This is a genomic window from Mycobacterium sp. E342, from assembly GCF_001667665.1.
Lineage (GTDB): Bacteria > Actinomycetota > Actinomycetes > Mycobacteriales > Mycobacteriaceae > Mycobacterium.
The window spans coordinates 1-49,546 of the sequence record NZ_LZJM01000327.1; the positions used below are offsets into that span (position 1 = coordinate 1).

At 69.9% G+C, this 49,546-nt stretch carries 48 protein-coding genes, 1 tRNA gene and 1 pseudogene; 25 read left to right on the forward strand and 25 right to left on the reverse strand.

Going from position 1 to position 49,546, the window contains the following annotated elements; all coding sequences use genetic code 11:
* The 3 genes from A5692_RS26730 to A5692_RS26740 form a co-directional block, all read left to right on the forward strand.
* A partial coding sequence (locus tag A5692_RS26730) for a cytochrome c biogenesis protein ResB (protein ID WP_197514576.1) occupies nucleotides 1-380 on the forward strand: 380 nt, incomplete at its 5' end.
* Nucleotides 377-1,354, forward strand: coding sequence for a c-type cytochrome biogenesis protein CcsB (ccsB, locus tag A5692_RS26735; RefSeq protein WP_068062354.1), 978 nt, complete (start codon nucleotides 377-379; stop codon nucleotides 1,352-1,354). The genes A5692_RS26730 and ccsB, both read left to right, overlap by 4 nt.
* A gap of 44 nt (nucleotides 1,355-1,398) precedes the next feature.
* Nucleotides 1,399-2,700 (forward strand): MinD/ParA family protein, encoded by a 1,302-nt coding sequence (locus tag A5692_RS26740; protein WP_068062473.1) that lies wholly within the window; start codon nucleotides 1,399-1,401, stop codon nucleotides 2,698-2,700.
* A gap of 8 nt (nucleotides 2,701-2,708) precedes the next feature.
* On the opposite strand, the gene A5692_RS29315 is transcribed toward A5692_RS26740, so the two are convergent.
* Entirely contained in the window at nucleotides 2,709-2,870 is a 162-nt protein-coding gene (locus A5692_RS29315; protein WP_156766305.1) for a hypothetical protein, read from the reverse strand.
* Between the two features lie 45 nt (nucleotides 2,871-2,915).
* Between A5692_RS29315 and A5692_RS26745 the strand changes: the two genes are divergently transcribed.
* On the forward strand, nucleotides 2,916-3,287 hold the full coding sequence (locus A5692_RS26745) for a DUF4229 domain-containing protein (protein WP_068062357.1): 372 nt from the start codon (nucleotides 2,916-2,918) through the stop codon (nucleotides 3,285-3,287).
* Between the two features lie 6 nt (nucleotides 3,288-3,293).
* Here A5692_RS26745 and A5692_RS26750 read toward each other — a convergent pair whose 3' ends face one another.
* Both A5692_RS26750 and A5692_RS26755 read right to left on the reverse strand, forming a co-directional pair.
* The gene (locus tag A5692_RS26750; RefSeq protein ID WP_068062360.1) at nucleotides 3,294-4,301 is read right to left on the reverse strand and encodes a beta-ketoacyl-ACP synthase III; all 1,008 of its coding nucleotides are present in this window, start codon (nucleotides 4,299-4,301) and stop codon (nucleotides 3,294-3,296) included.
* A 144-nt stretch (nucleotides 4,302-4,445) separates the two neighbouring features.
* Nucleotides 4,446-5,318 carry a 1,4-dihydroxy-2-naphthoate polyprenyltransferase gene (locus tag A5692_RS26755; RefSeq protein ID WP_068062476.1) on the reverse strand — a complete coding sequence of 291 codons (873 nt, stop codon included), beginning with the start codon at nucleotides 5,316-5,318 and terminating at the stop codon, nucleotides 4,446-4,448.
* 74 nt (nucleotides 5,319-5,392) lie between these two features.
* Between A5692_RS26755 and A5692_RS26760 the strand changes: the two genes are divergently transcribed.
* On the forward strand, nucleotides 5,393-6,169 hold the full coding sequence (locus A5692_RS26760; RefSeq protein ID WP_068062363.1) for an S-methyl-5'-thioadenosine phosphorylase: 777 nt from the start codon (nucleotides 5,393-5,395) through the stop codon (nucleotides 6,167-6,169).
* Nucleotides 6,166-7,194, forward strand: a complete 1,029-nt coding sequence (locus A5692_RS26765; RefSeq protein WP_068062365.1) for an NAD(P)-dependent oxidoreductase — start codon at nucleotides 6,166-6,168, stop codon at nucleotides 7,192-7,194. Before A5692_RS26760 ends, A5692_RS26765 begins: the two co-directional genes overlap by 4 nt.
* A gap of 5 nt (nucleotides 7,195-7,199) precedes the next feature.
* On the opposite strand, the gene A5692_RS26770 is transcribed toward A5692_RS26765, so the two are convergent.
* Entirely contained in the window at nucleotides 7,200-8,774 is a 1,575-nt protein-coding gene (locus A5692_RS26770) for a hypothetical protein (RefSeq protein ID WP_369830331.1), read from the reverse strand.
* 374 nt (nucleotides 8,775-9,148) lie between these two features.
* Here A5692_RS26770 and A5692_RS26775 point away from each other — a divergent pair, with 374 nt between their 5' ends.
* Genes A5692_RS26775 through A5692_RS26785 form a run of 3 tightly spaced genes read left to right on the forward strand, consistent with a single transcriptional unit; the run spans nucleotide 9,149 to nucleotide 12,142 of the window.
* Entirely contained in the window at nucleotides 9,149-10,822 is a 1,674-nt protein-coding gene (locus tag A5692_RS26775; RefSeq protein ID WP_068062371.1) for a hypothetical protein, read from the forward strand.
* Between the two features lie 7 nt (nucleotides 10,823-10,829).
* Nucleotides 10,830-11,483, forward strand: coding sequence for a glycosyltransferase family 2 protein (locus A5692_RS26780; protein ID WP_068062373.1), 654 nt, complete (start codon nucleotides 10,830-10,832; stop codon nucleotides 11,481-11,483).
* Nucleotides 11,480-12,142, forward strand: a complete 663-nt coding sequence (locus tag A5692_RS26785) for a DUF2064 domain-containing protein (RefSeq protein ID WP_068062376.1) — start codon at nucleotides 11,480-11,482, stop codon at nucleotides 12,140-12,142. Before A5692_RS26780 ends, A5692_RS26785 begins: the two co-directional genes overlap by 4 nt.
* 6 nt (nucleotides 12,143-12,148) lie before the next feature.
* On the opposite strand, the gene A5692_RS26790 is transcribed toward A5692_RS26785, so the two are convergent.
* The 7 genes from A5692_RS26790 to A5692_RS26820 form a co-directional block, all read right to left on the reverse strand.
* Complete coding sequence (locus A5692_RS26790; protein ID WP_068062378.1) at nucleotides 12,149-13,501, reverse strand: hypothetical protein; 1,353 nt, start codon at nucleotides 13,499-13,501, stop codon at nucleotides 12,149-12,151.
* 11 nt (nucleotides 13,502-13,512) lie between these two features.
* Entirely contained in the window at nucleotides 13,513-14,595 is a 1,083-nt protein-coding gene (gene menE / locus A5692_RS26795) for an o-succinylbenzoate--CoA ligase (protein ID WP_068062381.1), read from the reverse strand.
* Between the two features lie 68 nt (nucleotides 14,596-14,663).
* Complete coding sequence (locus A5692_RS26800) at nucleotides 14,664-14,966, reverse strand: DUF3349 domain-containing protein (RefSeq protein WP_068062383.1); 303 nt, start codon at nucleotides 14,964-14,966, stop codon at nucleotides 14,664-14,666.
* Between the two features lie 56 nt (nucleotides 14,967-15,022).
* Nucleotides 15,023-15,328: a hypothetical protein gene (locus A5692_RS26805; RefSeq protein WP_068062385.1), complete on the reverse strand. Its 306-nt coding sequence runs from the start codon at nucleotides 15,326-15,328 to the stop codon at nucleotides 15,023-15,025.
* Nucleotides 15,328-16,566 carry an inorganic phosphate transporter gene (locus A5692_RS26810; protein WP_068062388.1) on the reverse strand — a complete coding sequence of 413 codons (1,239 nt, stop codon included), beginning with the start codon at nucleotides 16,564-16,566 and terminating at the stop codon, nucleotides 15,328-15,330. Before A5692_RS26810 ends, A5692_RS26805 begins: the two co-directional genes overlap by 1 nt.
* Before the next feature lie 97 nt (nucleotides 16,567-16,663).
* Nucleotides 16,664-17,071, reverse strand: coding sequence for a VOC family protein (locus tag A5692_RS26815; RefSeq protein WP_068062391.1), 408 nt, complete (start codon nucleotides 17,069-17,071; stop codon nucleotides 16,664-16,666).
* A gap of 30 nt (nucleotides 17,072-17,101) precedes the next feature.
* Nucleotides 17,102-17,998: an SDR family oxidoreductase gene (locus A5692_RS26820; protein ID WP_068062394.1), complete on the reverse strand. Its 897-nt coding sequence runs from the start codon at nucleotides 17,996-17,998 to the stop codon at nucleotides 17,102-17,104.
* A 131-nt stretch (nucleotides 17,999-18,129) separates the two neighbouring features.
* Here A5692_RS26820 and A5692_RS26825 point away from each other — a divergent pair, with 131 nt between their 5' ends.
* A complete protein-coding gene (locus A5692_RS26825; RefSeq protein ID WP_068062479.1) occupies nucleotides 18,130-19,035 on the forward strand; it encodes an AEC family transporter in 906 nt (301 codons plus the stop codon).
* 3 nt (nucleotides 19,036-19,038) lie between these two features.
* Here the strand turns inward: A5692_RS26825 and A5692_RS26830 are convergent, their stop codons facing one another.
* Genes A5692_RS26830 through A5692_RS26840 form a run of 3 tightly spaced genes read right to left on the reverse strand, consistent with a single transcriptional unit; the run spans nucleotide 19,039 to nucleotide 21,345 of the window.
* Nucleotides 19,039-19,941, reverse strand: a complete 903-nt coding sequence (locus A5692_RS26830; protein WP_068062397.1) for a 1,4-dihydroxy-2-naphthoyl-CoA synthase — start codon at nucleotides 19,939-19,941, stop codon at nucleotides 19,039-19,041.
* 13 nt (nucleotides 19,942-19,954) lie between these two features.
* Nucleotides 19,955-20,410 carry a nitroreductase family deazaflavin-dependent oxidoreductase gene (locus A5692_RS26835; protein ID WP_068062400.1) on the reverse strand — a complete coding sequence of 152 codons (456 nt, stop codon included), beginning with the start codon at nucleotides 20,408-20,410 and terminating at the stop codon, nucleotides 19,955-19,957.
* An 11-nt stretch (nucleotides 20,411-20,421) separates the two neighbouring features.
* Nucleotides 20,422-21,345 carry an aldo/keto reductase gene (locus A5692_RS26840; protein WP_068062402.1) on the reverse strand — a complete coding sequence of 308 codons (924 nt, stop codon included), beginning with the start codon at nucleotides 21,343-21,345 and terminating at the stop codon, nucleotides 20,422-20,424.
* Between the two features lie 85 nt (nucleotides 21,346-21,430).
* Here A5692_RS26840 and A5692_RS26845 point away from each other — a divergent pair, with 85 nt between their 5' ends.
* Nucleotides 21,431-21,979, forward strand: coding sequence for a TetR/AcrR family transcriptional regulator (locus A5692_RS26845; protein ID WP_068062405.1), 549 nt, complete (start codon nucleotides 21,431-21,433; stop codon nucleotides 21,977-21,979).
* Nucleotides 21,980-22,036: 57 nt separating this feature from the next.
* Here A5692_RS26845 and fadD8 read toward each other — a convergent pair whose 3' ends face one another.
* The gene (gene fadD8, locus A5692_RS26850; protein ID WP_068062409.1) at nucleotides 22,037-23,638 is read right to left on the reverse strand and encodes a fatty-acid--CoA ligase FadD8; all 1,602 of its coding nucleotides are present in this window, start codon (nucleotides 23,636-23,638) and stop codon (nucleotides 22,037-22,039) included.
* Nucleotides 23,639-23,715: 77 nt separating this feature from the next.
* Between fadD8 and A5692_RS26855 the strand changes: the two genes are divergently transcribed.
* The 6 genes from A5692_RS26855 to A5692_RS26880 are packed head-to-tail and all read left to right on the forward strand — an operon-like array spanning nucleotide 23,716 to nucleotide 30,460.
* Nucleotides 23,716-25,317 carry an amidohydrolase gene (locus tag A5692_RS26855; RefSeq protein ID WP_068062412.1) on the forward strand — a complete coding sequence of 534 codons (1,602 nt, stop codon included), beginning with the start codon at nucleotides 23,716-23,718 and terminating at the stop codon, nucleotides 25,315-25,317.
* Between the two features lie 50 nt (nucleotides 25,318-25,367).
* Nucleotides 25,368-26,294, forward strand: a complete 927-nt coding sequence (locus A5692_RS26860) for an o-succinylbenzoate synthase (RefSeq protein WP_369830332.1) — start codon at nucleotides 25,368-25,370, stop codon at nucleotides 26,292-26,294.
* Complete coding sequence (locus A5692_RS26865; protein ID WP_068062418.1) at nucleotides 26,291-27,073, forward strand: alpha/beta fold hydrolase; 783 nt, start codon at nucleotides 26,291-26,293, stop codon at nucleotides 27,071-27,073. The genes A5692_RS26860 and A5692_RS26865 overlap by 4 nt, the downstream gene beginning before the upstream one ends.
* A 27-nt stretch (nucleotides 27,074-27,100) precedes the next feature.
* Entirely contained in the window at nucleotides 27,101-28,726 is a 1,626-nt protein-coding gene (menD, locus tag A5692_RS26870) for a 2-succinyl-5-enolpyruvyl-6-hydroxy-3-cyclohexene-1-carboxylic-acid synthase (protein ID WP_068062421.1), read from the forward strand.
* 7 nt (nucleotides 28,727-28,733) lie between these two features.
* Entirely contained in the window at nucleotides 28,734-29,267 is a 534-nt protein-coding gene (locus A5692_RS26875) for a DUF3592 domain-containing protein (RefSeq protein ID WP_156766306.1), read from the forward strand.
* 38 nt (nucleotides 29,268-29,305) lie between these two features.
* Nucleotides 29,306-30,460, forward strand: coding sequence for a glycosyltransferase family 1 protein (locus tag A5692_RS26880; RefSeq protein WP_068062424.1), 1,155 nt, complete (start codon nucleotides 29,306-29,308; stop codon nucleotides 30,458-30,460).
* 9 nt (nucleotides 30,461-30,469) lie between these two features.
* On the opposite strand, the gene A5692_RS26885 is transcribed toward A5692_RS26880, so the two are convergent.
* Complete coding sequence (locus A5692_RS26885) at nucleotides 30,470-31,294, reverse strand: SDR family oxidoreductase (RefSeq protein ID WP_068062427.1); 825 nt, start codon at nucleotides 31,292-31,294, stop codon at nucleotides 30,470-30,472.
* A 56-nt stretch (nucleotides 31,295-31,350) separates the two neighbouring features.
* On the opposite strand from A5692_RS26885, the gene A5692_RS26890 reads away from it, so the two are divergent.
* Entirely contained in the window at nucleotides 31,351-32,043 is a 693-nt protein-coding gene (locus tag A5692_RS26890; protein ID WP_068062430.1) for a demethylmenaquinone methyltransferase, read from the forward strand.
* Between the two features lie 7 nt (nucleotides 32,044-32,050).
* On the opposite strand, the gene A5692_RS26895 is transcribed toward A5692_RS26890, so the two are convergent.
* Together A5692_RS26895 and menJ are read right to left on the reverse strand one after the other, a co-directional pair.
* Entirely contained in the window at nucleotides 32,051-32,404 is a 354-nt protein-coding gene (locus A5692_RS26895; RefSeq protein WP_068062434.1) for a DUF732 domain-containing protein, read from the reverse strand.
* Nucleotides 32,405-32,496: 92 nt separating this feature from the next.
* On the reverse strand, nucleotides 32,497-33,744 hold the full coding sequence (gene menJ, locus A5692_RS26900) for a menaquinone reductase (protein WP_197514577.1): 1,248 nt from the start codon (nucleotides 33,742-33,744) through the stop codon (nucleotides 32,497-32,499).
* Between the two features lie 15 nt (nucleotides 33,745-33,759).
* Here menJ and grcC1 point away from each other — a divergent pair, with 15 nt between their 5' ends.
* From grcC1 to A5692_RS26915, 3 genes are all read left to right on the forward strand, one after another.
* Nucleotides 33,760-34,776: a nonaprenyl/(2E,6E)-farnesyl/geranylgeranyl diphosphat synthase gene (gene grcC1 / locus A5692_RS26905; protein ID WP_068062439.1), complete on the forward strand. Its 1,017-nt coding sequence runs from the start codon at nucleotides 33,760-33,762 to the stop codon at nucleotides 34,774-34,776.
* A gap of 82 nt (nucleotides 34,777-34,858) precedes the next feature.
* Nucleotides 34,859-35,719, forward strand: a complete 861-nt coding sequence (htpX, locus tag A5692_RS26910; protein WP_068062441.1) for a zinc metalloprotease HtpX — start codon at nucleotides 34,859-34,861, stop codon at nucleotides 35,717-35,719.
* A 200-nt stretch (nucleotides 35,720-35,919) separates the two neighbouring features.
* Nucleotides 35,920-36,276, forward strand: a complete 357-nt coding sequence (locus A5692_RS26915) for a type II toxin-antitoxin system HicB family antitoxin (RefSeq protein ID WP_068062444.1) — start codon at nucleotides 35,920-35,922, stop codon at nucleotides 36,274-36,276.
* A 12-nt stretch (nucleotides 36,277-36,288) separates the two neighbouring features.
* Here A5692_RS26915 and A5692_RS26920 read toward each other — a convergent pair whose 3' ends face one another.
* Both A5692_RS26920 and A5692_RS26925 read right to left on the reverse strand, forming a co-directional pair.
* Nucleotides 36,289-37,842, reverse strand: a complete 1,554-nt coding sequence (locus tag A5692_RS26920) for a SulP family inorganic anion transporter (RefSeq protein WP_068062447.1) — start codon at nucleotides 37,840-37,842, stop codon at nucleotides 36,289-36,291.
* 245 nt (nucleotides 37,843-38,087) lie between these two features.
* The gene (locus A5692_RS26925; protein ID WP_068062449.1) at nucleotides 38,088-39,113 is read right to left on the reverse strand and encodes an NAD(P)H-dependent glycerol-3-phosphate dehydrogenase; all 1,026 of its coding nucleotides are present in this window, start codon (nucleotides 39,111-39,113) and stop codon (nucleotides 38,088-38,090) included.
* Between the two features lie 139 nt (nucleotides 39,114-39,252).
* On the opposite strand from A5692_RS26925, the gene A5692_RS26930 reads away from it, so the two are divergent.
* Nucleotides 39,253-40,779: a trypsin-like peptidase domain-containing protein gene (locus tag A5692_RS26930; protein ID WP_068062453.1), complete on the forward strand. Its 1,527-nt coding sequence runs from the start codon at nucleotides 39,253-39,255 to the stop codon at nucleotides 40,777-40,779.
* Between the two features lie 18 nt (nucleotides 40,780-40,797).
* On the opposite strand, the gene A5692_RS26935 is transcribed toward A5692_RS26930, so the two are convergent.
* Complete coding sequence (locus A5692_RS26935; RefSeq protein WP_068062455.1) at nucleotides 40,798-42,279, reverse strand: NAD(P)/FAD-dependent oxidoreductase; 1,482 nt, start codon at nucleotides 42,277-42,279, stop codon at nucleotides 40,798-40,800.
* A 95-nt stretch (nucleotides 42,280-42,374) separates the two neighbouring features.
* Nucleotides 42,375-42,866 (reverse strand): YajQ family cyclic di-GMP-binding protein, encoded by a 492-nt coding sequence (locus A5692_RS26940; RefSeq protein WP_068062458.1) that lies wholly within the window; start codon nucleotides 42,864-42,866, stop codon nucleotides 42,375-42,377.
* A 69-nt stretch (nucleotides 42,867-42,935) separates the two neighbouring features.
* Between A5692_RS26940 and A5692_RS26945 the strand changes: the two genes are divergently transcribed.
* A tRNA-Tyr gene (locus A5692_RS26945) sits at nucleotides 42,936-43,019 on the forward strand.
* Nucleotides 43,020-43,026: 7 nt separating this feature from the next.
* Here A5692_RS26945 and A5692_RS26950 read toward each other — a convergent pair.
* Together A5692_RS26950 and A5692_RS26955 are read right to left on the reverse strand one after the other, a co-directional pair.
* A complete protein-coding gene (locus A5692_RS26950) occupies nucleotides 43,027-43,944 on the reverse strand; it encodes a DMT family transporter (protein WP_068062462.1) in 918 nt (305 codons plus the stop codon).
* 18 nt (nucleotides 43,945-43,962) lie between these two features.
* A complete protein-coding gene (locus A5692_RS26955) occupies nucleotides 43,963-44,850 on the reverse strand; it encodes an oxidoreductase (protein ID WP_068062464.1) in 888 nt (295 codons plus the stop codon).
* Nucleotides 44,851-44,941: 91 nt separating this feature from the next.
* Here A5692_RS26955 and A5692_RS26960 point away from each other — a divergent pair, with 91 nt between their 5' ends.
* Nucleotides 44,942-45,928: a diacylglycerol kinase family protein gene (locus A5692_RS26960; RefSeq protein ID WP_068062467.1), complete on the forward strand. Its 987-nt coding sequence runs from the start codon at nucleotides 44,942-44,944 to the stop codon at nucleotides 45,926-45,928.
* Between the two features lie 459 nt (nucleotides 45,929-46,387).
* Nucleotides 46,388-49,330 (forward strand): annotated as a pseudogene (locus A5692_RS26965) (thioester reductase domain-containing protein); the annotation flags it as partial.
* Here A5692_RS26965 and A5692_RS26970 read toward each other — a convergent pair.
* The coding region (locus tag A5692_RS26970; RefSeq protein WP_369830330.1) for a hypothetical protein at nucleotides 49,291-49,546 on the reverse strand (256 nt) is incomplete at its 5' end. The pseudogene A5692_RS26965 and the gene A5692_RS26970 overlap by 40 nt on opposite strands.

Consider the following 49,546-nt stretch of genomic DNA (forward strand, 5'->3'; position numbering starts at 1 on the left):
AGGTGCGCATCGACCAGGGTCCGGCGGCGGGCACCGTCGTCCGCTTCGACGGCGCGGTGCCGTTCGTCAACCTGCAGGTCTCCCACGACCCCGGGCAGAGCTGGGTGCTGGTCTTCGCCATCACGATGATGGGCGGGCTGGTGGTATCGCTGCTGGTGCGTCGCCGCCGGGTGTGGGTCAGGCTCACCGAGGCGGGTGGCGAGGGGGCCGGTACGGTGAACGTCGAATTGGGCGGGCTCGCGCGCACCGACAACTCCGGGTGGGGCGACGAGTTCGAGCGGTTGACGGAGCGGGTGCTGGACGGTCTGGGCGAGCCCGGCGCGGCGCAGTTATTCAAGCCCCCCGCCTCCGGAAGGAGTTCTCAGGTGGACGTCAAATGAACACGGTGCACGTCAACATCGGCTTGGCGCGGTACTCCGACTGGGCGTTCACGTCGGCCGTCGTGGCGCTGGTCATCGCGTTGCTGCTGTTGGCCTTCGAGCTGGCGTATGCCGGCGGCCGCCGCGTCGACCAGCGTGAGCGGGTTTTGGCCGGCGCGGTGTCCTCCGATGACGCCACCCCCGGCATCGTGGCGGATGCACCCCGGCGGCCGCTGGACGAGCGTGTCGGACGGGCCGGGCTGGCGGTCGTCTACCTCGGTATCGGGCTGCTGTTCGCCTGCATCGTGCTGCGCGGCCTGGCGACCCTGCGGGCGCCGTGGGGCAACATGTACGAGTTCATCAACCTGACCTGCATGTGCGGGCTGCTCGCCGGGGCCTTCGTGTTGCGCCGCCCGCAGTACCGGCCGCTGTGGGTTTTCCTGCTGGTGCCGGTCCTGATCCTGCTGACGGTCTCCGGACGCTGGCTCTACACCAACGCCGCCCCGGTGATGCCCGCGCTGCAGTCCTATTGGCTGCCCATCCACGTGTCGGTGGTCAGCCTGGGTTCCGGGGTGTTCATGGTCGCCGGCATCGCCAGCATCCTGTTCCTGCTGCGCACCTCACGCCTGGGCGACGAGGACTCCGACGGCGCCCTGGCCCGGATGCTGCGGCGGTTCCCCGACGCGCAGACGCTGGACCGCGTCGCCTACCGGACCACGATCTTCGCCTTCCCGGTGTTCGGCTTCGGGGTCATCTTCGGCGCCATCTGGGCGGAGGAGGCCTGGGGCCGGTACTGGGGCTGGGATCCCAAGGAGACCGTGTCCTTCGTCGCATGGGTGATCTACGCCGCCTACCTGCACGCCAGGTCGACGGCGGGATGGCGGGACAGGAAGGCGGCCTGGATCAACGTCGCCGGGTTCGTGGCCATGGTCTTCAATCTGTTCTTCGTTAACCTGGTCACCGTGGGCCTGCATTCGTATGCGGGCGTGGGGTGACCGCCAGCGACCGACCCGGGTAACACCGACAAGGGGGAGTGCACGTGTCAGACCAGCCGTCGACGGGCGTGGGGGCGCCCGATCAACCGACCACGCAACTGGCTCCGCAGGGGCCGTCCGATCCGCCGTCACCCGCACCAACCGCCGACGAGGCGCCGGCCGACGCCGGCGAAGCGCCGACCCGCGCCTTCGCCGGGTTCCGCACCGAGCGGCGGGTTCCCGGCCCCGAGCGGCGCGAGGCGGCGCCGCCGACCATGGCCAGGCCCGCCGGGATGCCGCCGTGGGATTCGACCCCGGTGACCGGTATCCCTCGGGTCGACCCGACGGCGTACGGCGCCTACTACACCGGCCCGTCCGAAGTGGCGCCCATGCAGGTCCCGCCGCGGCCCGAGCCGCTGCCGCACACGCCGTACCCGGAGCTGTCCACCGGTATGTTGCTACGGCCGGTCAAGCCGCCACCGTCGGCGGGCTGGCGCCGGCTGCTCTACGACCTGTCCGGCCACCTGATCAACCTGGGGGAGAGCCCCCGGGCCGCCCGCTACAACAACCTGGTGGCGCAGGTGAACCGGCCGTTGCGTGGTTGCTACCGGATCGCGCTGGTGTCGCTGAAGGGCGGCGTCGGCAAGACGACCATCGCCGCGACCATAGGCGCGACCTTCGCCTCCATCCGCGGTGACCGGGTGATCGCGGTCGACGCCAACCCCGACCGCGGCACCCTGAGCCAGAAGATCCCGCTGGAGACGGCGGCGACGGTGCGTCAGCTGCTGCACGACGCCGGGAGCATCGAGCGCTACAGCGATGTCCGCCGCTACACCTCCAAGGGCCCCAGCGGGCTGGAAGTGCTGGCCTCGGACACCGACCCGGCCATCTCGGAGGCGTTCGGCGCCGACGACTACACCCGGGTCCTGGACGTCCTGGAGCGCTTCTACGGTTTGGTCCTCACCGACTGCGGGCCCGGGCTGCTGCATTCGGTGATGTCCTCGGTGCTGGACAAGGCCGACGTGCTCGTCGTCGTCAGCTCCGGGTCCATCGACGGCGCGCGCAGCGCGTCGGCGACGCTGGACTGGCTGGACGCGCATGGCCACGAGGAGATGGTCCGCAACTCGATCGCGGTCATCAACGGGGTCCGGTCACGGACGGGCAAGGTCGACATGAACAAGGTGGTCGACCACTTCTCCCGCCGCTGCCGCGCGGTCCAGGTGGTGCCGTTCGACCCGCACCTCGAAGAGGGCGCCGAGATCGACTTGGACCGGCTGAAGCGGCCGACCCGCGAGGCGCTCACCGAGCTGGCGGCCATCGTCGCCGACGGATTCCCGGGCGACCAGCGCAACCCCGGGGTCGCATAGAGCGAGCCTTAACGGGGGTTGTTGTCCCCGTGGCCCAACCGCCGCAAAAACTCTGGATCGTCGTCGGGCCCGATAACGCGCGTCTTGGGCCGGTTGATTTGCGACCGTGCCGTACGCCAGCCAACGTAGATCAGCGTCCCCAGAACCAGGACGAGCAGCAGGTAGAGCACTCAACACCTCCTTTGACGAATATACCCGCGTCGTAGGCTCTCCCTGTGCCAGAAGGAGCTAGCGACAACAGCACTGGGGACCGCGCGGACCAAGGCGGCGCGCAGGGCACCCGCCATCGGGCGGTCGTCGACGTTTCGCTCTACGCGGCCGCGCGACTGCTGCTGGCGGTGGCGCTCGCCGCCGCGATCTACGGCGCGGCGCGCCTGATGGGCGTCCGCGAGTTCCCGATCGCGGTCGCCGCGTTGTTCGCCCTGATCATCGCGATGCCCGTGGGCATCTGGCTGTTCGGTCCGCTGCGCCGGCGCGCCACCGCGTCGCTGGCGATCGCCGGCGACCGCCGGCGCCGGGAGCGCGAACAGCTACGGGCCCGGTTGCACGGCGACGTGCCGCCCGACGAGGGGAGCGATGACGGGTGAGACCGATCAGAAGTCGGGCATCCGCACGACCTGTGCGGCGTAGCTGAGGCCGGCGCCGTACCCGATCAGCAGCGCCAGGTCGCCCGGCTTGGCGGCCCCGGTGGCCAGGATTTCGGCCATCGCCAGGGGAATGGACGCGGCCGAGGTGTTCCCGGTGTGCTCGATGTCGTTGGCGACGACGGCGTCCGGCCGCAACTCCAGGCTCTTCGCCAGGACCTCGTTGATCCGGCTGTTGGCCTGGTGCGGCACGAACACGTCGATCTCGTCGGGACTGACGCCCGCGGCGTCCATGGCCTGCCGGCCGACCTTGCCCATCTCGAATGCCGCCCAGCGGAACACTGCGCTGCCTTCCAGCCGCAGGAACGGGCGGGGGCCCGTGGGGCTGTCCATGTAGTCGATCCAGTCGATGTCCTGGCGTATGGCCAGGGCCTGTTCGCCGTCACTGCCCCAGACGGTCGGGCCGATGCCCTGATCGGGCGTCTCGCCGACCACCACGCCCGCCGCGCCGTCGGCGAAGATGAAGCAGTTGGTGCGGTCCTGCATGTCCACCGTGGGCGACAACTTCTCCGAACCGAGGACCAGCACCTTGCCGGCCGTCCCACCGCGGACCATGTCCGCGGCCACGCCGAGCGCGTAACCGAAGCCCGCGCACCCCGCCGAGACGTCGAACGCGGGCACGCCGGTGGCGCCCAGCGCCGCCGCGACCGCCGGCGCGCAGGCCGGGGTCTGCAGAAAATGCGTGCTGGTCGCGACGATGACGCAGTCGACGTCCGGCGGCGTCAGCCCGGCCTTGGCAATGGCCTCTCGCCCGGCCTCGGTGGCCATCGAGGCGGCGGATTCCTCCCGGGCGGCGAATCGGCGCGTCTTGATCCCGGTCCTGGAGAAGATCCACTCATCGGAGGAGTCGATGTTCTCGCATATCTCGTCGTTCGTGACCACGCGCGCGGGGCGGTAGGCCCCGACGCTGAGCAACCCGACGTTCGTCGGCCCACTGGTCGCGGCGATCTGCTTCATGCTGTCCCCGATCGGTGCTCGCTACAACGGCCATCGTCCCGACGCCGGTCCTACATTGTTATCGGATGCGGCGGCGCTCTCGCACTCGAGTGTGCATCCGCGGCGGCGACACGCCGATAAACCCCGCCGCGGGCGCACGCTCGATCAGCGGGCCAGCGCCAGCGCCGCGGCCACCGCGATCGCCCAGACGACCATCGCCAGGCCGGTATCACGCAGCACCGGAATCAACTCCGGGCCGCCGCGCCCCGACCGCACGGGACGCACCGCGCGCAGGGCCAGCGGCGTGGCCACCAACCCCACCGCGCACCACGGGGTGGCCGCCATCAACGCCAGGGTCAGCACCCCGGCGGTCGCCAGCAGCGCCTGATACAAGACGCGGGTGCGGGCGTCGCCCAGGCGCACCGCCAGGGTGATCTTCCCCGACCGCCCGTCGGTGGGAATGTCGCGCAGGTTGTTGGCCACCAGCACCGACGACGACAACGCCCCGATCGCCACCGCCAGCGCCAGCCCCACCCAGTCCACCCGCAACGCCTGCGTGTACTCCGTGCCGAGCACGGCCACCAGGCCGAAGAACACGAACACCGCGACCTCGCCGAAACCGGCGTAGCCGTACGGTTTCGAGCCGCCCGTGTACAGCCACGCGCCGGCGATACACACCGCGCCCACCGCGATCAGCCATGGCGCGCTGACGAGCGCGAGCGCCACGCCGGCGGCCGCCCCGATCACCAGGCTGGCGACCGCGGCCGCCAGCACCGACCGCGGGGTGGCCAGCCGCGAACCCACCAGGCGCACCGGGCCGGCCCGGTCGTCGTCGGTGCCCCGAATGCCGTCGGAGTAGTCGTTGGCGTAGTTCACCCCGATGGTCAGCGCGAGCGCCACCGCCAGCGCCAGCAGCGCCTTCCACCACACCGCGGATCCCAGCCACGCCGCCGCGCCGGTGCCCGCGACAACCGGCGCCACCGCGTTGGGCAGCGTCCGCGGACGCGCACCCGAGATCCACTGCCCGAAACTGGCCACGCACGCATCCTGCCAGGAGCCGGCCGCGCCCCCGCACCCGCGATCGGACACGGGCCATGCACCACAATGGGCGGATGCTCGGAGTCATCGGCGGCAGCGGCTTCTACACCTTCTTCGAATCCGACACCCGCGCCGTCGACGTCGACACCCCGTACGGCCCGCCCAGCGCCCCGGTGACGATCGGCGCCGTGGCGGGACACCAGGTCGCCTTCCTGCCCCGGCACGGCGCCACCCACCAGTTCTCGGCGCACACGGTGCCCTACCGGGCCAACATGTGGGCGTTGCGCAAGCTCGGGGTGCGGCGGATCTTCGCCCCGTGCGCCGTCGGCAGCCTCAAGCCCGAGAACGGTCCCGGCGCCATCGTGGTGCCCGACCAGCTGGTGGATCGCACCAGCGGCCGCCCCGACACCTACTTCGACTCCGGCGGCGTGCACGTCGACTTCGCCGACCCGTACTGTCCGACCCTGCGCGAAACCGTCACCGGCCTGCCCGGGGTGGTCGACGGCGGCACCATGGTGGTGATCCAGGGCCCGCGGTTCTCCACACGCGCGGAAAGCCAATGGTTCGCCTCTGCCGGGTTTTCGCTGGTCAACATGACCGGGTATCCCGAGGCGGTGCTCGCCCGGGAGCTCGAAATGTGCTACGCGACAATCGCTTTGGTCACCGACCTAGACGCCGGTGTGGCGGCCGGCGAGGGTGTGACGACCGTCGAGGTGTTCGCCGAATTCGAGAAGAACATCGGTCCGTTCAAAGGGCTGGTGCGCCAGGCGATCGGCCGTGTCGCCGGCGACCGCGACTGCGCACACTGCCTGCCGCACACCGGCGTCACGCTGCCCCTCGAGTTGCCATGAGAGTGTTGCTGACCGGTGCGGCCGGCTTCATCGGCTCGCGGGTGGACGCGGCGCTGCGAGCCGCGGGGCACGAGGTGGTGGGCGTCGACGCGCTGCTGCCGGCCGCGCACGGCCCGAATCCGGTGCTGCCGGAGGGATGTCACCGCGTCGACGTCCGCGACGCCGACGCCCTGGCGCCGCTGCTGGACGGGGTGGACCTGGTGTGTCATCAGGCGGCGATGGTGGGGGCCGGTGTGGACGCCGCGGACGCACCCGCCTACGGCGGTCACAACGACTACGGCACCACGGTGCTGCTCGCGCAGATGTTCGCCGCCGGGGTGCGGCGCCTGGTGCTGGCGTCGTCGATGGTGGTTTACGGCCAGGGTCGGTACCACTGCGGGCGGCACGGTCTCGTCGATCCGCTGCCGCGGCGGCGCGCCGACCTCGACGCCGGCCTCTTCGAACACCGCTGCCCGGTCGGGGGCGAGGAACTCGAGTGGCGCCTGGTCGACGAGGACGCCGCGCTGCGGCCGCGCAGCCTGTACGCGGCCAGCAAGACCGCGCAGGAGCATTACGCGCTGGCGTGGTCGGAGGCGACAGGCGGCTCGGTGGTGGCGTTGCGCTATCACAACGTGTACGGACCCGGGATGCCGCGGGACACCCCCTATTCCGGGGTGGCGGCGATCTTCCGGTCATCTCTTGAAAAGGGTTATCCGCCAAGGGTTTTCGAGGATGGAGGCCAGATGCGGGACTTCATCCACGTCGACGACGTGGCGGCCGCCAACCTCGCGGCCACCCAGCACACGGACGGCTTCACCGCGGTCAACGTCTGTTCGGGGCGGCCGGTGTCGATCCTGCAGGTGGCCGGCGCGCTCTGCGATGCGCGGGGCGGTGCGCCCGCGCCGGTGATCACCGGGCAGTACCGCAGCGGCGACGTGCGCCACATCGTCGCCGACCCGTCGCGGGCGGAACGGGTGTTGGGTTTCCGCGCGGCCATCGGCCCAGCCGAGGGGCTGCGCGAATTCGCGTTCGCCCCGCTGCGCTGAGCGTCCTACCCCTGCGGCGGCCGGTAGATCTTGGGCCGCTGCACGGGTATCTGGCGCGTCGCGGAGTCGTCGCCCCGGAAAATCCGCGGGCCGGTGGCGATCCGCGTGGTCGCCGCCGCCGACGGCGCGGCCGCATGGCCCACCGCGACTCGCGCCCGGGGCGCGGCGGGAGCGCCGGGCGCCGGCACGGCGGGCCCTGGGACGGCGCGGCGGCGGCGCAGGCGACGGCCGCGCAGCTGTCCGGTGACCACGGCGGCGCCCAGGATGCACAGGGCCAGGCCGCACAGCGTGACGTCGAACGTGCTGGTGATCTGCTGGGCAAGGTTGTTGCCGTAGACCGGGTGCTGCGCAGGCGAATTGGGTGAATCCGCGAACCGCGGCGCCAGCTCCACCCCCACGACGACGCGGGCGACGCTCAGGGTGACGACCAGCCCGCACAGCGCCGAGATCAGCCGCGCGGAGCGGGCGGCCTTGCCCAGGTTGACGCGCAGCCAGATCGCCAGGACGGCGGTGGCCAGGTCGAAGGCCGCCAGCACCACGCTGTCGTAGCGGGAGAAGGGGTAATTCAGGCTCACGGAGACGAAGAGATCCGTCAGCCGCATGGCCATCGAACCCACGGCCCATATGGCGATGAGCAGCAAGCCGTTTCGGGCCGCCACCCGCCAAGCGCCCTCCTCGGCCCCGGCGGTATTCCGGTGACCGAACAGCGTCCCGGGTGCGAAGATCGCCGCGGCGGCCGCCCATGCCACATAGCCCTCGAACCCGACGCCGGCGGTCGAGGTGTTCTGCGCGATGCCGTGGAATGCGTCGAGGTTTCGCCCCGCGGGCAGGAGCCACACCAAGATCCCGGCGACCAGTGTCGACGCGCCGAGCGCGACGGTGGCCAGCCGGGCGGCCCGGGTGCCGCGCAGCAACCACCTGGCGGCGACAAGCACGGCGACCAACGCCACCACCCCGTACACCAGCGCCGTCACGATGACCGCGACGTTCTGCTTGCCGAACGCGGCTGCGCCGCCGACGTTCTGCAGCGCGTAGCGCACCCGCCAATACAGGTTGAAGCCAAAACTGAGCACCGCCAACACCATCGACGCGTAGCCGATCACGCGGGCCGACCTCAGCCAGCCGGTGTACTCGTCGCCCTCGGGGACCGGTCCGGAGCGGACGCCGGTGGCCGCCGCCTGCGCGCTCAGCAGGGAGCCGGCGATGCCGGCCCACGCGCCCGGCCCGACGCCGCCCGGCACGTTGACCGTGCCGCCGAACTTGACGGTCTCGAACGCGTCGAATCCCACGAACGCCAGCACGAGCAGCGCATAGGGGATGTTGAGTCCCAGGCGAAGGCGGCCCGCCGCCGCGGGGTTGAACCGCGCGCCGGAGGACCGCCAGGAACCGGCCGCGGCGACGGCGATGATGGACAGCGCGGTCACCGCGACGAGCACCGCGAAGAGAACCGGGCTGCTGCCGGGAATCCCGACGCCGAAGTACAGGTTCCACGGCAGGAACAGGGCGACGATCAGCAGCGTGACGGCGGTCAGATCGCTGACGACGTGCCAGCGTCGCGTCGAATTCCCGGGCGGGGCCAAATCGCCTGTGGCCGGCCGGATGATGCGGGTGGTCCGCTGCGCCTGCGCGGGATCGATGGGGCCGGTGGGGGTGTCGTCGCTGCTCTGGCTCACCATGCCCCCCGGGATTCGACGACGGTCGGTTGTGGCGCAGGTTCGGTGGCACGGCGGGTGATTGCCCTGCCGAGCCGGCCGCACTGCTCGCTTGCGAACATATTCTCCGTTCGGACGCCGCGGCGGATTCCGCGGCGACCGTCCTGTAGTTCGAGAAGCTGGTTACGCTGCGCTATGGGCAAACCTTGTCGCCCGAATAACGGATACTGCCAACGGTATCGCAAGTGTAATGATGCCGGGACATTGCTGGTCGTGGGGTAACCAGCCGAAGGAGAACCGGGATGGACGTCGTGTTGGGGGTCGCGGTCACGGGCCCCGTTGCCCGCTTGGCGCTTGTCGGGCCGGGCGCGCAGGGCGCCGACGTGATCGACCAATCCGTCGTCAACCTGGAGGACAACCCGGTCGGAAAGCTGACCGAGACGGTGGTCGGCACCAATCGGCTCCTGGCGGACGAGAATCACCGGCTGGTCGGCACCCGCGTGTGCTGGAGCGACGATCCGCGGGCCGGCCAGTTGCGGCAAGCGCTGCAAGATTCCGGTGTTTCCAACGTCGCGGTGCTCACCGAGTCGCAGGCCGTGGCCGCCCTGATGCGCGCGGCGGGCCGGCCGGGCGCCGCGCTGGTGATGGACGACGCGACGGCGACGTTGTCGGTGCCGGGATCCGCCGACGACCAGAATTCACCCCCGACCGTGCTGGCCAGCGAGCCGCTCGCCGGCGGCGACGTGACCGCGACGTTCAACACGATGATGGCCCAACTCGGCGCGCGACCGGATGCCCCGGGCGAGGTGTACCTGGTGGGCGCTTCGCCCGAGCTCGCCCAGGTCGCCGACCAGCTGCGCGACGCGTCGACCATGCGGGTGCAGGTCGCCGACGAACCCGCGTTCGCGGTCGCCCGCGGCGCCGCGATGGCCGCCGCGGCCGGTGGCGATGCGACGGCGATGGCGCCGGCCGTGGGGCTCACCGGGGACGAGACGGCGATGGCGCCCGGTCTCACCGGCGACGAGACGGCGATGGCGCCCGGTCTCACCGGCGACGAGACGACGGTCGTGCCGCCGCCGTCCGCGGAGGAGCCGCAGCTGGCCTATTCGATGACGGATGGCGCCGAGCCGTTCGCGGGCGACGAGTACGGCCCCGAATTCGACGAATACGACCACTTCGACGAGACCGAGGCCATTCCCTCGCGCCTGAGCCGGCGCTCCCTGGTGGTGGGCAACGCCGTGATCGCCTTCGCCGTCATCGGGTTCGCGTCGCTGGCCGCCGCGATCGCCATTGCCGTCCGTCCCACCGCGAGTCAACAGCCCGTCGTCGGACACCAGAACGCCGCTCCGGGCAAGTTCATGCCGCTGTTGCCGACACAGCAGCAGGCGCCGGTGCCGCCGCCCCCGGTGGACCAGCCCAACGCCGGATTCCAGGGCGGCACCCTCCCGGCGCCCACCGCCGTTCCGCAACAGGTGGCGCCGCCCGCTCCCGCCGCTCCGGTGGAGCCCGGCGCCCCGGGCGTCGTGCCCAACCCGAATCCCGCTGTGCCCGTTCCAGTTCCGATCATCGTTCCGTTCCCGGGCTGGCAACCCGGCTACCCGCAGCCGCCGGACAACCCGCCGTCCACGACGACGATCACGCCGCCGACGACCGAGCCCCCGACGACGTCGATCAGCCCGCCGACGACGTCGTATTCGCCGCCCACCACGTCGGTCAGCCCGCCGACGACGTCGATCAGCCCGCCGACCACGTCGATCAGCCCGCCGACGACGTCGTATTCCCCGCCGACAACCTCGTACTCCCCGCCGACGACGTCCTATTCGCCGCCGACCACGTCGTACTCCCCACCGCCGACCACGCACGAGCAGCCCACCACCACCTACTCGCCGCCGCCGCACACGCAAGAGACCGCGCCGCCCACGCATTCGCAGGAGACGCTCGTCCCACAGCAGCCGCGCAGCCATCGCGGGTTCTGAGGCGTCCATGCCCGACGCCGTCACGGTGGTGCTGCCCTGTCTGAACGAAGAGGAGTCGCTGCCCGGCGTGCTGGCCGGCATACCCGCCGGATACCGGGCGCTGGTGGTCGACAACAACAGCACCGACGACACCGCCGGCGTCGCGCGGTGGCACGGCGCCCAGGTCGTCGCGGAGCCGCGGGCCGGGTACGGCTCGGCGGTGCACGCGGGTGTGCTGGCCGCGACCACACCGATCGTGGCGGTGATCGACGCCGACGGCTCCATGGATGCCGGCGACCTGCCGCGGCTGGTCGCCGCGCTCGAGCAGGGCGCGGACCTGGTGGTCGGGCGCCGCCGGCCGGTGGCCGGACTGCATTGGCCGTGGGTCGCCCGGGTCGGCACCGTGGTGATGAGCTGGCGGCTGCGCACCCGGCACGGATTGCCGGTACACGACATCGCGCCGATGCGGGTGGCCCGGCGGGAGGCGCTGCTGAACCTGGGCGTCGCCGACAGGCGGTCGGGTTATCCGCTGGAGCTGCTGGTGCGTGCCGCGGCCGCCGGCTGGCGGGTGGTCGAACTCGACGTGAGCTACGGCCCCCGCACCGGCGGCAAGTCGAAGGTCAGCGGCTCGCTGCGGGGGAGCATCACCGCGATCCTCGACTTCTGGAAGGTCATCTCGTGAGCGTCCTGCCGGTGACGCTGCTGGTGGTCGCCAAGGCGCCGGAGCCGGGCCGCGCCAAGACCAGGCTCGCGGCCAGCGTCGGGGACGCCGTCGCCGCCGAGATCGCCGCGGCCGCGCTGCTGGACACGCTGGACGCGGTGGCCGCCGCGCCGGTGGCCCACCGGGTGGTCGCCATGACCGGCGACCTGGACTCCGCGGCCGGCGCGGTCGAGATCCGGCGACGGCTGCGGTCCTTCACCGTGATACCGCAGCGCGGCGAGGACTTCGCGGACCGGCTCGCCAACGCCCACGCCGACGCCGCGGACGGGCTTCCGGTGCTGCAGATCGGGATGGACACCCCGCAGGTGACTGCCGAGCTGCTGGCCGATTGCGCGCGCCGGCTGCTGGAGGCGCCCGCCGTGCTGGGATTGGCCCACGACGGCGGTTGGTGGGTGCTGGGCGTGGCGGCACCGGCCATGGCCGAATGCCTGCGCACCGTCCCGATGTCCCAGCCCGACACCGGGGAGCTCACCCTGAAAGCATTGCACGACAACGACATTCACGTCACGCCCGTCCCGCGGTTGGCCGACATCGACGTGCTCGACGACGTGGCCGCGGTGCGCGAGGCGTGCGGGCAGGCCAGTCGTTTCGCCAGGCTCACCCGCGCGGCCGGCCTGTAGCCGCGCCTACCAGTTCGTGACGATCAGGGTGTTGAGCAGCACGGCGCCGGCGGCGTTGAGCGCCAGCCACACCCGGTGTGACCGGACGGGGAGCAGCGCGGGCGCCGCGATGAGCCAGGTGGTGAAGGGCAGCCAGATCCGCTCGACCTCGGCCTTGCTGAGCATGCTCAGATCCGCGCAGGCGATGGCGGCCAGCACGGCCAGCAGCAGCAGGTGGAACCCGGAGCGGCGCCGGATGGCCACCCAGTCGAACACCCGGCTGACGCCGGCGACGCTGCCCAACCCGATCGCGCACACGACGGACGCCAGGTTGGCCCAGCTCCAGTATTGAAACGGCCGGTCTTTGGCGATGCCCTGCCAATAGCGTTGCTGCACAAGGGTGTAGCCGTCGAACCAGTAGAACCCCGAGACCGCGAAGGCCACCGCCACCGCCACGGCGGCCAGCGTCGCCGGGCCGAGCGCGCGCAGCGCGGCTCGCCAGTCGGCGGCCGACGCCAGCACCGCCACCGCCGGCAGCCCCATCAACATCAGCCCGTAGTTGCAGAACACGCCCCAGCCCAGCAGCAGGCCCGCGCCGGCGGCCGCCCATGCGGGGAACCGGACCGGCCGGTGCACCGCCAGGGCCAACAGCGCGATGCCCCATGCGGCGATGCCGGCGAAGTATCCGTCGGCCGACACCGCCACCCAGATCGCCGTGGGCGCGACGGCGACGAACGGCGCGGCGCGGCGCGCGGTCTGCTCGCCGGCCAGCGCGCGGACCGCGATCAGCACCGCGGCCGCCGCGCTGGACCCGACCAGCAGGCACAGCAGCCCGGCCCATGCGCCCCCGTGCAGGCCGATCCGGTCGAGCCAGACGAAGGTCAGCAGCGCGCCGGGCGGATGCCCGGAGACGTGCGTGGTCCACGAGTTCGGCTGGTAGTCGACGATCCGGCCGGCGAACGTGCGCAGCGCGGCCGGGATGTCGGTGATGCCGGGCACCTGGGACAGGTACTCGTCCCGGGTGGTCAGCCGGCCGGCGAAGCCGCGCTGCCAGCCGTCGATCATCGCCAGCGCGAAAGCCCATCCGCAGGCGGTGGCCCACGCGCTGAGCGTCAACATTCGCCACGAGAGGCGTTGCGCCAGAATCGGTCCCCAGACCACCGCGGCCACCGCGATGGCGATGGCCGGCCCGGTGCCCCAGCTGGCGTGGACCTCCCAGGCGCCGAAGATCGGCGCGGCCCCCGTGTGCGTGCCGAATCGCTCCTGCCCCACATCGGTGCGCGGCCGGACGCCCCAGTGCAGCCGCGGCAACACGAACGCCGCCGCCACCAGCACCGCCCCGACCGCGACGGCCGCTGCCTCCCGACGTGCCACCCTCACGGTCGACCAGCCTATTGATCGGCCGAACCGGCGAAGCGGCGCACCAACGCCACCCGGTCGACCTTGCCGATGCCGCGTCGCGGCAGCGCGTCGACGATGTGCAGCTCGCGCGGAGCGGCGGTGGCGTCCAGGGTGCGTGCCACATGAGCGCGCAGCGCGTCCAGGGTCGGCGCCGGGCGGCCCGCGGCTACCACGACCGCGGCTACCACCCGCTGGCCGAGCCGGCCGTCGGCGAGGCCGAAAACCGCGCAGTCCCCGACGGCGGGGTGGCTGCCCAGCGCGGCCTCGACCAGTTGCGGCAGCACGGTCAACCCGCCCGTGCTGATCGCGTCGTCGGCGCGGCCCAGCACGGTCAGCACGCCCGCCGCGTCGAGGGCGCCGAGGTCGTCGGTGCGGAACCAGCCCGGCTCGGCGAACGGGTCGGGGTGCACCGGGTTGCGGTAGCCCTTCGCCAGGGTCGCGCCGCCCAGGGCGATGCGCCCGTCGTCGGCCACCCGGACCCGGACGCCGTCCAGCGGCACGCCGTCGTACACGCAGCCGCCGGCGGTCTCGCTCATGCCGTAGGTGCGGACGACGGCGACGCCGGCCGCCGCCGCGGCGTTGAGCACGCCTTGCGGGGCCGGTCCGCCGCCGAGCAGGACCGCGTCCAGTTCGGCGAGGGCGGCCGCGGCCGCCGGGTCGGTCAGCGCCTTGGCCAGCTGCGTGGCAACCAGCGACGTATAGCTCCTGCCGGATCCCAATCGCCTTGTCGCGGCGGGCAGTTGGGCGACGTCGAAGCCTGCCGAGACGTCCAGCTCCACGGGCGTCGAGCCGGCGAGGGCGCTGCGCACCAACACCTGCAGCCCGGCGATGTGATGCGGCGGCAAGGCCAGCAGCCAACTGCCCGGCCCGCCGAGGCGGTCATGGGTGGCCGTCGCGCTGGCCGTCAGCGCGGCCGCGGTGAGCAGGGCCCCCTTGGGCGCACCCGTGGTCCCCGACGTCGTCACCACCAGGGCCACGTCGTCGTCGATGTCTTCGCCGACCCGCAGGGCCCCCCGCAGCGCATCCGAGGCGGGGTCGAGGGCGACCAGTGCGGCGTCGCGGCCGTCCAGCACCCGTTCCAGGGCGGGTAACAGCGTCGAGACGGCCGAGCCCGGCGGGACGGTGAGGGCGCGCAGTACGGCTATGCGGGGTCCTCGGCCTGCTCCGCGTCGTCGAACGGCCAGCCCTGGGCCGCCAACCTGACCCGCACCCGCTCGACGTCATCGGGTGTCGGCAGCTCGTCGGTGATCTGGGTGATCAGCACCCCGATGTCCACGTCGTCGAACTCGCCGCGCCGGATCAGCTCGCAGGCCACCTCTTTGACCTCGTCATGGGACAGCCGGCGGGTCAGCAGCGCGAGCACCGGGAAGGTGTCCGTGGGTGGGACGCCTTCCGGGTATCCCGCGCGTAGCCACGAGACGATCGAGTTGAGAAATCCGTTCACGCTGGTACAGCTCCCCCCGGTGTCCGGCGCGGTAACGCGGTGGGCATCCGTCGATGCTACTTGGGTTTGGCTCCGAGGAACGCCGTGCCGGTGTGGTGGGCGATGAAGTCCCGCGAGATGTAGAGCAGGGCGAAGGTGATCGCCACCAGCACGACCGCGTAGATGAGCCAGGCGAGCGCCAGCAGCGCCGGGTTCTTCTGTGCCGGGCTGCCATTGCCGTCGGTGGTGACCTGCCCGGCGCCCACCGCGTGGAACCGGAGCCCCAGGGCGAACAGCCCCGGCAGGGCGGCTCCGGCCAGCATGGAGAAGAGCAGGATCTTCAGGGATGCCTGGTAGTTGAACCAGTCGCCGAAGTGACTCATCAAGCGTTCGCCTTCATCGTGGGGTCATCGGAGTCGTACCGGCGAGACGTGGCGCCGGCCGGAGGCCCGCCGTCCGCGGGGTGGTGCTTGTCTTCGGCCCCTTCGAGTCCGGCGGTGAGGTCGCCCTGCCATTCGGCGTTGACGTTGTTGTGGTCGACCTTGACCTTGCGCGACCGGACGTAGATGGTGGCCGAGACCGCGATCAGCAGTCCGAAGCCGACGATGGCGCCGGGGTAGCCGCCGATCAGGTGCACGATCCAGTAGGTGACCGCGCCGACCAACCCGGCCAGCGGGAGCGTCACCAGCCAGGCGACGCCCATCCGGCCGGCGACGCCCCAGCGGACCTCGCCGCCGGGCTTGCCGAGGCCGCTGCCGAGCACCGAGCCCGTGCACACCTGGGTGGTCGACAGGGCGTAACCGAAGTGGGCGGAGAGCAAGATCACCGCGGCCGAGGAGGACTCGGCCGCCATGCCCTGGGGCGACTGGATCTCGACCAGCCCCTTGCCCAGGGTGCGGATGATCCGCCAGCCGCCCAGGTAGGTGCCCAGCGCCATCGACACCGCGCAGCCGACGATCACCCACAGCGGCGGCATCGACGCGGTCTTGCTGACCGAGCCGTAGGACATCAGCGCCAGGAAGATGATGCCCATCGTCTTCTGGGCGTCGTTGGTGCCGTGCGCCAGCGAGACCAGCGACGCCGAGCCCCACTGGCCGTAGCGGAAGCCGGCCTCGGTGCGCTTCGTCGGGATCCCGCGAGTGATCCGGTAGACCAGCCAGGTCGCGACCGCCCCGACGACGATGGCCAGGATCGCCGACACGACGGCGGGGATGATGGCCTTGGACACCACGCCCTTCCAGATCACCCCGTGCGCGCCGACCGCCGCGATGGTGGCGCCGACGATGCCGCCGATCAGGGCGTGCGACGAGCTGGACGGGATACCGAGGAGCCAGGTCAGCAGGTTCCACACGATGCCGCCGACCAGGCCGGCGAACACCAGCTCCAGCGTCACGATGTGCCCGTCGATCAGGCCCTTGGCGATGGTGGCGGCGACGGCGGTGGACATGAATGCGCCGACGAGATTCAGCACCGCGGACAGTGCGACCGCCGCCTTGGGCTTGAGCGCGCCGCTGGCGATCGACGTCGCCATCGCGTTGCCGGTGTCGTGGAAGCCGTTGGTGAAATCGAAAGCCAGTGCCGTGATTACGACAATGATCAAGAGGAACAACTGGATGTTCACAGCGCCTGATTCTGGTGGTAGGGGGATTCCATTGTCGAATGCTGGGGAAGGCGAAATACGGGTGTATTTTGAGTCGTCGCCAGATGTTACCTCTCAGTTAACCGGAATTTCCCTGCCGTTCACCTCGGGTGTCGCGGCGCAGCGGGTGGTTCGGTGGGATCTGGATGAAGATCAGCGTGATGCCGTCGGGATCCGTCACGTGCATTTCGTAGAGGCCCCAGGGTTCTTGGCGCGCTTCGCGGGCGATCTCCACACCCCGGCCGCGAAGCTCGGTCTGGGTCGCCTCGATGTCGCGGACCTGGAGCCACAGCGCGCCCGGGAAGGGGCCGCGGGAGTGGTCCGGTGAGCCGTAGCCGGCGAGCTCCAGCAACGACTGGCCGGCGAAAAATACTGTGCCTCCGGGGTATTCACGGGCTATCGCGAGGCCGATCTGGTCCCGGTAAAACGACAGCGACTGCTGATAATCCGCCGGCCGGAACAGCATCCGGCTGGCCAGGATCTCCATGACGTCGTGTCTATCACGTCGCGGTGGGATCTAGTCGCCCTCTGCGCGATTCGGCTGGATCCGCTGCCGCTGCATGAGCGTGTTGACCAGCCGGGGGCCGAAGGTGTCGATGGCCTTGGCGGCGATCGCCATCCGCGGCGCGATCCGCACCGGCCGGGTGCGCGCGGCGGTCAGCATCCATTCGGCGGCCTCTTCCGACGTCAGCGCCGGCATGCCCTCGTAGGCCTTGGTCGGCGCGATCATCGGGGTGGCCACCAGCGGGTAGTACAGCGTCGTCGAATGCACACCCCTACCGCCCCACTCGGTCTCGACGACGCGGCTCACCATCGACAGCGCGGCCTTCGACGCGTTGTAGACGGCGAACAGCGGCGAGGCCTCGGACAGCACCCCCCAGGTGGAGACGTTGATGATGTGGCCGTCCCCGCGCTCGAGCATGCCGGGCGCCAGCCCGCGGATCAGCCGCAGCGGCGCGTAGTAGTTGAGCACCATGGTCCGCTCCACGTCGTGCCAGCGCTCCAGCGATTCGGCCAGCGGTCTGCGGATCGACCGGCCGGCGTTGTTGATCAGGATGTCCACTCCGCCGAGCCGCTTTTCGACGTCGGCGACCAGCGCGTCGACCGCGTCCATGTCGGAGACGTCGCACGGCATGGACAGCGCGGTGCCGCCCGCCGCGGTGATCCGGTCCGCGAGCGCGTCGAGCAGTTCCTGCCGTCGGGCGACGGCGACCACCGTCGCCCCCGCGCGGGCCAGCAGTTCGGCGCCCGCCTCACCGATGCCCGACGACGCCCCGGTGAGCAGGATGCGCTTGCCCTCGAGCTCGACCGGCTTCATGGCGGGCCGGTTGACCAGCACCTGCGGCGCCATCGGCGGTCGCATGGTGGCCAGGACGAGCTGATCGGTGAAACGGCGCAGCGGGCTTTTACTCACGGGTGGGCAGTCTAGGGGCGTGGCGCGCGGCTTACCCCGCCGTGCTTGGCGATCGCCCCTTCAATACGATCCCCGACCGTCGGTTACTTCTTGTCGGCATGCGGCCCGGGCCGCCGGAGGAAGCGGGCTGCATGCGGGAGATCGCACTGGTCCTGGTCTGTCTGATCCTCGGTTTCCTGTTGCGGCTCTCGGGACGGCTACCGGACAACGCCGGCAGCGTCCTGGGCGGCTGGGTGATCAACATCGCGCTGCCGGCCGCGGCCTTCCACAGTGTTCACAACCTGCGCGTCAGCGACGACTGGTGGTTCGCCGCCGCAACGCCGTGGCTCGATGTCGCCCTTGCCGTCGTGGTCATCGTTCCCCTGAGCCGTGCATTTGGATGGTCGCGGCGACGCACCGGCGCTCTGCTGCTCGCCGGGGGCTGGTGCAACACCTCGTTCGTGGGGCTCCCGCTGATCGCCGCGTACGCCGGTGAGCAGTGGATGGCTCTGGGCATGGTGATCGACTTGTGCGGGTCCTATCTGGCGGTTTCCACCCTGGGTATCGCCGTCGCGTCGATCGCGGGCGCCAGCAGGCTCGACTGGCGTGACGTGGTGAAGAGGATCGTGACCTTCCCGCCTTTCCTGGCCATCCTCGCCGCTTTCGCCACCAATCATGTCGATCGCCCGACGTGGGTGACCCAGGTGATCGACGCGCTGGCGCTCACGCTGACGCCGCTGGCGATGGCGGCGGTGGGCTATGCCCTGCGGCTGGACCACATCACCGGCCGTCTCGCACCACTGAGCGTCGGCCTGGGTTATCGGCTGCTGGTGGCTCCGCTGGCTTTGGTGGCCATGTATTGCGCCCTCGGGCAAGCGCACGATCCCGTCGCCAAGGTGGCGATGCTGGAGATGGGGATGCCCCCGATGCTCGGCGCCAGCATCATCGCCATGGAGCACGATCTCGAGCCCGAGCTCGTCGCCTTGTTGATCGGTGTCGGGGTGCCGCTGTCCATCCTGACGACCTGGTGTTGGTGGTCGGTGATCTCGGGGCTGTGAACGCTAGAAGTAGCGCGGGAACCGGCTCCAGTCCGGCGGCCGCTTCTCCAGGAAGGCGTCGCGGCCCTCGACGGCCTCGTCGGTCATGTACGCCAGCCGGGTGGCCTCGCCGGCGAACAGCTGCTGGCCGACCAGCCCGTCGTCGAGGAGGTTGAAGGCAAACTTCAGCATCCGCTGTGCCTGAGGGGATTTGGCGTTGATCTCGGATGCCCACTCGATCGCCGCCTTCTCCAGGTCGGCGTGGTCGATGACCGCGTTGACCGCGCCCATGTGGTGCATCTGCTCGGCGGTGTACGCGCGGCCCAGGAAGAAGATCTCGCGGGCGAACTTCTGGCCCACCTGGCGCGCCAGATACGCGCTCCCGTAGCCGCCGTCGAAGCTGCCGACGTCGGCGTCGGTCTGCTTGAACCGGGCGTGCTCGCGGCTGGCCAGCGTGAGGTCGCAGACCACGTGCAGGCTGTGCCCGCCCCCGGCCGCCCAGCCGTTGACCAGGCAGATGACCACCTTGGGCATGAACCGGATCAGTCGCTGCACCTCGAGGATGTGCAGCCGCCCGGCGCGGGCGGGGTCGACGGTGTCCGCGGTGTCTCCGCTCGCGTATTGGTAGCCGCTGCGGCCGCGGATGCGCTGATCGCCGCCGGAGCAGAACGCCCAGCCGCCGTCCTTGGGGGAGGGGCCGTTGCCGGTCAGCAGGACGACGCCCACGTCGGGCGACATCCGCGCGTGGTCGAGCACCCGGTACAGCTCGTCGACGGTGTGCGGCCGAAACGCGTTGCGCACCTCGGGCCGGTCGAACGCCACCCGCACGGTCGCGTCGCTGACGTGGCGGTGATAGGTGATGTCGGTCAGGTCGTCGAACCCGGCCACGGGCCGCCAGGACCGCGCGTCAAAGGGATTGTCAGTCAAGGTGGTTGAACTCCTATGCCGGGTCCAGGCGGAAGACGGCGCAGCGGCCGGCCAAGGCCTCGAACTCCTCGGGCCGGCCCTCCGTGACGAGTCCGGCCCGCTTCATGAAGCCGACGCCCGTGGGCACCTCGGTCGGGAAGGCGCGCAGGATCGGCCGGGCGTCGTCGGCGGAGAGCTCGGTCATCCGCACCTTCTGGAGGTGACGGCCGCGCGCGATCGTCGCCTCACGCGCGGCCCGCACATTGGCCACCCAGTCGGCGCCCGGGAACCCGGCGACGACGTACTGCTGCCCGTCGACCGTCATGGGGGTCACCGGGGTCGAGCGCGGTGCGCCGGACCTGCGGCCGCTCACGGTCAGCACGACGGGGCTTTCGCCGCCGAAACTCAGTCCCAGCCGCGACATCTGGATGAACACCTTGTTGGCCGGCTTCAGCCACCACGGCGGCTTGACCGGTTTGCCGCTTCCCATAGGCAGCGACGTTACCTCTGGAACGGCTCGACCCCGTGGGGCTGGGGCTCGGTTGTGCCGACGGCGTCCAGCCTTTCCAGGGCGTCGGCGCCCAGGGTGACGTCTCCGGCGCCGAGATTCTCCTGCAGGTGTGCGACGGATCGCGTGCCCGGAATCAGCAGCGTGTTCGGCGCGTGGGACAGCAGCCAGGCCAGGCCGACCTGGGCGCCCGTGACGCCGAGCTCGCCGGCGATCTCGGCCACCACCGGGTGGTCGGCGACCTTCGGAAAGCCCGGGAACGACGATCCCAGCGGGAAGTAGGGCACCCACGCGATGCCCTCGGCCGCGCACAGCTGCAGCGTGTCTTCCTGCGAACGGTCGAGCACGCTGTAGGCGTTCTGCACGCAGGTGATGCCGGCCGGCAACGCCCGGCGCACCACGTCGAGCGGCACGGCGCTGATGCCGATGCCGCCGATCTTGCCCTCGTCGCGCAGCGCGATCATCTCGGCGAGCTGGTCGTCGAGGTCGACGGCCTGGTCGCCGTCGGCGGCCACGCCGGGCCCGAGGTCCATGCGACGCAGGTTGACCACCGGAACGCGGTCCAGGCCGAGCTGGCGCAGGTCGTCCTCGACTGCGGCGCGCAGCTCCGCCGGCTTCTGGGCGGCGGCCAGGGGTATCGGCTCTTCGCCGGTGTATCGCGCGCCGACCTTGCTGACGATGACGAGGTCGTCGGGGTAGGGGGCCAGTGCGGCGCGAATCCGGCGGTTCACCTCGCCGGGGCCGTAGAACGACGCGGTGTCGATGTGGTTGACGCCGAGTTCGACCGCGCGGCGCAGCACCACGGCCGCGTCGTCGGTGGAGGTCGCCTCGAACAGCTGCATCGCGCCGTAACCGACGCGTGCGACGGTCGACGGGCCGATGGTGCCGACACCGCCGGGTTGTGGGTTGTCCGTCATGGTGCTCCCTCGTGCCAGACTGGAAAAGAAGATGCGGAGGGTCCTCCGCTTACCTGAGCGTAGCAGAAACGGAGGAACCTCCGCTTTGGCCGGGATCCGATCGGACGCGCGCCGGAACCGCGAGCGGCTGCTCGAGGTGGCGACGGCGGCGTTATCGCAAGGCCGGCCGGTGTCGCTGGAGTCGATTGCACGCGAGGCCGGCGTCGGGATCGGCACGCTCTACCGTCATTTCCCGAACCGGGAGGCGCTCGTCGAGGCCATCTACCGCGCCGAACTCGCCGACGTGGCCGCGGCGGCCGAACGGCTGCTCGGGCGGCACCCACCCAAGACCGCGCTGCGCAAGTGGATGGACCGCTACGCGGCCTTCGTGGCCGCGAAGCGTGGCATGGCCGAGTCGCTGCAGGCGATCTTCGCGTCCGGCGCCATGCAGCCCAGCCAGACCCGGGACAGCATCGTCGGCGCCGTCGACCTGCTGTTGCGGGCCGGCGCCGACGACGGCAGCCTGCGTGGCGACGTGCGGGCCGACGACGTGGTGTCCAGCCTGATCGGCATCTTCCTGGCCAGCGGTTCGCCGGAGCAGACCGGCCGCATGCTCGACCTGCTGGTCGCCGGGGTGGCCGCCCCTCGAGTGTGACGGCACAGTCACGCCGGGTCGCGAACGTGACTGCAGCGTCACGCTGGCGGGGAAAACCTAGCCGACGGCGCGGTCGGCGCCCTCCCAGAACCGCGCGCGCACGGCCTTCTTGTCGGGCTTGCCCAGCGCGGTCACCGGCACCGACTCGACGACGATCACCTGCTTGGGCGACTGCACCGAACCCTTGCGCTCCTTGACCGCGGACTGGATCTCGATGGTCACCCGCGCCACCGACTCCTCGTCGGAGGGATGGTCGGGCCGCAGCACGATCACCGCGGTGACGGCCTCGCCCCACTTCTCGTCGGGCGTGCCGATCACGCACACCTGCGCGACGGCCGGGTGCTCGGCGACGACGTCCTCGACCTCGCGCGGGAACACGTTGAACCCGCCGGTGACGATCATGTCCTTCACCCGGTCGACGATGAACCAGAAGCCGTCCTCGTCCTCGCGGGCCATGTCGCCGGTGTGCAGCCACCCGTCTTTGAACGTCTTGGCCGTTTCCTCCGGCAAGTTCCAGTACCCGCCGGAAAGCAGCGGCCCGGACACGCAGATCTCGCCGACCTCGCCCTGCGGCACGGGGTTGCCGTCGGCGTCCAGCAGCGCCGTGCGCGCGAACAGGGTGGGCCGCCCGCAGGAGGTGAGCCGCTTCTCGTCGTGGTCCTTCTTGGCCAGATACGAGATCACCATCGGGGCTTCGGATTGCCCGTAGTACTGGGCGAAGATCGGCCCGAAGCGGCGGATGGCCTCGGCCAGCCGCACCGGGTTCATCGCCGAGGCGCCGTAGTAGACCGTCTCGAGCGAGGACAGGTCACGGGTGTGCGAATCGGGGTGGTCCATCAGCGCGTAGATCATCGACGGCACCAGCATGGTCGCGGTGATCTTCTGCTCCTCGATCACCCGCAGCACCTCGGCCGGATCGAACTTGGTCAGCACCACCAGCTCGCCGCCCTTGATGATCGTCGGCACGAAGAACGCCGCCCCGGCGTGCGACAGCGGGGTGCACATCAGGAAGCGCGGGTTCTCCGGCCACTCCCACTCGGCGAGCTGGATCGTGGTCATCGTGGTGATCGACTGCGCGGTGCCGAGCACGCCCTTGGGCTTGCCGGTGGTACCGCCGGTGTAGGCCATCCCGCCGATGTGATCGGGCGGAAGGTCGGCCGCCACCAACGGCTGCGGTGGATACTTCGCGGCCTCGGCCACCAGGTCCACCGCGGAATCGCCGAGCGCCTCGGGGACCGGGCCGATGGTCAGGACCTGCTTGAGGCCGGGCACCTTCTCCAGCAGGCCCAGCGCCCGCTCGACGAACATCGGGTTGGGGTCGATGATCAGCGACGTCACGCCGGCGTCGCCCAGAACGTAGGCGTGGTCGTCCAGGGAACCCAGGGGGTGCAGGGCCACGCGCCGGTAACCCTGGGTTTGGCCGGCGCCGATGATCATCAGCACCTCGGGCCGGTTCAGCGACAGCAGCCCGACGGTCGCGCCGGTGCCCGCACCGAGCGCCTCGAACGCCTGAATGTACTGGCTGATTCGCTCGGCGAGCTGACCACCGGTCAGGGTGGTGTCGCCGAGGTGCAGCACCGGCTTGTTCTTGTTGCGCTTGAGCGCACCGACGGTCAGGTGTCCGGAATGAATGGGATGGCGCAGCAGCTCGTCACTCATGTGGCCAGACTAGAACGTGTTGCAATTCCGGTCAGCCAGACCCTCCATGGCACCCCGGAGCACTAGCATCCCTGCACATGGCTGCCGCAGATGTCGTCATCACTGGAACCGTTCTCACCGTCGACGACAAACGCCCCACGGCCGAGGCGCTCGCCGTCGCCGACGGCCGCATCGTCGCCGTCGGGAGCCGGTCGGACGTCGAGGCATACATCGGCCCCGACACCGAGACAGTCGACGTCGGCGACGGCTGCGTCATGCCGGGATTCGTTGAGGCGCATGGTCATCCGCTGATGGAGGCCCTGGCGTTGTCGGACCGGATCGTCGATATCCGGCCGGTGACGGTGGCCGACGCCGACGACGTCGTCGCCGCCGTCCGGAGCGAGGTCGCCAAGCGGGGCGAGGCCGGCGCGTATCTGAGCGGTTGGGATCCGCTGCTGCAGCCCGGCCTTCCGCAGCCGACGCTGGCGTGGCTCGACGAGATCGCGCCGGACGGCCCGTTGGTGATCGTGCACAACTCGGGGCACAAAGCTTATTTCAACTCGCTCGCCGCACGGCGCGCCGGTCTGACCCGCGACACGCCCGATCCCAAGGGCGCCCGCTACGGCCACGGCGCCGACGGTGAACTGGACGGCAGCGCGGAGGAAATCGGTGCGGTGTTCCCGCTGCTGGGCGCGGCCATCGAGCCCGGCAGCTATCCGGCCATGTTGCGCGACGAGTGCGCCCGGCTCAACCGCGCCGGGCTGACCACCTGCTCGGATATGGCGTTCGATCCGGCGTTTGGGCCGTTGCTCGAGCAGCTGCGCGCGGAGTTGACGGTGCGGCTGCGCACCTACGAAGTATCGAACCCGCAGATGTCCACCGGCGCCAAACCGGGTGAGGGCGATGACATGCTGCGCCAGGTCGGCATCAAGATCTGGGTGGACGGCTCACCGTGGATCGGCAACATCGCGCTGTCCTTCCCGTACCTGGAGACCGCCGCGACCCGCACCATCGGCGCCGCCGGCTCCTGTGGACACGCCAACTACACCCGCGAGCAGCTGGCCGCGATCGTCGGTGCCTATTACCCGCTGGGCTGGCAGATGGCCTGCCACGTGCAGGGCGATGCCGGCGTTGACACGATTCTCGATGTCTACGAGGAGGCGCTGAAGCGCCATCCGCGTGACGACCACCGGCTGCGGCTCGAGCATGTCGGCGCCATCCGGCCCGAACAGCTGCAGCGCGCAGCCGACCTAGGGGTCACCTGCAGCATCTTCGTCGACCAGATCCACTACTGGGGCGACATCCTGGTCGACGGGCTGTTCGGTCCCGAGCGCGGATCCCGTTGGATGCCGGCGGGTTCCGCGGTGGCCACCGGCATGCGCATCTCCCTGCACAACGACCCCCCGGTCACGCCCGAGGAGCCCCTGCGCAACATCAGCGTCGCCGTGACCCGCACGGCGCCCAGCGGCCGGGTGCTGGCACCCGAGGAGCGGTTGACGGTCGAGCAGGCCATCCGCGCGCAGACCATCGACGCGGCCTGGCAATTGTTCGCCGATGACGTGACCGGCTCGCTGGAGGTGGGCAAATACGCCGACCTGGTGGTGCTGTCCGCCGACCCGCGGACGGTGCCGCCCGAGCAGATCGCCGACCTCGAGGTGCGTGCGACGTATCTGGCGGGCCGCCGGGTTTACGGCGAGTGATTCCGTCCACCCAGGACCTGCTCGACCGCCTGCACGTGGTCGCGCTGCCGATGCGGGTGCGGTTCCGCGGCATCACCACCCGGGAGGTCGCCCTCATCGAGGGGCCCGCGGGCTGGGGGGAATTCGGGGCCTTCCTGGAATACGGCCCGCCCGAGGCCGCGCACTGGCTGGCGTCGGCCATCGAGGCCGCCTACCGCCGCCCGCCGCCGCCGCGGCGCGACCGCATCCCGATCAACGCCACCGTGCCGGCCGTCGAGGCCGCCCGGGTGGGCGAGGTGCTGGCCCGGTTCCCGGGCGTCCGCACGGCCAAGGTGAAGGTGGCCGAACCCGGCCAGACGCTGGCCGACGACGTCGACCGGGTCAACGCCGTGCGCCGACTCGTGCCGACCGTGCGGGTGGACGCCAACGGCGGCTGGAGCGTGGAGCAGGCGGTGCGGGCGGCGGCCGCCCTGACCGCCGACGGGCCGCTGGAATACCTCGAACAGCCGTGCGCGACCGTCGACGAGCTCGCGGCCCTGCGCCGCCGGCCGGACATGCCAAACGTGCCGATCGCCGCCGACGAAAGCATCCGCAAGGCCGACGACCCGCTGGCCGTGGTCCGCGCCCGAGCCGCCGACATCGCCGTGCTGAAAGTCGCTCCGCTGGGCGGCATTTCGGCCATGCTGGCGATCGCCACGCAGATCGACATCCCGGTCGTGGTCTCCAGCGCGATCGACTCGGCGGTGGGGATCGCCGCCGGGCTGGCCGCCGCGGCGGCCCTGCCGGTGTTGGACCACGCGTGCGGCCTGGGCACCGGTGGGCTGTTCACCGAAGACGTGGCCGACGTCGCCCCGCCCGTCGACGGCGCCCTGCCGGTGGGCCCGGTCACGCCCGATCCGGCGCGGCTGCGCGCCCTGGCCGCGCCCGCGCAGCGGCGGCAGTGGTGGATCGACCGGGTCAAGACCTGCCACGCACTGCTTGTACCGTCGTCGGAGTGATCAACCTGGCTTACGACGACCGCGGCTCCGGCGAGCCCGTGGTGTTCATCAGCGGCCACGGCGGTGCCGGTCGGACGTGGCACCCGTATCAGGTCCCCGCGTTCCTGGCGGCCGGATATCGCGCCATCACCTTCGACAACCGCGGGATCGGCGCCACCGAGAACGCCCAGGGGTTCACCACGCAGACCATGGTCGCCGACACGGCGGCGCTGATCGAAGGGCTCGACGCCGCCCCGGCCCGCATCGTGGGGATGTCGATGGGCGCGTTCATCGCCCAGGAGCTCATGCTCGCCCGGCCCGAACTCGTCAGCTCCGCGGTGTTGATGGGTACCCGCGGCCGCATGGACAAGACCCGTGAGTTCTTCCGCGACGCCGAGGCCGAGCTGGCCGACGCCGGTGTCCAGGTGCCGAGCTCGTACGAGGCGAAAATCCGCCTGCTGGAAAACTTTTCGCACAAGACGCTCAACGACGACGTCGCGGTCGCGGACTGGATCGCGATGTTCTCCATGTGGCCGGTCAAGTCCACCCCGGGGATGCGGTGTCAGCTGGACATCGCCCCGTACACCAACCGGTTGCCGGCCTACCGCAGCATCGCGACGCCGGTGCTGGTGATCGGCTTCTCCGACGACGTGTTGACGCCGCCCTACCTGGGCCGAGAGGTCGCCGACGCGCTGCCCAACGGCCGTTACGTGCAGATCGCCGACGCCGGCCACCTGGGGTTCTTCGAGCGCCCGGACGCCGTCAACGAGGCGGCGCTGAAGTTCTTCGCCAGCAACTAGTCGGGCGGGCTGTGACACTCTGTATGAGTGAACCCCTCGACGACACAGGCCCGCGTCGTCGTTGACGAGCTGATCCGCGGCGGCGTCCGCGACGTGGTGCTGTGCCCCGGGTCGCGAAACGCGCCGCTGGCGTTCGCGCTGGCCGACGCCGACCGGTCCGGGCGGATCCGGCTGCACGTCCGCATCGACGAGCGCACCGCCGGCTACCTGGCCATCGGGCTGGCGATCGCCGCCGGCGCCCCGGTGTGTGTCGCGATGACGTCGGGCACCGCCGTGGCCAACCTCGGCCCGGCCGTCGTGGAAGCCAACTACGCGCGGGTGCCGCTGATCGTGCTGTCGGCCAACCGGCCCTACGAAATGCTGGGCACCGGGGCCAACCAGACCATGGAGCAGCTGGGCTACTTCGGCACCCAGGTCCGCGCCGCCATCAGCCTCGGCCTGGCCGAGGATGCGCCCGAACGGCTGGACGCCCTCAACGCCACCTGGCGATCGGCCACCTGCCGGGTGCTGGCGGCGGCCACGGGATCTCGCACCGCCAACGCCGGCCCCGTGCAGTTCGACATCCCGCTGCGCGAACCGCTGGTGCCCGATCCCGAGCCGCACGGCACCGCCATCCCCCAGGGACGACCCGGCGGGCGGCCGTGGACCTACACGCCGCCCGTCACGTTCGACCAGCCGCTGGACATCGACCTGACGCCCGACACGGTCGTCATCGCCGGCCACGGCGCGGGCGCCCAGCCCAACCTCGCGGAGCTGCCGACCGTCGCCGAGCCGACGGCCCCGGCGCCGGCCAACCCGCTGCATCCCCTGGCCCTGCCGCTGCTGCGCCCCAAGCAGGTGATCATGCTCGGCCGCCCCACCTTGCACCGGCCGGTGTCGGCGCTGCTGGCCGACCCCAAGGTCCCGGTGTACGCGCTGACCACCGGGCCGCGCTGGCCGGACGTGTCGGGCAACTCACAGGCCACCGGCACCCGGGCGGTCACCACCGGCACCCCGAATCCGGCCTGGCTGAGGCGCTGCGCGGAGGTCAACAGGCATGCGATCGACGCGGTGCGCGGCCAGCTCGAGGCGCACCCGCTCACCACGGGCCTGCACGTTGCGGCGGCCGTGGCCGACGCGCTGCGGCCCGGTGACCAGCTGGTGCTGGGGGCCTCCAACCCGGTCCGGGACGCGGCGCTGGTCGGCCTGGACAGCCACGGCATCCGGGTGCGCTCCAACCGCGGCGTCGCCGGCATCGACGGCACCGTCTCGACCGCGATCGGGGCCGCGTTGGCCCACGAGGGGCGCACCGTCGCGCTGATCGGCGACATGACGTTCGTCCACGACAGCTCCGGGCTGCTGATCGGCCCCACCGAGCCCACGCCGCGCCGGTTGACCATCGTGGTCTCCAACGACAACGGCGGCGGCATCTTCGAACTGCTCGAGCAGGGCGATCCGCGGTTCTCCGACGTGTCGTCGCGGATCTTCGGAACTCCGCACGACGTCGACGTGGGGGCGTTGTGCCGCGCCTATCACGTCGAGAGCCGGCAGATCGAGGTCGACCAGCTCAGCGCGGCCCTCGACGAGCCCGCCGCCGGCATGCAGGTGCTGGAGGTCAAGGCCGACCGCTCGTCGCTGCGCCAGCTCCACGCCGCGATCAAGGCGGCCCTGTGAGGGCTCGGTGAACTACCCGAAAAGATTGCTGCACATACTGATTCATGGCCGCAGCGACCAACCGCCGAGCACCCGGCCCAGGATTGCGTTGCGCTGGGCCCGCACCGCGGTGCTCATCGTGGCCGCCCTGGTCACCCTGCAGTCGATCCTGCTGGTCGCCGGGGCCTGGCGTAACGACCTTGCGATTCAACACAACATGGGGGTGGCGCAGGCCGAGGTGCTCAGCGCCGGTCCGCGGCGCTCCACCATCGAATTCGTCACACCGGAGCGGGTCACGTATCGCCCGGAACTCGGCGTGCTGTATCCGTCGCATCTGGCGACGGGCATGCGCATCTACGTCGAGTACAACAAGAACGACCCCAATCTGGTTCGCGTGCAGCACCGCAACGCGGGGCTGGCGATCATCCCGGCGGGCTCCATCGCGGTGGTGGGCTGGCTGGTGGCGACGCTCCTGCTGATCGGGCTGGCGCTGCTGGACAAGCTGCTGGATCGGCGCTCGGAGGTGTCCGACCAGCAGATTTCGCACGACGTATGCCCGTAGGCAACCTTGTCGAAAGTCGGTGCTGACACCGTGGTGTTGTGCGCGTTGCCATCGTCGCCGAATCGTTCCTGCCGGAAGTCAACGGTGTCAGCAACTCGGTGATCCGGGTTCTCGAGCACCTGCGCCGGACGGGTCACGAAGCCCTCGTCATTGCCCCGGACACCCCGCCCGGTGCGGTCCCGGCCGACCGGATTTACGACGGCATCCGCGTGCACCGGGTTCCGTCGCGGATGTTCCCGAAGGTGACCACGTTGCCGCTCGGTGTGCCGATGCCGCGGATGGTGAAGGTGCTGCGCGGATTCGATCCGCACGTCGTGCATTTGGCCTCGCCGGCGTTGTTGGGCTACGGCGGGGTGAAGGCGGCCCGGTGGCTGGGCGTGCCGACGGTCGCCGTGTATCAAACCGACGTGCCGGGTTTCGCGGCCAGCTATGGCATCCCCATGACATCGCGCGCCGCGTGGGCCTGGTTCCGCCATCTGCACAGTCTCGCCGACCGCACGCTGGCACCGTCCAGCGTGACAATGGAATCGCTTGTGGCGCACCGCTTCCCGCGGGTTCACCACTGGGCGCGCGGCGTGGATGTGCTGCGGTTCGCCCCGTCGGCGCGTGACGAGGAGCTCAGGCGGCGATGGTCGCCACAAGGCAAGCCGATCGTCGGCTTCGTGGGCCGGCTCGCGCCCGAGAAGCACGTCGAGCGGCTGATCCCGCTGGCGGCGCGGGACGGGCTACAACTCGTCATCGTCGGTGACGGTGTCGACCGCGCCAAGCTGCAAAAGGCCATGCCCACAGCGGTTTTCACCGGAGCTTTGTACGGTGACGAACTCGCCGCGGCGTACGCCAGCATGGACGTCTTCGTGCATCCCGGCGAGCACGAGACGTTTTGCCAAGTCGTGCAGGAAGCGCTGGCGTCGGGGTTGCCGGTGATCGCCCCCGACGCCGGCGGCCCACGCGACCTCGTCACGCCGTGGCGCACCGGTTTATTACTGGGCGTCGACGAGTTCGAGACGAAGTTGCCTGCGGCCGTCACCCATTTGATCGACGAACGGCAGCGTTACGCATTGGCCGCCCGGCGCAGCGTGCTCGGCCGTAGTTGGCCGGTGATCTGTGACGAGCTGCTCGGCCACTACGAGGCGGTGCTGTCGCCGTTCGCCCGGCGGCGGGTGTTCGCCAAGCGGTACGCGCAAGGCCAGTGAGCTGACGCCTCAGCCCTGCGCCAGTTCGGCGACGGGCTGCCATTCCTGCCAGGTGCGCAGTCGGTTCTCGTAGTCGGCCTTCGCGGTCGCCAGGGGCGAAGCGCCGAAAAACACTCGCAGCGGCGGATTTTCGGCGTCGACGACCTTGAGCAGCGCGACGGCGGAGGCCTCCGGGTTGCCCGGGCTGGCCCACCGCTTGCTGCGTTCCGCCTGGACGGCCGCGCGCACGTCGTCGTACGCCGGCAGCGGGTCGGCGTGCCTGGCCGAATCTCCGGCCCAGTCGGTGTCGAAACCGCCCGGTTCGATCAACGTGACATGCACGCCGAACGGGGTGACCTCCTGGGCCAGCGCCTGCGAAAAGCCTTCCAGCGCCCACTTGGACGCGTGGTACATGCCGACCAGGGGGAACGCGGTGATGCCCCCGATCGAGGACACCTGAACGATGTGCCCGCTGCGCTGCTCGCGCAGGTACGGCAGTGCCGCCTGGGTAATCCACAGCGCCCCAAACACATTCGTCTCGATCTGATCGCGTGCGTCCCGCTCAGAGAGCTCCTCGATGAACCCGAACTGCCCGTAGCCGGCGTTGTTCACCACGATGTCCAGGCGACCGAAGTGGTCGTATGCTTGCTTGACCGCCGCGAAGTCGGCGTCTCGATCCGTGACGTCCAACCGGATCGGCAGCAGCGCGTCGCCGTACTTCTCGGCCAGGTCGTCCAGTGAAGCCGTGTTGCGCGCCGTGGCGGCCACCTTGTCGCCGCGCTCCAGCGCCGCGATCGCCCACGCCCGTCCGAAGCCCCGCGATGTACCGGTGATAAACCAAACTTTTTGAGTCACGCCGTGTTGCAACGCCGATGGCGCCACGTAATTCCCCGAGAGGTAGCGTCTCCATCATGAGTCGCGCGGCGCTGGACAAGGACCCCCGGGACGTCGCGTCGATGTTCGACGGCGTCGCCCGCCGCTATGACGTGACCAACACCGTGCTGTCGCTGGGTCAGGACCGGTACTGGCGGAAGGCCACCCGGTCGGCGCTGGCGATCGGGCCGGGTCAGAAGGTGTTGGATCTGGCCGCGGGCACAGCGGTATCCACCGTCGAGCTGCAGAAGTCGGGGGCCTGGTGTGTGGCGGCCGATTTCTCGGTCGGCATGCTCGCGGCGGGTGCGTCCCGCCACGTGCCGAAAGTGGCTGCCGATGCCACCCGGCTGCCGTTCGGTGACGACGTATTCGATGCTGTGACAATAAGTTTCGGCTTGCGCAACGTCGTCGACCCGCAGGCGGGGCTCCGCGAGATGGCGCGTGTCACGCGGCCGGGCGGCCGCTTGGTGGTGTGCGAATTCTCCACGCCCACCAACGCGCTGTTCGCCAACATCTACAAGGAGTACTTGATGCGGGCGCTGCCCCGGGTGGCGCGCGCGGTGTCCAGCAATCCCGACGCCTACATCTACCTCGCCGAGTCGATCAGGGCGTGGCCCGACCAGGCGAGCCTGGCGCGCGACATATCCCGGGCGGGGTGGGCGGCGGTGCGGTGGCGCAACCTGACCGGCGGCATCGTCGCCCTACACGCGGGCTATAAGCCCCTGCGTTGAGAACGACCTAGTGAGTACCGGCGCGCTGCACGAAGCCGACCTGGTCGGGGCAGTAGTGATCGACCGCGGCGCCGAGGAACTGGAACGCCTGGCCCTGGGTGGTGCCCCGCGGCAGGTTGCGCTGGATGAAGTTGGCCGACTTGTACGGGTCGCCGTCCACGCCCCGGCCGATCCGGTCGCAGGTGATCTTGCCCAGCCACGCCAACTGGTCCTGCGGCTGGTAGATGCCGAAGCCGTTGACCGTGTTCTTGAACGGGGCGTCGTAGTCGTTGGACGGCGGCGGCGAGGCCAGCGCCGGCGCGGCCAGCGCGATGGCGGTGGCGGCCAGGCCGCCGATAGTAGCCAGCTTCGTTCCCTTCATTAGCCGGACTATACACCGCGCGCCTGAACCGTGCGGAAAATTGCCGGCGGCCGCTACCAGCCCCGTTGGCCTTTTGCGCACGTCAAAGGCGCTCAGCTGAACGGCACCCGGCGATCGAGCAGCCGGGACAGCCGTCCGGCCCCCCGCCAGGCCCGCGCCACCCAGTCGGCGTCGTCGTCGGTGACCAGGTTGGCCATCACCCGCACCGCGATCGTCATCAGCCTGGGGGAGCGCATCGCGATCGGCCCGGTCGCGGGCAGGAACCGCTGGAAGGTCAGCAACAGGGCCAGCCGGCGCGCCACCGAGAACCCCCGGCCGTAGTGCTGCTGCAGCAGCGACGGCCACACCGGCGACAGGTCCTGAGACAGGCCACAGCACTCCAGCAGCTCGGCGGCCAGCCGGCCGGTCTCCATGCCGTAGTCGATGCCCTCGCCGTTCAGCGGGTTGACGCAGGCGGCGGCGTCGCCGATCAGCATCCAGTTGGGTCCGGCCACCCCGGACACGGCGCCGCCCATCGGCAGCAGGGCCGAAGACACGGCCCGCGGTGGCCCGTCGAACCCCCACTCGTCGCGGCGCAGGTCGGTGTAGTAGTCGATCAGCGGTCGCAGCGCCAGATCGGCCGGCCGTTTCGACGTCGACAGCGCCCCGACGCCGATGTTCACCTCGCCGTTGCCCAGCGGGAAGATCCAGCCGTAGCCGGGCAGCACTTTGTCCTTGGAGCCGTGGGGTCCGCGCAGCTCCAGATGCGACGTCAACCATGGGTCGTCGGCGCGCGCGGTGGCCAGATACCCGCGGGCCGCGACGCCGTACACCGTCTCCTGATGCCAGCGCCGGCCCAGCTTGCGTCCCAGCGAAGACCGCGCCCCGTCGGCCACGATCAACCGCCCGCAGCCCACCTCCGTGCCGTCGGCCAACGTCAGCGACACCACGCGCCTCGACGAGTCATGTTGAACCGCAACGGCTTTCGTTCCCAGCATCATTCGCGCGCCGGAATCCTCGGCGACCTTGCGGATGCGGTCGTCCAACTCGAGCCGGGCCACCGCGCTGCCGGTCGCGGGGAACGACGGGCCCGGCCAGGCGACTTCCAACTCGCCACCGAACCCGCTCATCCGCAGGCCCCGATGGCGGATGCGGGTGTCCAGCCACTCGCCCAGCCCGAGGCGCTCGCACTCGGCGACGGCGCGCGGTGTCAGCCCGTCACCGCACGCCTTGTCGCGCGGAAAGCTGGCGGAGTCGACGACCAGCACGTCGTTGCCGGCCCGCGCTGCCCATGCGGCGGCCGCCGAACCGGCCGGTCCGGCGCCGACGACCACCAGGTCGGCTTTGGTCTCCACGCTCACCAGTATGTTGGTCGGGTGAGTACTCCGGCGACGGTGGTGGCGGGCGTGGACTTCGGTGACGCCGCGTTCGCCGCGGCCGTGCGCGACGGCGTCGGGCGGATCGAGCAGCTGATGGACACGGAGCTGCGCAGCGCAGACGAGGTGATGACCGACTCCCTGACGCACCTGTTCAAGGCCGGCGGCAAGCGATTCCGGCCGCTTTTCACGGTGCTGTCCGCCCAGATCGGGCCGAACCCCGACGCGCACGATGTGACCATCGCGGGCGCGGTCATCGAGCTGGTGCACCTGGCGACGCTCTACCACGACGACGTGATGGACGAGGCGGAGGTGCGCCGCGGCGCGCCCACCGCGAACGTCCGCTGGGGGAACAACGTCGCGATCCTGGCCGGGGACTACCTGTTCGCCACGGCGTCGCGGCTGGTCTCCCTACTGGGGCCGGACGCGGTACGGCTGATCGCCGAGACGTTCGCCCAGCTGGTGACGGGCCAGATGCGCGAGACGCGTGGCCTGACCGGCGCGGCCGAAGGCGCAGACCCCATCCAGCACTACCTGAAGGTGGTGTACGAGAAGACCGCCTGCCTGATCGCCGCGGCGGGCCGGTTCGGCGCCATGTTCTCGGGCGCCGACGCCGAGCAGGTCGAGCGGCTGAGCCGGCTCGGCGGCATCGTGGGCACCGCCTTCCAGATCTCCGACGACATCATCGACATCGACAGCGACTCGCACGAGTCGGGCAAGCTGCCCGGCACCGACGTGCGCGAAGGCGTGCACACCCTGCCGATGCTCTACGCCCTGCGCGAACCCGGCCCCGACGCGGCGCGGTTGCGGGAGCTGCTGGCGGGTCCGATCGGCGACGACGACGCGGTGGCCGAGGCCCTCGCCCTGCTGCGGGCGTCCCCGGGCATGGCGAAGGCCAAGCAGACGCTGGCCGAATATGCGGGGCAGGCCCGCGACGAGCTGGTCCTTTTGCCCGACGTGGCCGGTCGGCGCGCGTTGCAAACGCTGGTCGACTACACCATCAGCCGGCACGGCTGACGCGTCGCGGAACCCTACGACCCATCTCGGGCGTTCAATTGGCTGTAGTAGTCAATTCCTGAGTGCTCCGAGGAGGACACCGATGACCTGGCATCCCCATGCCAACAGGCTGAAGACCTTCGCCCTGTTGGTCGGTATGTCCGCGTTGATCGTGTTTGTCGGATCGCTGTTCGGCAGGACGGCCATGTTCCTGGCGGTGCTGTTCGCCGTCGGGATGAACATCTACACGTACTACAACAGCGACAAGCTCGCGCTGCGGGCCATGCACGCACAACCGGTGTCCGAACTGCAGGCGCCGGTGATGTACCGGATCGTGCGCGAGCTGGCGACCGCCGCGCACCAGCCGATGCCCCGGGTCTACATCAGCGACACCAACGCCCCCAACGCCTTCGCGACGGGCCGCAACCCCCGCAACGCCGCCGTCTGCTGCACGACCGGCATCCTGGGCATCCTCAATGAGCGTGAGTTGCGCGCGGTGCTGGGTCACGAGCTTTCCCACGTCTACAACCGCGACATCCTGATTTCCTGCATCGCCGGCGCGATGGCGTCGATCATCACCGCCCTGGCCAACATGGCCATGTGGGCCGGCATGTTCGGCGGCAACCGCGACGGCGAGAATCCCTTTGCGCTACTGCTGGTCTCGCTGCTGGGCCCGATCGCCGCGACCGTGGTGCGGCTGGCGGTGTCCCGGTCGCGCGAGTACCAGGCGGACGAATCCGGCGCCGTGCTGACCGGGGACCCGTTGGCCCTGGCGTCGGCGCTGCGCAAGATCTCCGGCGGGGTGCAGATGGCCCCGCTGCCCCCGGAGCCGCAGCTGGCCAGCCAGGCGCACTTGATGATCGCCAACCCGTTCCGCGCGGGCGAGCGAATCGGGTCGCTGTTCTCGACGCACCCGCCGATCGAAGACCGCATCCGCCGGCTGGAGGCGATGGCGCGCGGCTAGCTGCGACCGCTCTCCGCAGCATGTGTGGGTCGCCGATTTTTTGATATCACCCGCGCTATCAAATTCTGAGTGAGTCACATGGTCTGGAGAGCCGCGCCCCGCCGGAGCGCCGCCCGCCCGGGCCACCCGCCCGCCGTCCCCGCCTCCGCTGGGGATGAGTGACTCCCGGAATTGCTATCGCCCCTGCTATCAAGTCCCGCGTGGACCGCTACACCTACCGCGCGCAGTGGTTGCCCGACTACAACGAATACCTGGGCGTATGTATTGAATTGCCCTATATGAGGCGCGAAGCGCCGACGGCGCCCCAGGCCGTGGCCGCCGTCGAGGAGGCCGTCAAGGAGCACGTGGAAGCCATGCGAGAATCCGGAGAGACGCCTCCCGAACCGCTTTCCGAACGGCGCTACAGCGGGAGAATCCTCGTCAGAACCTCACCGCAGCTGCATGCCCGCCTCGCGCTGGAAGCCATCGAGCAGGGCGTGCCGATGAACCAATGGATCGTCCAGAGACTCAGCGGTCGGGCGCCGAGCGAAACCTTCGGACTCTCGGGGTGGGACTAGCCCGGTGCCCAATCAGGCGGCGGCCTCGGGCCTTTCGCGTTCGATCAGCTCGCTTGCATCCCTGCGAACGGCGTGACCCGTCTCCAGCCTGCCCCGGATCCGGACCGCGCCGCCGTTCGCCTCGTGCTGGCGTTGCCAGTCGCTGACGGCCTGATGCGCCGCGTGATCCAGGTAGTGCACCGAAACCTCCACGGTGACAACGCTTCCGCTGGGGATCGACGCCAGCACCCGCGTCAGCCGCGGGAGCGCCAGGAACGTGCACGCCGCACCCTCGATCACCACCTGCCATTCGTCGTCGACCGGCTGGGCCTCGACCCTGGCGCGGATGACCCGCCAACCGGTCAACGCGATGGCCAGCGCCAGGCCGATCATCACACCGTGCAACAGGTTCAGGAAGACGACGCTGACCGAGGTCACGACGTACACGGCGAGGTCGCCGTGCTTCATCGCGGTTTCGATGTGGGCCGGCTTGAGCAACTGAAGGCCGATGACGATGAGCAGCCCGGCCAGTGCGGCGGTGGGGATCTCTTCGACCAGCTCCGCGAACGGAACGGTGAACAGCAGGATCCACACGCCGTGCAGGAGGGCCGAGGCCCGGGACCTGGCGCCCGCGTTGACGTTGGTTGAGCTGCGGACGATCACCCCGGTGACCGGCAGCCCGCCGACGGCGCCCGAGACGATGTTGGCGGCGCCCTGTCCCACCAACTCCCGGTTGAAGTCGGTGCGCGGCCCGTTGTGCATCCGGTCGACAGACACCGCCGACAGCAGGCTCTCGACGCTGGCGATGAGCGCGACGGTGATCACTCCGATCGCGACAGCGCCCCAGTTGCCGTGCGGAAGGTCGGGCAGCTGCAGCGCGTCCAGCGGCGACCCGTCGAGGTCGATCCGGCGCACGTGGAACGGGAAGACGACCGACACCACGGTCACGGTCACGATGGCTACCAACGGGCCCGGGACGCGGCGCACCTTGGCCGGAACCCACCGCCACGCGACGAGGATGACGATCACCAGCACGCCGAGGATGACCCCGGGACGATGCGCGCCGACGATCTGACCCGGCAGCCCGATGAGGTTGTGCCAGGCCGTGCTTTTGGACTTTCCGCCCAGCAACACGTGGGCTTGCTGCAGCGCGATCGTGATGCCGATGCCCGCCAGCATGGCGTGCACGACCACTGGTGAGATCGCCAGGGCCGCTCGCGCGACGCGGCTGAGTCCCAACAGCACCTGCAGCCCGCCCGCGGCTACGGTGATCAAACACGTTACGCCCCAACCGAAGTCGGAGACCAGGTCGGCGACGACGACGGTCAGCCCGGCGGCGGGGCCGCTGACCTGCAGCGGCGACCCGCCGATGGCGCCGACCACGATACCCCCGACGATCGCGGCGATCAGGCCGGCGAGCACCGGGGCGTTGGAAGCGATCGCTATGCCCAGGGACAACGGGAGTGCGACCAGGAAAACCACCAACGACGAAGGCAGGTCGTGGCGGATGATCGATCGCACCCTGTCCTTGCGCGCCTGCGAGCCGTCGCCTCGAGGTGGATTGCCGAGCTGTTCGATGTCTTGCATCGGTCTCGTCCCTCGTTAGGAGTTAGCGGGGGATGTTCCGATATCCGCCCCGTGTGGCGCTGGATTACGTCGGCGTAACACCTTGGCGCACAGCAAGTTACGACCCGCCCGGACCCATGGGGCCGCGGCCGGGAACCCCTGGCTGCTTCGTCGACGGTATTTTGCTGGCAAACGCCGGGTCAAGCCGATGAGCCAAGCCCATATGGAACGCAAAGATTTAAATTCCGCGCCGCCGGACGGCCAGCTCAGAAGCCCGAACCGTGCACCTCGTGGCCGGGGACCTCGGCGATCAGGCCGCGGTAGGCCTCCTCGACGGTCGAACCGTGGTTGATCACCGCGTCGACCTCGCGGGCGATCGGCATGCTCAGTCCGAACTCGTTGGCGAACTCCATGATCACGCTGGCGGCCTTCACGCCCTCGGCGACCTGGTTCATCGAGGCGATGATCTCGTCGATCGGCTTGCCGGCGCCCAGTTGCTCACCCACGTGCCGGTTGCGGCTGCGCTGGCTGGTGCACGTCACGATGAGGTCGCCCAGGCCGGCCAGGCCGGGGAAGGTGTCGGGGTTGCCGCCCATGGCCACCCCCAGCTTGGTCATCTCGCGTAGCGCGCGGGCGATCACCAGCGCCCGGGTGTTCTCCCCGATGCCCAGCGAGTAACCCATCCCGACCGAGATGGCGTAGACGTTTTTCAGCGCACCGGCCATCTCCACCCCGATGACGTCGTCGGTGGTGTACACCCGGAAACGCCGGGTGCGGAACAGCCCGGACAGCCGGGTCGCCAGATGCTGGTCGGGCATGGCCAGCACCGCCGCCGCGGCGTAGCCCTCGCCGACCTCGCGCGCGATGTTCGGGCCCGCCAGGATTCCCGCCGGATGACCGGGCAGCACCTCCTCGACGATCTGCGACATCCGCATGTTGGTGCCCTGCTCGAGCCCCTTGACCAAAGACACCACCGGCACCCAGGGCCGCAGCTCCTTGGCCAACTCGGTCAGCACGCCCCGGAACCCGTGGGAGGGAACGCCCATCACCACGACGTCGGCGCAGTTGGCCGCCTCGGCGAAGTCGGAGGTGGCGCGCAAGGTGTCGCTGAGCACCGCATCGTCGCCGAGGTAGCGGCTGTTGCGATGGTTCTCGTTGATGTCCTTCGCCGTCTCTTCCGAGCGCACCCACTGCAGCGTCGGTCCCCGGCGCGCACAGATGGACGCCACCGTGGTTCCCCAGGAACCACCACCGAGGACAACGACGTTGGGTTCGCGCATCTGTGCCGCCATGGCGATCAGCGTATTGCCGACACCAGCGATTTAGAAGCAGTTCACGAACCAATGACCCGGCAGCCGGGGACTTCTGTCCCTAGCCCCGGGGCGTGGCGCATCGGATCGTCAACGTCAAGAACCCGTGAAGGGAGAAGCCATGTCCCGCCGAGCCAGCCTCGTGACCAAGAGGCGCCTGCCGAGCCGCAGCTTGGCCTTGCTGTCTGCAGCTGCCCTCCCGCTGCTTGGGTCGCCAGGCATCGCGTCCGCCGATGGCGGTCGTCCGCAGACCAACCCCGAGGAGAGGGCGGCGGCCATGATCCGGCCCGCCGTGATGTACTTCGCCGCGGAAGCCGCCGGGTGGGTCCGGCTGCCCAACGGCAACTTACTGCCGCACTACAGCGAACCCAATGCCAACAGGGCCTTCGACGCCGCTTGGGGCTGCACCGCCTTCGTCGTGAATCCCGACGGCTGGGTGGCGACCGCCGGCCACTGCGTCGACCCGGAGGGGGCCAAGGACGCGATCCTGCGACATGCCGCCACCGACTACATCGCCGAATACCCGGACTCGCCCGAGGCGGCGGATCCCGAGCAAGCGGTGCAGTGGCTGCGCGCGAACGCTCACGTGGAAGGCACCACCGCCGACCGCGGCCCCGAGATCAGCATCACGCTGCTGTACGGCACCGGGACGAAGGTCGCCGGCAAGATGCCCGCGAACGTCGTCGACTTCAAGCCGCTGGAGAAGGGCGACGTCGCCCTGTTGAAGGTGGAGAAGCACAACCTGCCGTCGTCGGAGCTGGCCACTGACGCCGACGTCAACATCGGCACTTCGGTTCTTGCCGTGGGCTTCCCGGGGAGCACCGAGCGTGTCACCGACCCCTCCCTGGACCCGACCAACAAGAGCGGCAAGGTCAGCAAGAAGTCCACCATGGGAACCATTCCGGAGTATGAGATCGATGCGGCGGTATCCCCGGGCATGAGCGGCGGGCCGACCATCGAGCTCAACGGCAAGGTGATCGGGCTGAACAGCTTCGGCCCCACCGGCGAACCGCAGGCGTTCAACTTCATCGCACCCGCGGACGGCCTGGCCGCAGTCCTGGCGGGCAAGGGCGTCAAGGCGACGCTCGGGCCGGCCGACGTGTCCTACCGCAAGGGGCTCGACGCCTACTACACCGGTCACTACACCGACGCGATCAAACAGTTCGACCAGGTCCTCTCGATGTCGCCCGACTATCCCGGGGTGGCCGATCTGAAGACCAACGCGGTCAATCTGCGGGCGCAGTACGGAGATGTTTCGGCACCGGGCACCTCGAAAGCGTGGTGGTACCTCCTGGGTGGCGTTGCGCTGCTCCTCGCGGTGGGCGGCGGCGTCGTCCTCGTGGCGCTGATGAGCCGTCGGCGGCGAACCGCCCCAGCCGCGGTGCCCGGCTTCCAGCCGGTCCCGGGCGGGCAGTTCCCGGCGGGCGGGCCGCAAGCCGGACCCTTCGCTCCGCAGGCCGCGCCACCCGTGGCACCGGCGCCGGCGCCGGGCGCGCCGGAAACACCCGGCGCCGTCCAGCCCGGAGGGTTGGCCGTCGCGCAACCGTCGACGGCAGCCGAACCCCACTTCTGCGCGGGTTGCGGAGCCGAGCACCATCCCGCCGAAAGGTTCTGCCCGAACTGCGGGAAGCAGATCTCGGCCGGGTGAGCCGGCCAAGCGCTGACGCTAGCCCGCCAGCGGCTCCCGATCGGAAACCCGCCCGAACACCATCGCCTCTTCGATGCGGTCGAAGCGGTAATCGATGGCGTCGGCCAGGTAGTTCTGCCGCACGTTCCACGGCCGCTTGGTGCCCGATTTCGGCAGCGCGTGCACCGAGCGCAGCACATAGCCGGCGTTGATGTCCCAGGACGGCTTCTCGGTCATCGGCTCGTTGCCGCGATGCGGGTAGGCGTGCGTGTAGCCGTGAGCGGCCATGTGCGCCAGCAGTTTTGCCGTGGCCCGGGCGGTGATGTCGGCACGCAGCGTCCACGACGCGTTGGTGTAGCCGACGCACCAGAACAGGTTGGGCACGTCCTCGAGCATGTGGGCCTTGTAGACGAAGCGGTCGTTGGTCTTGATCTCGTTGCCGTCCAGGCTGATCGCGGTCCCACCCAGGGCCTGCAGCTGCAGGCCGGTCGCGGTGACGATGATGTCGGCGTCGAGGTGCCCGCCCGATTTCAGCGCGATGCCGCCTCGGTCGAAATGGTCGATGTGGTCGGTGACCACGTCGGCGCGGCCGGCGCTGATGGCGTTGTACAGGTCGGCGTCGGGAATCAGGCACATCCGCTGGTCCCACGGGTTGTACCGCGGCTTGAAGTGGGTGTCGACGTCGTAGCCGGGGGGCAGGCTGCTGATCGCCTTGCGCCGCAGCAGCCACCGCACCAGCCCCGGCGCCTTGCGCGACAGGGCGAAGAACACCGCCTCGGTGAGCGCGCTGTACATCCGGACGACGAGATGAGCGGGCCTGCGGGGCAGCACTTTCCGCGCGGCGGCGGCGACCTTGCCGTACTTGGAGGCCGAGATCAGGTAGGTGGGGGAGCGCTGCAGCATGGTCACTTTGGCGGCCCGGTCCGACAGCGAGGGCAGCAGCGTGACCGCGGTGGCCCCGCTGCCGATCACCACGACCTTCTTGTTGGTGTAGTCCAGGTTCTCCGGCCAGTGCTGCGGGTGTACCACTGTGCCGCCGAACGTTTCGATGCCGGGGAAGTCGGGGGTGTAGCCCTCGTCGTAGTTGTAGTAGCCACTGCCGAAGAACAGGAATCGGGCACGGTACTGCTTGCGCGCCCCGTCCTGCTCGACGGTGACCGTCCAGGTGTCGGTGGCCGAATCCCAGTCGGCCGAGCGGACATAGGTGTCGAACCGGATGTGGCGATCGATGCCGTACTTGTGCGCCGTGGCGACCAGGTACTCGCGGATGTGGACACCGTCGGCCACGCCCTCCTTGCGCGTCCACGGCTCGAACGGTAAGGACAGCGTGAAGATGCTGCTGTCCGAGCGCACGCCCGGATAGCGGAACAGGTCCCAAGTGCCGCCGATCTGCGCGCGCCGCTCCAGGATGGTGTAGGTCAGCTGCGGGTTGCGCTCGCTGATCCGGTAGGCCGCGTCGATGCCGGAGATGCCGGCGCCGACGATGATGACGTCCGAGTACTCGGCCTCGCTAGGGGTCATCGTGAACCTCGCTCACATTGTGGGGCTGGTCACTACATTAGGCACCCACCGGTTGGCCGAGCGAGTAATCATCACACCGGGAGTTCGGCGCCCGCCTACCGGTAGTTGACGAACTGCAGCGCGACGTCCAGGTCCGCCTGCTTGAGCATCGAGATGACGGCCTGCAGGTCGTCGCGCTTCTTGCTCGTCACGCGGATCTCGTCGCCCTGGATCTGCGTCTTGACGCCCTTCGGCCCCTCGTCGCGGATCAGCTTGGTGATCTTCTTGGCGTGCTCACTGTCGATGCCCTGCTTCAGGGTGCCGCTGACCTTGTAGGTCTTGCCCGATGCCTGCGGCTCGCCGGCGTCGAAGGCCTTCATCGAGATGTCCCGGCGGATCAGCTTCTCCTTGAAGACGTCGACGGCAGCCTTGACGCGCTCCTCGGTCGACGACGTCAGCTCGATAGCCTCCTCGCCCTTCCACGCGATCGTGGTGTCGGTGCCGCGGAAGTCGAAGCGGGTGGCCAGCTCCTTGGCGGCCTGGTTGAGTGCGTTGTCGACCTCTTGGCGCTCGACTTTGCTGACAATGTCGAACGATGAGTCCGCCATGCGATCCGTCCCTTCATCCGGTGATGGCCGTTTGTGCTTTGTCTACCCCCTCGTTGTAACCTGTCTGGCGGCAGGTTGCCCGAGCGGCCAATGGGAGCGGACTGTAAATCCGTCGCGAAAGCTTCACAGGTTCGAATCCTGTACCTGCCACCAAGGTTCGTTAGAGCGGGGACGACGCTTTCGGCTCGTCGGCGATTCTGACGTCGCGACCCGCGCCCGCCGACACGGTCGCGGCCTCGCCGTGGGCCAGGCCCACCGTCGCGACGATCACCAACACCGCCGCCACCGCCAGCACCACCCAATCGAAGCCGTGCGCGTCCAACGTCTCGCCCAGCACGGTGATCCCGAGCACCGCGCCCACGATGGGCTTGGCGGCGATGATCGTCGGCAACGAGGCGGTCAGCGCGCCCGCGCGGTAGGCCGATTGATGAATCACCATCCCGGCCGCCCCGCAGAACACCCAGCCGTACAGCTCGGGTCTGGTCCACAACTGGTCGGGGTTGTGTTCGAGGATGTCGACGACGCCCTTCATCAGCACCGCGAACACCGCCAGCAACGAGCCGGCGACCGCGGCGAGCAAGACCGCCGCCGCCGGGCGGTCCGACCAGATGCGGGCGCCCAGCATCGCCAACAGCAGCGGCGGGGCCATCGCCAGGGCCACGATCAGCCAGACCTGGGCCGCGGCGCGCTCCTGGCCGCCCACCGGCTGGCCGACCGCGATGACGACCACCAGCGCCGCAGTCAGCAACATCGCCCACACCCACTCGCCGCGGGTGACCGGGTGGCGGCTCATCCGCGCATAGAGCGGCAGGGCGAACAGCAGCGCGGTCACCTGCAGCGACATCACCAACAGCACCGAGCCCTTGTCCAGGGCCGCGGCCAGCAGAATGTAGCTGGCGATGTCGCCGAGACCGCCCATCCACCAACGGGTATCGCGCAACAGCATGCCGAACAGCGCCAGATGCCCGACCGGTTTGTCGGTGACCTCCTGCGCGGAGCGCTGGCGCACCACGTTGCCGATCGCCGACGCCAGCGCGGCGCACAGCGCGAGAATCGTCGCCAGATCAGCCCTCGCCATGCCACCAATCTAATCGGGTCACGGCAAACCGCTCGCCGGGAGCGGAAACGCGGTGCCCGTTAGCTGCTCGGATAGGTCCCACAGCGCCGCGGCGGTGCCCGCCCGCTTGGCGGGCCAGTTCCGCCACGTCGGCTGGGTGCGGCCATACAGACCGAAGCGCGGGCCGACGAAGGTGTTCCCCGGCAGATCCTGCGACACGGCATACAGCGTCTGCCGGGCGCCGAAATCGGCGTCGGTGGACACGATGCGGTCGACGGCCAGTACCGCCGCGTCGCCCCATTTGCGGCCGGAGTTGCCCTGCAGGTTCGTGTGCGACCAGCCCGGGTGGGCGGCCAGCGCGCGCAGCCCGGAACCCGCGGCGTCCAGGCGCCGCTGCAGCTCGCTGGTGAACAGCAGGTTGGCCAGCTTGGACTGGCTGTAGGCCAGCCACGCCGAATACGGGCGGGACCGCCAGTTCAAATCCTTGCGGCTGATGTAGCCGAAGTGGTGCATCAGCGACGACACCGTCACCACCCGGTCGGTCAGCCTCGGCAGCAGCAGATTGGTCAACGCGAAGTGGCCGAGGTGGTTGGTGCCGATCTGACCCTCGAAGCCGTCGGCGGTCACCGCGTGCTTGGTGGCCATGATGCCGGCGTTGTTGACCAGCACGTCAACAGAGCCCATCTCGTCGGCGAAGCGCCGCACCGAGCCCAGGTCCTGCAGGTCGAGCTGGCGCACCTCGACGTCGCCGGTCATCCGCTCGGCGGCGGTCTTGCCCTTCTCGGTGTTGCGCACCGCCAGCACGACGCGGGCACCGACCCGCGCCAATTCGCGGGCGGTGACCTCGCCCAGGCCGGCGTTGGCCCCGGTGATCACGACGGTGCGTCCGGCGAACGAAGGCAGCTGCGCTGCGGTCCAACCCGGCATGCAGCCCACCCTAACTACGTGATCTCGCCCATCCGAACGCCGCAGGTATCGTGCGTGGGATGGCCAGCGGAAACTCACCCGGACGCCACGGATGTATCTAGGGGTCATCGTCAATCCGCTCGCGCGCCGGAACCGCCGCGGGCGGGGCGACCGCGTCGCCGAGTTGCGCCGCATCGTCGGCCCGTGGGGCGAGGTGCACGAGACCGCGTCCATCGAGGACCTCGGCAAGACCCTGGACCGGCTCCACCCGCGGGTCACCCACCTGGTGGGGGACGGCGGCGACGGCGCGCTGCACTGGTTGATCAACGAGACCGAGCGCTGCGAGAGCGATCCCGACCGCTGGCCGGCCTTCGTGCCCACCAACGGGGGCAGCGTCAATGCCGTCGCCCGCAAGGCACGTGTTCGTGGGCGGCCCGACGCCGTCATCCGCGCGCTGGCGGCCGCCGCGGCGGCCGACCGCCCCCCTCCCGAGATACGCCTGGACACCTTGCGGCTCGACGGTGAAACCGCGGACGGCGCGCCGTTCCACCGCTTGTGCTTCGGGCTGGCCGCCGGAGGCGTCGGAAACCGGTTCTACGACATGTATTACGGAAAGCCCGACCACGGCCGCGGCGAAGTCGCGAAGGTGATCGGTCGGTCGTTCCGCGACTACCTGGCGTCGAAGGTCGGGCGCTCGCAGGCGTCCAACTACGCGTCCGTGCTGTTTGCGCCGACGCGCGCCCGAGTCGTCATCGACGGTGAGGAGGTCCCGACGCGGACGCACCGCCTGCTGCACGCCGGCGCGATCGACCTGCGGATCGGCGGGCCGTTCCGGCTCTTCCCGAAGGCCGAAAGCCCGGGTGCGCTGCACTTCCAGGCCGGCGAGGTCAGGCCGTCCAGGATCGTCACGCAGCTTCCGTCGGCGCTCACCAACGGGACGGTCCACGGCCGTCGGGTGCGCGACGTCAACGGCCGCGAAATGGTCATCGAGGCCGAGGGTGAGCCGCTGTCGCCGATCATCGACGGCGAACGATACGTCGGCATCACCAGGCTGGTGGCCCGCGCCGGCCCGCTCATCCGCGTCGCCCAGACCGGCTGACTGCGTATCTCAGTAGATCAGCAACGCCGAACGCCGGCGGACCGTGGCGGAAATCACTTTCGTGTCGCGGTCCGAAGCGGGAGTGCCACATCCATTGGATTGGTTTATGCCGTTTGCGGTGGCGATACGAAATGAGACCCGAATCGCGCGCCATTTGCGAAGCGCAAATTCAGGAAGCACGCAAGTGCAAACATCAGTATGTCCGTGTACGGGGTGCACTCGTTGGCTGGAACGCACAGGTAGAGCACGTCACTGCGGATACTGAGGTCAGTAGTTACGCCCCTGTTCGACGGAAGTCAGCCACCGTAGCCAAACCTATCCTGTGAGATTAATGTGCACCGCCCAAAATGGGCCTGCTTGCTTTGCCTGGCCTCCGCCAGCGGCGTTACATTGGGCTTTATTGATTGGTACGAAAGCCCTTAACGCTCATTGTGAACCCGGAAGGCGGTGGCTCCTGCGATGGAGACGCTCATCGATCATCTGCACAAGTGGGAAGCCTTAACGCCTGACAAGACCCTCTTCCGCTTCGTCGACGCCGAAGGCCGGGAGCAGGAGCACTACACCTACCAGACTTTCGCCGAGCGGACGCGTGAGCTGGCCGCCTACCTGGCGACGGAAGCCGGACTGCGCCGGGGGGATCGCGCGCTGCTGGTCTATCCGCCCAGCCTGGAGATGGTCGCGGCGTTTTACGCGTGCGCCCGCATCGGGGTGATCGCCGTGCCGGTCAGCCCTCCGCTGCCGATGTCGTTCGAGTCGGGACTGGCCAAACTCGCCTTCATCGCGCGGGATTGCCAGGCCAAGGCGGTGCTGTCGACCAAGCAGTTCGAGTACGACTACCGCCTGCTGCTCAATCACCTCGAGAGCGAGTCGCCGTGGCCGGACACCCAGCGTCCCCCGGAACTGCCGTGGTTCGGAACCGATGGCACGCAGGAGTTCGGCGGCGCCCCCGTCCCCGACACACCCGCTCCGGTGCTCTTCCTGCAATACACCTCCGGCTCCACCAGCGACCCCAAGGGTGTCGTCGTCACCCACGCCAACGTCATCGCCAACGCCTCGGCCTTCACGGGGGGCGAGGTTCTGGTCAGCTGGCTGCCCCAACACCACGACATGGGCTTGATCTCCGCCTACCTGTTCATCCTGCTCGGCGGCGGGACCACGCACGCGATGTCGCCGCTGGACTTCCTCAAGCGGCCGTCGGCGTGGCTGCGGCTGATCAGCGACGTGCGCGCCACCCACACCCCGGTGCCCAACTTCGCCCTGGAGCTGTGCCTGCGGGAGGACAAGCTGCCCACGTCCGAGTTGGACGGGATCGACCTGAGCAGCCTGGAGAGCATCGTGGTCGGCGCGGAGCCGCTGCGCGCCAGCACGTTCACGCGTTTCCGGCAGCGCTTCGCCCCCTACGGCCTGGAGCCCAACGCGCTCACCGGCGCCTACGGCATGGCGGAGAACACCCTGATCGTCTCGCTTCGCGGACGCCAGACGCTGGCCCTGAACAAGCGCGCCCTGGAGAAGAACCTCGCGCGGGTGGAAAAGGCGCAGCCCGAGAACCGCAACCAGGCCCCGGTGGTGAGCTGCGGCAAGCCCATCGACGGCAACGTGGTCCGCATCGTCGACCCGGAGTCCGGGCACGCCCTCGGCGAGGGCCGGGTCGGCGAGGTCTGGCTGGACGGCCCCTCCAAGGGGGACGGCTACTGGAATCGCCCAGAGCTGACCGCGGAGGCCTTCGCCGCCCGCATCCCCGGCGACGACGAGCACACCTACCTGCGCACCGGCGACCTCGGCTTCCTGTACGAGGGCGAGCTGTTCGTCTGCGGCCGCAGCAAGGACCTCATCATCGTGCGGGGCGTCAACTGCTACCCGTCGGACATCGAGGGCATCGTGGAGCGGTCGACCCCACAGGTCCGCGGCGGCTGTGTCGCCGCCTTTGCGGTGGAGCAGGACGAGCAGGAAGTCCTGACCGTGGTGGCCGAAGTCCGCGACGCGGACACGCTGCCGGACGGTAAGGCACTGGCGCGGGCCATCCGCCGGCACGGCCACATCGACCCGCACGCCATCGCGTTCGTGCCCGCGCACAGCATCCCCAAGACCACCTCGGGGAAGATCCGGCGCTCGTCCACGCGCGAGCTCTGGCTGGACGGTCGACTGCCGGTGCTGGCCACCTACACGCATCAGCCCCACGATGCGGCACCGGAGGGTGCGGGCCCGCTGGACCGGTTCCGCAACCTGATCGAGAGCTACGACCTCACCGGCGACGAGGACTGCTCCTTCGCGGACCTCGGCATCGACTCGCTGGCGCTCGCCGAGCTCCGGGCGGACCTGCAGGCCCTCCTGGAAGAGCACGGCGCCGGGGAGCTGGCCGAAGACGTCAACACGCGCCTGCTGCAGCGACTGACGGTGGCCGAGTTCTTCCGGCTCATGCGGCAGTTCGGCGAGGGGTCCGGGCAGCCGCTGGAGGCGTTGCGTCAGGCGCTGGACCAGATTTCGGCCGAGTACGAGGCCTACGAGGTCGCGCGGATGCGGGCCGACGTCCAGCTTCGGTTGCCGGCGCTGCCGCCGGCGCGGCCGGGCACCCCCAGCGACATCCTGTTGACGGGGGCGACCGGGTTCCTGGGACCGTTCCTGGTCAGCAGCCTGCTCGGCCGGACGTCCTACACCGTGCACGCCCTGATCCGGGCCACGGACTCCGCACACGGGATGGACCGGATCGTCGCGTCGCTGCGCAAGGCCCGGCTGTGGTCTCCGGGTCTGGAAGCACAGGTCCGGGAGCGGGTGCGCGTGGTCTGCGGTGACCTCGCCGAGCCGCAGCTGGGCCTGGGCGAGGCGGGGTTCCGGCGGCTGGCCGAGAGCGTCGACGCCGTCGTCCACAACGGCGCCCTCGTCAACTACGTCCGCACCTACGACGCCCTGCGGCCCGCCAACGTGGCCGGGACGCACGAGCTGTTGCGGCTGGCCATGACGGGGCACCGGAAGACCTTCCACCTGGTGTCCAGCACCTTCATCTACGGGTGGAGCGTCAAACCGGTGGTCGGAGAGTCCGACGCGAACCTGGAGATGAACGCCCTGGACTTCGGCTACTCGCAGACCAAGTGGGTCGCCGAACAGCTGGCTTTCGCCGCCCAGCGGCGCGGGCTCGACGTGCGCATCTTCCGGCCCTCGCTGATCTCACCGACCGGCGCGGGCTTCGGCAGCCAGGACGACATCCTGGTGCGCACCGTGGCATTCATGATCGAGCACGGCGTCGCCGCCGACGCGCTCAACCAGCTCAGCCTGCTGCCGGCGGACCTGATCGCCGACCACATCGTGGCGCTGATGGACCTGTCGGCCGAGGCCGGGACCGTGTTCAACATGACCGCCGACGACTACTACAACCTGACCGACATCACCCGGGTGTTGTCGGAGCGCTTGTCGCGCATGGCCGCGATCTTGTCCGCCGAGCGGGTCAGGAAGTCGACCAGCGGGTAGATCGGGTCCCGCGGCGTGCACCGACGGTTCATCTCGGCGGCGAACGATCCGATGTCGTGGTAGTCGAACCGGTAGCCGTAGCGCTCCGACAACACCCGGGTGATGTCGGTCAGGTTGTAGTAGTCGTCGGCGGTCATGTTGAACACGGTCCCGGCC

Coding starts and splice junctions, on each gene's coding strand:
- ccsB (WP_068062354.1), top strand. CDS start 377: ATGAACACGGTGCACGTCAACATCGGCTTGGCGCGGTACTCCGACTGG.
- A5692_RS26750 (WP_068062360.1), bottom strand. CDS start 4,301: ATGAAGCAGATCGCCGCGACCAGTGGGCCGACGAACGTCGGGTTGCTC.
- A5692_RS26760 (WP_068062363.1), top strand. CDS start 5,393: ATGCTCGGAGTCATCGGCGGCAGCGGCTTCTACACCTTCTTCGAATCC.
- A5692_RS26765 (WP_068062365.1), top strand. CDS start 6,166: ATGAGAGTGTTGCTGACCGGTGCGGCCGGCTTCATCGGCTCGCGGGTG.
- A5692_RS26775 (WP_068062371.1), top strand. CDS start 9,149: ATGGACGTCGTGTTGGGGGTCGCGGTCACGGGCCCCGTTGCCCGCTTG.
- A5692_RS26780 (WP_068062373.1), top strand. CDS start 10,830: ATGCCCGACGCCGTCACGGTGGTGCTGCCCTGTCTGAACGAAGAGGAG.
- A5692_RS26805 (WP_068062385.1), bottom strand. CDS start 15,328: ATGAGTCACTTCGGCGACTGGTTCAACTACCAGGCATCCCTGAAGATC.
- A5692_RS26815 (WP_068062391.1), bottom strand. CDS start 17,071: ATGGAGATCCTGGCCAGCCGGATGCTGTTCCGGCCGGCGGATTATCAG.
- A5692_RS26825 (WP_068062479.1), top strand. CDS start 18,130: ATGCGGGAGATCGCACTGGTCCTGGTCTGTCTGATCCTCGGTTTCCTG.
- A5692_RS26835 (WP_068062400.1), bottom strand. CDS start 20,410: ATGGGAAGCGGCAAACCGGTCAAGCCGCCGTGGTGGCTGAAGCCGGCC.
- A5692_RS26840 (WP_068062402.1), bottom strand. CDS start 21,345: ATGACGGACAACCCACAACCCGGCGGTGTCGGCACCATCGGCCCGTCG.
- fadD8 (WP_068062409.1), bottom strand. CDS start 23,638: ATGAGTGACGAGCTGCTGCGCCATCCCATTCATTCCGGACACCTGACC.
- A5692_RS26855 (WP_068062412.1), top strand. CDS start 23,716: ATGGCTGCCGCAGATGTCGTCATCACTGGAACCGTTCTCACCGTCGAC.
- A5692_RS26860 (WP_369830332.1), top strand. CDS start 25,368: ATGCGGGTGCGGTTCCGCGGCATCACCACCCGGGAGGTCGCCCTCATC.
- A5692_RS26890 (WP_068062430.1), top strand. CDS start 31,351: ATGAGTCGCGCGGCGCTGGACAAGGACCCCCGGGACGTCGCGTCGATG.
- A5692_RS26895 (WP_068062434.1), bottom strand. CDS start 32,404: ATGAAGGGAACGAAGCTGGCTACTATCGGCGGCCTGGCCGCCACCGCC.
- htpX (WP_068062441.1), top strand. CDS start 34,859: ATGACCTGGCATCCCCATGCCAACAGGCTGAAGACCTTCGCCCTGTTG.
- A5692_RS26920 (WP_068062447.1), bottom strand. CDS start 37,842: ATGCAAGACATCGAACAGCTCGGCAATCCACCTCGAGGCGACGGCTCG.
- A5692_RS26925 (WP_068062449.1), bottom strand. CDS start 39,113: ATGGCGGCACAGATGCGCGAACCCAACGTCGTTGTCCTCGGTGGTGGT.
- A5692_RS26930 (WP_068062453.1), top strand. CDS start 39,253: ATGTCCCGCCGAGCCAGCCTCGTGACCAAGAGGCGCCTGCCGAGCCGC.
- A5692_RS26935 (WP_068062455.1), bottom strand. CDS start 42,279: ATGACCCCTAGCGAGGCCGAGTACTCGGACGTCATCATCGTCGGCGCC.
- A5692_RS26940 (WP_068062458.1), bottom strand. CDS start 42,866: ATGGCGGACTCATCGTTCGACATTGTCAGCAAAGTCGAGCGCCAAGAG.
- A5692_RS26950 (WP_068062462.1), bottom strand. CDS start 43,944: ATGGCGAGGGCTGATCTGGCGACGATTCTCGCGCTGTGCGCCGCGCTG.
- A5692_RS26955 (WP_068062464.1), bottom strand. CDS start 44,850: ATGCCGGGTTGGACCGCAGCGCAGCTGCCTTCGTTCGCCGGACGCACC.
- A5692_RS26960 (WP_068062467.1), top strand. CDS start 44,942: ATGTATCTAGGGGTCATCGTCAATCCGCTCGCGCGCCGGAACCGCCGC.